The organism is Roseovarius salincola (assembly GCF_026891095.1).
In the GTDB taxonomy this organism is placed as follows: domain Bacteria; phylum Pseudomonadota; class Alphaproteobacteria; order Rhodobacterales; family Rhodobacteraceae; genus Roseovarius; species Roseovarius salincola.
The window spans coordinates 230687-285625 of record NZ_JAPTNL010000003.1; the positions used below are offsets into that span (position 1 = coordinate 230687).

58 protein-coding genes, 1 tRNA gene and 1 pseudogene (2 of these 60 only partly in view) are annotated in these 54939 nt (G+C 63.0%); 41 read left to right on the top strand and 19 right to left on the bottom strand.

All coding sequences use genetic code 11. The features are described from left to right. The 7 genes from putA to N5A93_RS06090 form a co-directional block, all read left to right on the top strand. A protein-coding gene (gene putA, locus N5A93_RS06060) for a bifunctional proline dehydrogenase/L-glutamate gamma-semialdehyde dehydrogenase PutA (protein ID WP_268954182.1) crosses the window boundary here: on the top strand, window positions 1-3214 show its 3' portion. The gene continues 224 nt to the left of window position 1, outside the view; 3214 of the gene's 3438 nt are visible here — the last part of the coding sequence; its start codon lies off the left edge, out of view; the stop codon is at window positions 3212-3214. Window positions 3215-3304: 90 nt separating this feature from the next. Further along, window positions 3305-4051, top strand: coding sequence for a rhomboid family intramembrane serine protease (locus N5A93_RS06065; RefSeq protein ID WP_268954183.1), 747 nt, complete (start codon window positions 3305-3307; stop codon window positions 4049-4051). Next, window positions 4048-4416 (top strand): GFA family protein, encoded by a 369-nt coding sequence (locus N5A93_RS06070; RefSeq protein WP_268954184.1) that lies wholly within the window; start codon window positions 4048-4050, stop codon window positions 4414-4416. Before N5A93_RS06065 ends, N5A93_RS06070 begins: the two co-directional genes overlap by 4 nt. A gap of 87 nt (window positions 4417-4503) precedes the next feature. Next, entirely contained in the window at window positions 4504-5406 is a 903-nt protein-coding gene (locus N5A93_RS06075; RefSeq protein WP_268954185.1) for a LysR family transcriptional regulator, read from the top strand. A 151-nt stretch (window positions 5407-5557) separates the two neighbouring features. Beyond that, entirely contained in the window at window positions 5558-6577 is a 1020-nt protein-coding gene (locus tag N5A93_RS06080) for a TAXI family TRAP transporter solute-binding subunit (protein ID WP_268954186.1), read from the top strand. 116 nt (window positions 6578-6693) lie between these two features. Further along, entirely contained in the window at window positions 6694-8583 is a 1890-nt protein-coding gene (locus N5A93_RS06085; protein ID WP_268954187.1) for a TRAP transporter permease, read from the top strand. Continuing rightward, window positions 8576-9085: a RidA family protein gene (locus N5A93_RS06090; protein WP_268954188.1), complete on the top strand. Its 510-nt coding sequence runs from the start codon at window positions 8576-8578 to the stop codon at window positions 9083-9085. Before N5A93_RS06085 ends, N5A93_RS06090 begins: the two co-directional genes overlap by 8 nt. Before the next feature lie 254 nt (window positions 9086-9339). On the opposite strand, the gene N5A93_RS06095 is transcribed toward N5A93_RS06090, so the two are convergent. After that, a complete protein-coding gene (locus tag N5A93_RS06095; protein WP_268954189.1) occupies window positions 9340-10128 on the bottom strand; it encodes an inositol monophosphatase family protein in 789 nt (262 codons plus the stop codon). Window positions 10129-10179: 51 nt separating this feature from the next. Further along, window positions 10180-11109 carry a LysR family transcriptional regulator gene (locus N5A93_RS06100; RefSeq protein WP_268954190.1) on the bottom strand — a complete coding sequence of 310 codons (930 nt, stop codon included), beginning with the start codon at window positions 11107-11109 and terminating at the stop codon, window positions 10180-10182. 105 nt (window positions 11110-11214) lie between these two features. Between N5A93_RS06100 and metF the strand changes: the two genes are divergently transcribed. Next, entirely contained in the window at window positions 11215-12081 is an 867-nt protein-coding gene (gene metF, locus N5A93_RS06105; protein WP_268954191.1) for a methylenetetrahydrofolate reductase [NAD(P)H], read from the top strand. Between the two features lie 18 nt (window positions 12082-12099). Here metF and N5A93_RS06110 read toward each other — a convergent pair whose 3' ends face one another. The 3 genes from N5A93_RS06110 to N5A93_RS06120 all read right to left on the bottom strand — a co-directional run bounded on the left by N5A93_RS06110 (window position 12100) and on the right by N5A93_RS06120 (window position 16635). Continuing rightward, window positions 12100-13164, bottom strand: coding sequence for a T6SS phospholipase effector Tle1-like catalytic domain-containing protein (locus N5A93_RS06110; protein ID WP_268954192.1), 1065 nt, complete (start codon window positions 13162-13164; stop codon window positions 12100-12102). Beyond that, window positions 13142-15439: a xanthine dehydrogenase family protein molybdopterin-binding subunit gene (locus N5A93_RS06115; RefSeq protein ID WP_268954193.1), complete on the bottom strand. Its 2298-nt coding sequence runs from the start codon at window positions 15437-15439 to the stop codon at window positions 13142-13144. Before N5A93_RS06115 ends, N5A93_RS06110 begins: the two co-directional genes overlap by 23 nt. A gap of 65 nt (window positions 15440-15504) precedes the next feature. Continuing rightward, on the bottom strand, window positions 15505-16635 hold the full coding sequence (locus tag N5A93_RS06120) for a type III PLP-dependent enzyme (RefSeq protein ID WP_268954194.1): 1131 nt from the start codon (window positions 16633-16635) through the stop codon (window positions 15505-15507). Window positions 16636-16747: 112 nt separating this feature from the next. On the opposite strand from N5A93_RS06120, the gene N5A93_RS06125 reads away from it, so the two are divergent. Continuing rightward, the gene (locus tag N5A93_RS06125; RefSeq protein WP_268954195.1) at window positions 16748-17182 is read left to right on the top strand and encodes an Lrp/AsnC family transcriptional regulator; all 435 of its coding nucleotides are present in this window, start codon (window positions 16748-16750) and stop codon (window positions 17180-17182) included. On the opposite strand, the gene N5A93_RS06130 is transcribed toward N5A93_RS06125, so the two are convergent. Further along, on the bottom strand, window positions 17179-18138 hold the full coding sequence (locus N5A93_RS06130; RefSeq protein WP_268954196.1) for a zinc transporter ZntB: 960 nt from the start codon (window positions 18136-18138) through the stop codon (window positions 17179-17181). The genes N5A93_RS06125 and N5A93_RS06130 overlap by 4 nt on opposite strands. 138 nt (window positions 18139-18276) lie before the next feature. Here N5A93_RS06130 and N5A93_RS06135 point away from each other — a divergent pair, with 138 nt between their 5' ends. The 3 genes from N5A93_RS06135 to N5A93_RS06145 all read left to right on the top strand — a co-directional run bounded on the left by N5A93_RS06135 (window position 18277) and on the right by N5A93_RS06145 (window position 22941). Beyond that, window positions 18277-21456 (top strand): valine--tRNA ligase, encoded by a 3180-nt coding sequence (locus N5A93_RS06135; RefSeq protein ID WP_268954197.1) that lies wholly within the window; start codon window positions 18277-18279, stop codon window positions 21454-21456. Window positions 21457-21572: 116 nt separating this feature from the next. Then, window positions 21573-22679, top strand: a complete 1107-nt coding sequence (locus N5A93_RS06140; protein ID WP_268954198.1) for a pyridoxal phosphate-dependent aminotransferase — start codon at window positions 21573-21575, stop codon at window positions 22677-22679. A 58-nt stretch (window positions 22680-22737) separates the two neighbouring features. Beyond that, window positions 22738-22941: a hypothetical protein gene (locus tag N5A93_RS06145; protein ID WP_268954199.1), complete on the top strand. Its 204-nt coding sequence runs from the start codon at window positions 22738-22740 to the stop codon at window positions 22939-22941. Here N5A93_RS06145 and N5A93_RS06150 read toward each other — a convergent pair. Continuing rightward, on the bottom strand, window positions 22918-24114 hold the full coding sequence (locus tag N5A93_RS06150) for a pyridoxal-phosphate-dependent aminotransferase family protein (RefSeq protein WP_268954200.1): 1197 nt from the start codon (window positions 24112-24114) through the stop codon (window positions 22918-22920). The two genes, N5A93_RS06145 and N5A93_RS06150, sit on opposite strands and share 24 nt — an antisense overlap. 143 nt (window positions 24115-24257) lie before the next feature. On the opposite strand from N5A93_RS06150, the gene N5A93_RS06155 reads away from it, so the two are divergent. Then, entirely contained in the window at window positions 24258-24941 is a 684-nt protein-coding gene (locus tag N5A93_RS06155; RefSeq protein WP_268954201.1) for a phosphatase domain-containing putative toxin, read from the top strand. 3 nt (window positions 24942-24944) lie between these two features. Here the strand turns inward: N5A93_RS06155 and N5A93_RS06160 are convergent, their stop codons facing one another. Further along, window positions 24945-25616, bottom strand: a complete 672-nt coding sequence (locus tag N5A93_RS06160; RefSeq protein ID WP_268954202.1) for a TIGR04283 family arsenosugar biosynthesis glycosyltransferase — start codon at window positions 25614-25616, stop codon at window positions 24945-24947. A 65-nt stretch (window positions 25617-25681) separates the two neighbouring features. Here N5A93_RS06160 and ygfZ point away from each other — a divergent pair, with 65 nt between their 5' ends. Continuing rightward, entirely contained in the window at window positions 25682-26413 is a 732-nt protein-coding gene (gene ygfZ, locus N5A93_RS06165) for a CAF17-like 4Fe-4S cluster assembly/insertion protein YgfZ (protein ID WP_268954203.1), read from the top strand. 60 nt (window positions 26414-26473) lie between these two features. On the opposite strand, the gene efp is transcribed toward ygfZ, so the two are convergent. Next, window positions 26474-27037, bottom strand: a complete 564-nt coding sequence (efp, locus tag N5A93_RS06170; protein ID WP_268954204.1) for an elongation factor P — start codon at window positions 27035-27037, stop codon at window positions 26474-26476. A gap of 218 nt (window positions 27038-27255) precedes the next feature. Between efp and N5A93_RS06175 the strand changes: the two genes are divergently transcribed. Together N5A93_RS06175 and N5A93_RS06180 are read left to right on the top strand one after the other, a co-directional pair. Then, window positions 27256-27576: a DUF6280 family protein gene (locus N5A93_RS06175; RefSeq protein ID WP_085815913.1), complete on the top strand. Its 321-nt coding sequence runs from the start codon at window positions 27256-27258 to the stop codon at window positions 27574-27576. 142 nt (window positions 27577-27718) lie between these two features. Next, window positions 27719-29173 (top strand): cobyric acid synthase, encoded by a 1455-nt coding sequence (locus N5A93_RS06180; protein WP_268954205.1) that lies wholly within the window; start codon window positions 27719-27721, stop codon window positions 29171-29173. Here the strand turns inward: N5A93_RS06180 and N5A93_RS06185 are convergent. From N5A93_RS06185 to N5A93_RS06195, 3 genes are all read right to left on the bottom strand, one after another. Further along, window positions 29170-30201 carry a hypothetical protein gene (locus N5A93_RS06185; RefSeq protein WP_268954206.1) on the bottom strand — a complete coding sequence of 344 codons (1032 nt, stop codon included), beginning with the start codon at window positions 30199-30201 and terminating at the stop codon, window positions 29170-29172. The genes N5A93_RS06180 and N5A93_RS06185 overlap by 4 nt on opposite strands. Before the next feature lie 72 nt (window positions 30202-30273). Continuing rightward, the gene (locus tag N5A93_RS06190; protein WP_268954280.1) at window positions 30274-31680 is read right to left on the bottom strand and encodes a TolC family outer membrane protein; all 1407 of its coding nucleotides are present in this window, start codon (window positions 31678-31680) and stop codon (window positions 30274-30276) included. Between the two features lie 43 nt (window positions 31681-31723). Beyond that, entirely contained in the window at window positions 31724-32377 is a 654-nt protein-coding gene (locus tag N5A93_RS06195; RefSeq protein WP_268954207.1) for a protein-L-isoaspartate O-methyltransferase family protein, read from the bottom strand. Window positions 32378-32521: 144 nt separating this feature from the next. Here N5A93_RS06195 and N5A93_RS06200 point away from each other — a divergent pair. Next, a tRNA-Cys gene (locus N5A93_RS06200) sits at window positions 32522-32595 on the top strand. 68 nt (window positions 32596-32663) lie between these two features. Here the strand turns inward: N5A93_RS06200 and N5A93_RS06205 are convergent. The 3 genes from N5A93_RS06205 to N5A93_RS19540 are packed head-to-tail and all read right to left on the bottom strand — an operon-like array spanning window position 32664 to window position 34070. Continuing rightward, a complete protein-coding gene (locus tag N5A93_RS06205) occupies window positions 32664-33695 on the bottom strand; it encodes a site-specific integrase (RefSeq protein ID WP_268954208.1) in 1032 nt (343 codons plus the stop codon). Beyond that, window positions 33692-33883 carry a hypothetical protein gene (locus N5A93_RS06210; protein ID WP_268954209.1) on the bottom strand — a complete coding sequence of 64 codons (192 nt, stop codon included), beginning with the start codon at window positions 33881-33883 and terminating at the stop codon, window positions 33692-33694. The genes N5A93_RS06205 and N5A93_RS06210 overlap by 4 nt, the downstream gene beginning before the upstream one ends. 19 nt (window positions 33884-33902) lie before the next feature. Beyond that, a complete protein-coding gene (locus N5A93_RS19540) occupies window positions 33903-34070 on the bottom strand; it encodes an Arc family DNA-binding protein (protein ID WP_440590570.1) in 168 nt (55 codons plus the stop codon). 84 nt (window positions 34071-34154) lie between these two features. Between N5A93_RS19540 and N5A93_RS06215 the strand changes: the two genes are divergently transcribed. Then, entirely contained in the window at window positions 34155-34484 is a 330-nt protein-coding gene (locus tag N5A93_RS06215; RefSeq protein WP_268954210.1) for an Arc family DNA-binding protein, read from the top strand. A 59-nt stretch (window positions 34485-34543) separates the two neighbouring features. Here the strand turns inward: N5A93_RS06215 and N5A93_RS06220 are convergent, their stop codons facing one another. Then, a complete protein-coding gene (locus N5A93_RS06220) occupies window positions 34544-35023 on the bottom strand; it encodes a hypothetical protein (RefSeq protein WP_268954211.1) in 480 nt (159 codons plus the stop codon). Window positions 35024-35343: 320 nt separating this feature from the next. Here N5A93_RS06220 and N5A93_RS06225 point away from each other — a divergent pair, with 320 nt between their 5' ends. The 4 genes from N5A93_RS06225 to N5A93_RS06240 all read left to right on the top strand — a co-directional run bounded on the left by N5A93_RS06225 (window position 35344) and on the right by N5A93_RS06240 (window position 38171). Next, a complete protein-coding gene (locus N5A93_RS06225; RefSeq protein WP_268954212.1) occupies window positions 35344-35556 on the top strand; it encodes a helix-turn-helix domain-containing protein in 213 nt (70 codons plus the stop codon). 770 nt (window positions 35557-36326) lie between these two features. Beyond that, window positions 36327-37250 (top strand): helix-turn-helix transcriptional regulator, encoded by a 924-nt coding sequence (locus N5A93_RS06230; RefSeq protein ID WP_268954213.1) that lies wholly within the window; start codon window positions 36327-36329, stop codon window positions 37248-37250. A 10-nt stretch (window positions 37251-37260) separates the two neighbouring features. Next, window positions 37261-37551: a hypothetical protein gene (locus tag N5A93_RS06235; RefSeq protein WP_268954214.1), complete on the top strand. Its 291-nt coding sequence runs from the start codon at window positions 37261-37263 to the stop codon at window positions 37549-37551. Beyond that, window positions 37548-38171, top strand: coding sequence for a hypothetical protein (locus N5A93_RS06240; protein WP_268954215.1), 624 nt, complete (start codon window positions 37548-37550; stop codon window positions 38169-38171). Before N5A93_RS06235 ends, N5A93_RS06240 begins: the two co-directional genes overlap by 4 nt. A 196-nt stretch (window positions 38172-38367) precedes the next feature. Here N5A93_RS06240 and N5A93_RS06245 read toward each other — a convergent pair whose 3' ends face one another. Continuing rightward, window positions 38368-38640: a hypothetical protein gene (locus N5A93_RS06245; RefSeq protein WP_268954216.1), complete on the bottom strand. Its 273-nt coding sequence runs from the start codon at window positions 38638-38640 to the stop codon at window positions 38368-38370. A gap of 171 nt (window positions 38641-38811) precedes the next feature. Here N5A93_RS06245 and N5A93_RS06250 point away from each other — a divergent pair, with 171 nt between their 5' ends. From N5A93_RS06250 to N5A93_RS06315, 14 genes are all read left to right on the top strand, one after another. Continuing rightward, window positions 38812-39138 carry a hypothetical protein gene (locus N5A93_RS06250; protein WP_268954217.1) on the top strand — a complete coding sequence of 109 codons (327 nt, stop codon included), beginning with the start codon at window positions 38812-38814 and terminating at the stop codon, window positions 39136-39138. 76 nt (window positions 39139-39214) lie between these two features. Continuing rightward, a complete protein-coding gene (locus tag N5A93_RS06255; RefSeq protein WP_268954218.1) occupies window positions 39215-39817 on the top strand; it encodes a lytic transglycosylase domain-containing protein in 603 nt (200 codons plus the stop codon). Further along, window positions 39817-40107, top strand: a complete 291-nt coding sequence (locus N5A93_RS06260) for a TrbC/VirB2 family protein (RefSeq protein ID WP_268954219.1) — start codon at window positions 39817-39819, stop codon at window positions 40105-40107. The genes N5A93_RS06255 and N5A93_RS06260 overlap by 1 nt, the downstream gene beginning before the upstream one ends. A 7-nt stretch (window positions 40108-40114) precedes the next feature. Then, a complete protein-coding gene (locus tag N5A93_RS06265; protein WP_268954220.1) occupies window positions 40115-40393 on the top strand; it encodes a VirB3 family type IV secretion system protein in 279 nt (92 codons plus the stop codon). Further along, on the top strand, window positions 40383-42743 hold the full coding sequence (locus N5A93_RS06270) for a VirB4 family type IV secretion/conjugal transfer ATPase (protein ID WP_268954221.1): 2361 nt from the start codon (window positions 40383-40385) through the stop codon (window positions 42741-42743). The genes N5A93_RS06265 and N5A93_RS06270 overlap by 11 nt, the downstream gene beginning before the upstream one ends. Next, window positions 42740-42910 (top strand): hypothetical protein, encoded by a 171-nt coding sequence (locus N5A93_RS06275; RefSeq protein ID WP_268954222.1) that lies wholly within the window; start codon window positions 42740-42742, stop codon window positions 42908-42910. The genes N5A93_RS06270 and N5A93_RS06275 overlap by 4 nt, the downstream gene beginning before the upstream one ends. Continuing rightward, window positions 42903-44054, top strand: a complete 1152-nt coding sequence (locus N5A93_RS06280) for a lytic transglycosylase domain-containing protein (protein WP_268954223.1) — start codon at window positions 42903-42905, stop codon at window positions 44052-44054. Before N5A93_RS06275 ends, N5A93_RS06280 begins: the two co-directional genes overlap by 8 nt. Further along, window positions 44051-44836: a type IV secretion system protein gene (locus N5A93_RS06285; protein ID WP_268954224.1), complete on the top strand. Its 786-nt coding sequence runs from the start codon at window positions 44051-44053 to the stop codon at window positions 44834-44836. Before N5A93_RS06280 ends, N5A93_RS06285 begins: the two co-directional genes overlap by 4 nt. Before the next feature lie 3 nt (window positions 44837-44839). Beyond that, window positions 44840-45493: a VirB8 family type IV secretion system protein gene (locus tag N5A93_RS06290; protein WP_268954225.1), complete on the top strand. Its 654-nt coding sequence runs from the start codon at window positions 44840-44842 to the stop codon at window positions 45491-45493. Continuing rightward, window positions 45494-46201 carry a TrbG/VirB9 family P-type conjugative transfer protein gene (locus tag N5A93_RS06295; protein WP_268954226.1) on the top strand — a complete coding sequence of 236 codons (708 nt, stop codon included), beginning with the start codon at window positions 45494-45496 and terminating at the stop codon, window positions 46199-46201. It begins immediately after the preceding gene. Continuing rightward, the gene (locus N5A93_RS06300; protein ID WP_268954227.1) at window positions 46194-47528 is read left to right on the top strand and encodes a TraB/TrbI/VirB10 family type IV secretion system protein; all 1335 of its coding nucleotides are present in this window, start codon (window positions 46194-46196) and stop codon (window positions 47526-47528) included. The genes N5A93_RS06295 and N5A93_RS06300 overlap by 8 nt, the downstream gene beginning before the upstream one ends. Window positions 47529-47531: 3 nt before the next feature. Next, window positions 47532-48527 (top strand): ATPase, T2SS/T4P/T4SS family, encoded by a 996-nt coding sequence (locus tag N5A93_RS06305; RefSeq protein WP_268954228.1) that lies wholly within the window; start codon window positions 47532-47534, stop codon window positions 48525-48527. Further along, window positions 48520-48696: a Sp36 family protein gene (gene sp36, locus N5A93_RS06310; RefSeq protein ID WP_268954229.1), complete on the top strand. Its 177-nt coding sequence runs from the start codon at window positions 48520-48522 to the stop codon at window positions 48694-48696. The genes N5A93_RS06305 and sp36 overlap by 8 nt, the downstream gene beginning before the upstream one ends. Window positions 48697-48721: 25 nt before the next feature. Next, entirely contained in the window at window positions 48722-49720 is a 999-nt protein-coding gene (locus N5A93_RS06315; protein WP_268954230.1) for a TrbL/VirB6 family protein, read from the top strand. A gap of 254 nt (window positions 49721-49974) precedes the next feature. On the opposite strand, the pseudogene N5A93_RS06320 reads toward N5A93_RS06315, so the two are convergent. Both N5A93_RS06320 and N5A93_RS06325 read right to left on the bottom strand, forming a co-directional pair. Then, window positions 49975-50541: pseudogene (locus tag N5A93_RS06320) on the bottom strand (transposase); the annotation flags it as partial. 109 nt (window positions 50542-50650) lie between these two features. Then, window positions 50651-51405, bottom strand: a protein-coding gene (locus N5A93_RS06325; RefSeq protein WP_268954231.1) for an IS5 family transposase whose coding sequence is annotated in 2 segments (ribosomal slippage) — window positions 50651-51067 and window positions 51070-51405 — 753 coding nt in all. Because the reading frame shifts where the segments join, the coding sequence is not laid out codon by codon here. Between the two features lie 239 nt (window positions 51406-51644). Between N5A93_RS06325 and N5A93_RS06330 the strand changes: the two genes are divergently transcribed. The 5 genes in view from N5A93_RS06330 to N5A93_RS06350 are tightly spaced (at most 25 nt apart) and all read left to right on the top strand, a layout consistent with a single transcriptional unit that may run on beyond the window. Next, entirely contained in the window at window positions 51645-51959 is a 315-nt protein-coding gene (locus N5A93_RS06330) for a hypothetical protein (RefSeq protein ID WP_268954232.1), read from the top strand. Beyond that, the gene (locus N5A93_RS06335; RefSeq protein WP_268954233.1) at window positions 51956-52969 is read left to right on the top strand and encodes a hypothetical protein; all 1014 of its coding nucleotides are present in this window, start codon (window positions 51956-51958) and stop codon (window positions 52967-52969) included. The genes N5A93_RS06330 and N5A93_RS06335 overlap by 4 nt, the downstream gene beginning before the upstream one ends. Continuing rightward, window positions 52962-53624, top strand: a complete 663-nt coding sequence (locus tag N5A93_RS06340) for a hypothetical protein (RefSeq protein ID WP_268954234.1) — start codon at window positions 52962-52964, stop codon at window positions 53622-53624. Before N5A93_RS06335 ends, N5A93_RS06340 begins: the two co-directional genes overlap by 8 nt. After that, the gene (locus tag N5A93_RS06345) at window positions 53605-54384 is read left to right on the top strand and encodes a M50 family metallopeptidase (RefSeq protein WP_268954235.1); all 780 of its coding nucleotides are present in this window, start codon (window positions 53605-53607) and stop codon (window positions 54382-54384) included. Before N5A93_RS06340 ends, N5A93_RS06345 begins: the two co-directional genes overlap by 20 nt. Before the next feature lie 25 nt (window positions 54385-54409). Beyond that, a protein-coding gene (locus N5A93_RS06350; RefSeq protein ID WP_268954236.1) for an OmpA family protein crosses the window boundary here: on the top strand, window positions 54410-54939 show its 5' portion. The gene runs 286 nt beyond the window's last position; 530 of the gene's 816 nt are visible here — the first part of the coding sequence; the start codon lies at window positions 54410-54412; its stop codon lies off the right edge, out of view.

Consider the following 54939-nt stretch of genomic DNA (forward strand, 5'->3'; position numbering starts at 1 on the left):
CGCCCTCATGTGCCTTGCCGAGGCGCTGCTGCGCGTTCCCGACGCCGAAACCATCGACACCCTAATCGAGGACAAGATCGCGCCCTCCGACTGGGGCAAGCATATGGGCCATTCCGCCTCGCCGCTGGTCAACGCCTCGACCTGGGCCTTGATGCTCACCGGCAAGGTGCTCAAGGACGAGGATCCCGGCGTCGTCGGCCATCTGCGCGGCGCCATCCGCCGTCTCGGCGAGCCGGTGATCCGCACCGCCGTCGGGCGCGCGATGAAGGAAATGGGCCGCCAGTTCGTGTTGGGCGAAACCATCCAGTCCGCCATGAAACGCGCCGCCGGCATGGAAAAGAAAGGCTACTCCTATTCCTATGACATGCTGGGCGAAGCCGCGCGCACCGATGCCGACGCGACCCGCTATCATCTCAGCTATTCGCGCGCGATCACAGCCATCGCCAATGCCTGCACCAATGCCGACATCCGCGACAATCCCGGCATTTCGGTCAAGCTCTCGGCGCTGCACCCCCGCTACGAGGTCGCCCAGCGCGAACAGGTGATGGATGTGCTGGTGCCGCGCCTGCGCTCCCTCGCGCTCCTGGCCAAATCCGCAGGCATGGGCCTCAATATCGACGCCGAGGAGGCCGACCGCCTGTCGCTCTCGCTCGAGGTGATCGAGACCGTGCTTTCGGAGCCCTCGCTGGCGGACTGGGACGGTTTTGGCGTCGTGGTGCAGGCCTATGGCCAGCGCGCCGCGCCAACGCTCGATTTCCTTCACGAGCTCGCCACACGGCTGGACCGGCGGATCATGGTGCGGCTGGTCAAGGGCGCCTATTGGGACACCGAGATCAAGCTGGCGCAGGTCGAAGGCATCGACGGCTTTCCCGTCTTCACCTCCAAGGCGGCGACCGATATCAGCTATATCGCCAACGCCCGCAAATTGCTGAACATGACCGACCGGATCTATCCGCAATTCGCCACCCACAATGCCCATACCGCCGCCGCGATCCTCGACATGGCCGAGGACCGGTCAGCCTTCGAATTCCAGCGCCTTCACGGCATGGGCGAGGCGCTGCACGACATCATCCTGCGCGCCGAGGGCACCCGCTGCCGGATTTACGCCCCCGTGGGCGCGCATCGCGACCTTCTGGCCTATCTCGTGCGCCGTCTGCTCGAGAACGGCGCGAATTCCAGCTTCGTCAACCAGATCGTGGACGAGGATGTCGCCCCCGAAACCGTCGCCCGCGACCCGTTCGAGGCGATCCATGACGACACGCCGAAACTGACCACCGGGCCGGACCTTTTCCAGCCCGAGCGCCGCAACTCCATGGGCTTCGACCTTTCGCACCAGCCCACGCTCGATGCGATCGACGCCGCGCGCGATCCCTTCGCCACGCATGTCTGGAAGGCCGCCCCGCTTCTGGCGGGCAAAAGCGCGCCGCGCGATCCCGAGCCCGTCACCAACCCCGCCGATCCCGCCGACAGCCCCGGCACCGTCGCCTTCGCCAGCGAAGCCGACGTGAACACCGCCCTCGACGCCGCCCGCCCCTGGGACGCGCCCGCCAGCGAACGCGCGGCAGTGCTCAACAAGGTGGCCGATCTATACGAGGAAAACTTCGGCGAGCTGTTCGCCATCGTCCACCGCGAGGCGGGCAAGATGGTGATGGACGCCGTTGCCGAACTGCGCGAGGCGGTGGATTTCCTGCGCTATTACGCGGCCAACGCCCCCGAAGGCGAAGCCGTGGGCACCTTCACCTGCATCAGCCCCTGGAACTTCCCGCTGGCCATCTTCACCGGACAGATCAGCGCGGCGCTGGCGGCGGGCAACGCGGTGCTCTCCAAGCCCGCCGAACAGACGCCGATCATCTCGCACCTGGCGGTGCAGCTCATGCACAAGGCGGGCGTGCCCAAGGCGGCGCTGCAACTGCTGCCCGGCGCGGGCGATGTGGGCGCGGCCCTCACCTGCGATCCGCGCGTCGATGGCGTTGCCTTCACCGGCTCCACCGAAACCGCGCTCAAGATCCGCAGCGCCATGGCCAAGAACCTCGCGCCCGGCGCGCCCTTCATCGCCGAAACCGGCGGGCTCAACGCGATGATCGTGGATTCTACCGCCCTGCCCGAACAGGCGGTGCAGGCGATCGTCGAATCCGCCTTCCAGTCCGCCGGCCAGCGCTGTTCGGCACTGCGCTGCCTCTATGTGCAGGAAGACATCGCCGAACCCTTCATCGAAATGCTGACCGGCGCGATGGACGCGCTTTCCATCGGCGCGCCCTGGCATCTCTCGACCGATGTCGGCCCGGTGATCGACGACGAGGCCCGCAGCAACATCGCCGCCCATATCCAGCAGGCCCGCGCCGACGGGCGCCTGATCCACACGATGAAATCACCCGATACCGGCACCTTCATCGCGCCCAGCCTGATCCGGGTCGGCGGCATCGCCGACATGGAGCGCGAAATCTTCGGCCCGGTGCTGCATCTCGCCACCTTCCGCGCCGAGGAACTGGACCGCGTGATCGACGCGATCAACGCCACCGGCTACGGGCTGACCTTCGGGCTGCAAACCCGGATCGACGACCGCGTCCAGCATGTGACCGACCGCATCCACGCGGGCAACATCTATGTGAACCGCAACCAGATCGGTGCGATCGTCGGCTCCCAGCCCTTCGGCGGCGAGGGCATGTCGGGCACCGGCCCCAAGGCGGGCGGCCCGCATTACCTGGCGCGCTTCACGCGTCACGCCGCGCCGGATGCGGGCGGTGATGCAGGCTGGAGCGGCGACATGCCCCTCGGTGAACTCAAGACCGCGCTCACCCGTGCCAACAGCCAGCAGGCCGAACGGCGCGAAGCGCTCGTCCTGCCGGGGCCGACGGGTGAATCGAACCGCCTGACGACCCATACACGCCCGGCGCTGCTCTGCCTCGGGCCGGGCAAAGCGGCGGCAGAGGCACAGGCCCGCGCGGTCCGTGACCTTGGCGGTATCGCGGTTGTCGCCACGGGGCATGTTCCGCCCGAGACGCTGCGCGCTCTCGATGGAATCTCGGGCGCGCTTCACTGGGGCGACGCCGCCGAGGCGCGCGCCTGTGTCGAGGCGCTCAGCCAACGCAGCGGGCCGATCCTGCCGCTGATCACCGGCCTGCCCGACACGGGCCATGTGCTGCATGAACGCCATGTCTGCGTCGATACGACGGCGGCGGGCGGCAATGCGGCACTTCTGGGCGGTATGGCGTGACCGCCCGGATCTCTGCGCCCGCCGGATCCCCCCGGCGGGCGCAGATGGCTTTCGCTTGACCTGTCAGCGCGGGCGCGCCAACACTCCGGCATGTTCCCGATCCGCGATCACAACCCCTCGCGGGGCACACCCTATGTCACCTACGCGCTGATCGCGATCAACGTGGTGGTGTTCCTCAGCTACTGGCCTCTGTTTTCAGATCCCCGCCAGTTGCAGCTTTTCTTCTATGACTGGGCCATGACCCCGCTTCTGGTCAGCGATCAGGGCACCTGGCCGACCATGTTCACCTCGATGTTCCTGCATGGGGGCTGGATGCACCTTGCGGGCAACATGCTGTTCCTGTGGATCTTCGGCGACAATCTGGAAGACGAGATGGGCCATCTCGGCTACCTCGCCTTCTATCTCGCCTCGGGCCTCGGGGCGGCGGCGGTGCATCTCGTCTCGGCGCCCTATTCACAGGTGCCCACCGTCGGCGCTTCGGGGGCAATCGCCGGGGTCATGGGCGGTTACCTTCTCCTTTATCCAAAGGCCCGCGTCGATGTGCTGCTGATCATCATCTTCATCGTCAAGATCGTCCCGGTGCCCGCCTGGGCCATGCTGGGTCTCTGGTTCGCGATGCAACTCTTCAGCGGCATCGGCGCCGATCCGATGAGCGGCGGGGTCGCCTATTGGGCGCATGCCGGGGGCTTCCTCGTGGGGCTGGTGCTGACACTGCCCATTTTCCTGCGCCGTGGCGGCACGCGCTACTGGGATCGCACCGACGGCCGCCCGCCCCATCCCGAGGCGCGCTATCGCTACCGGCGCACGCCCATCCCGCGCGTGCGGCGGCGCAAATGAACGCCCCCCTCACAGCCACATGCCATTGCGGCGCGGTCGAACTTCGCGTGACGCTCAGCGGCGGGCTCGCCACGGCGCGGCGCTGCGATTGCTCCTTTTGCCGGCGGCGCGGCGCGGCGGCGGTCTCTGCGCCGCTCGACGGTGTCACCGTGCTGCGCGGCGCTGACAAGCTGACGCTCTATCAATGGGGCAGCGGCACCGCGCGGCATTACTTCTGCTCGGTCTGCGGCATCTACACCCATCACCGCCGCCGCTCGAACCCGAATGAATACGGCATCAATCTCGGCTGCCTCGACGGCATCAACCCGCGCGACCTCGACCCGATCCCATGGGTCGATGGCGTGAACCACCCCTCCGACGACTGACCGCGCGCCGCCACGGGGCCGCCGATCCGGCTTGCCACCGGCGCAGGCACAGAACTAAACTTGAACGCCACGAAACCGGTTGAGCACATGAAAGTCACGATCACGCAGCTTCGCGCCTTTGTCGTCGTGTCGCGGGAAGGCTCCTTCACCCGCGCCGCCGAGGCGCTGGCGATGTCACAACCTTCGGTCACCACTGCGATCAGGCAACTCGAAGACATCCTCGGGATGAAGCTGTTCGACCGCTCGACCAAGGTTCTGCGCCTGACCAAGGCCAGCAAGGCGTTCCTGCCAAGCGTCGAGCGCATCATCGAGGATCTCGACACCACCCTTTCGCAGCTCCATGCCGTGGCCGAGGGCACCCATGGCAGCGTCTCGGTGGCCGTGCTGCCTTCGGTGGCGACCAACATCCTGCCCCGCACGATCCAGAGCTTCTCGCTCGCCTACCCCAATATCCGGCTGTCGCTTTATGACGACAACTCGTCGGGCGTGCGCGACCGGGTGCTCAGCGGCGAGGTCGATCTCGGCGTTGCCGGGCGCACCAAGCACATCAACGAATTGCAGTTCGACCCGCTGCTGCGCGACCCGTTCGGCGCGGTCATCCATAAATCACATGCGCTCGCGCGCGAAACCACACCGCTGGGCTGGAGCGAGCTGACGGGATATCCCTATATCTCGTTCTCCTCCGATACGGGGATCCGCCCGGTGCTCGATACCGTCACAGACCTTCCCGACAACATCAGGTCACCCTGGGTCGAGGTCTCCAACATCGCCACGGCGCTGTCGCTGCTGAAAACCAATCTCGGGATCGCCGCGCTGCCGCAGATGTCGGTGGATTCGATCGGCAACGAACTGGTGTTCCGTACGCTTCTCGACCCGCCCCTCTTTCGCGAAATCGGCCTGATCACCCGCAAGGGCCGCTCGCTTCCCCCGGCGGCCCAGCGCTTCGTCGAGCATCTCGAACTGGCCTTGCAGCCACGATGGGAGCGCTAGGCGCTTGCCCGCCCGCCCGCCGATAGAGCGGGCCTATTCACTTATAACTTTTGCCTATAAATAGCTATTTTTTATCATGATTTGCAATATAATACCTTGCCCCGGCGAAATCGCTCCCCCTACCGTGCCAGCACACAAAGGGAGACTTCACATGACAAAGACCTTGCAACGCCGTTTCGTGCTGGCCGCTGCCGGTGCTGCCGCAGCCGCCGCATTCTCATTCGGAACCGCATCACATGCACAAGACCCCGATTTCCTGAATATCGGCGGCGGGCCAAGCGGCGGCACGTTCAATGTCGTTGCCACCGGCCTTGGCGACCTGATGCGCGGCGCGTTCCCCGACAGCGTCGTCGGCGTGCAGCCCGGCGGCTCTGGCCCCAACCTGCTGCGCGTCTCGGCAGGCGAAGCCGATCTGGGCATCACCTCCGCCAGCAACGCCGCCGACGCCTGGGCCGGGCGCGACCCCGCGACACCGGAAAACCCGGTCCGCAACATCCGTGGCCTGATGACCTTCTTTCCCAGCGCGATCCAGATCTGGGTCGATGCGAAATCGGACATCCGGTCGGTCGGGGACCTGGTCGGAAAACAGATCAGCGCCGGTCAGCCCGGACAGACATCCTGGAACGCCTTCAAGAACCTTCTCGAAGTGCATGGCCTGACCATCGAGGATATTGAAGAGGGCGGCGGCAAGGTCCACCACCTGAGCTGGAAGGAATCCCAGAACGGCCTGCGCAACGGCCAGCTGGACGCGGTCATGTGGGTGGCGCTCTATCCGCATTCCACCGTGCTTGCGACCGAAACCGCCCGCGACATCCGTGTGCTCTCGCTCGATGAGGACAAGGTCGACACCTATCTTCAGGAACACGGCAACGGCTTCTCCAAGGTGACGCTGCCTGTCGGGCTCTACAAGGGACAATCGGAACCCGCCATTTCGGTCGGGACCAAGACATTCCTCTTCGCCTCGGACGAGATGTCGGAGGACACCGCCTACAAGATCACCTCGACCATCTGGAACAATCTCGAGAAATTCCAGAAAACCCACGCCCTGCTGCAGTATATCGAGGAAGACACCGCAGGCCGGGGCATGCTGGTCCCGATCCATCCCGGTGCCGCCCGCTTCTATGAGGAACAGGGCATCCCGATGGACGACGCCAAGCTTGCAGATCAGTGATCCGAACGCGCGGGCCGTCACGGCCCGCGTGCCCTCCCCCCGACAGTCCGATCAGGCCCGGCCCGGGCACCTGATCAACCGCCGCAGATGTCCGGTGATGCAATGAAGGCCCGCCAATGACCCTCCCCGACCGCGAGAAAACCATCGCCGCCCTCGCCGTGACTATGGCGATCTTCCACCTGGCCGTGGCCTCGCCCTTCTTCCTCTTTCCCGACCTGATCCTTCGGGGGACGCACCTGCTGTTCTCGCTTGTGATCGGCTTCCTGATCTATCGCTCGGTCGGGCGGGGTTTCGGCCGGGTGTTCGACTGGGCCATGATCCTCCTGTCGGCTGTCTGCCTTGGCTACCTGATCTTCAACCATGCGTCGATCGTGGTGCGCCCGCCCTGGACGCGGGCGGCGACACCGCTGGAACTGTTCGTCGCGCTCGGCACGGTCGTGGTGGTGCTCGAACTGACGCGCCGGGCACTGGGCCTTGCCATCACCGGGCTGTGCCTCGTGTTCATCCTCTATGGCTTCATCGGCCCGGACCTGCGCCATTCCGAATTCCTTCGCCCGCTCGCGCACAAGGGGGTCGATCTCAACGAATTCGTCGACCAGATGTATTTCAGCTTCGAAGGCATCTTCGGCGTCGCGCTCGGCGTCTCGACGGATTTCATCTTCCTCTTCGTGGTGTTCGGCGCGCTGCTTCAGGTCATCGGCGGCGGCGATTTCTTCGTCAACATCACCAAATCCGCCACCGGCGCCTCGCGCGGCGGGCCCGCCAAGATGGCCGTCATCGCCAGCGCCCTGATGGGCACGATGTCGGGCAGTTCCGTCGCCAATGTGGCGACCACCGGCGCGATCACCATCCCGATGATGAAACGGCTGGGCTACCCGAAAACCTTCGCCGGCGCGGTCGAGGCCGTCGCCTCCACCGGCGGGCAGATCACACCGCCGATCATGGGCGCCGCCGCGTTTCTGATGGCCGCGATCCTCGGTATCAGCTACCAGGAGGTCATCACCGCCGCCGCGCTTCCCGCGCTCCTTTTCTTCTGCTCGCTCTTCGTGGCCGTCCACTGGGAGGCGCTCAAGCAGGGGCTGCAACCGCTCGAACGCTCGGTCAAGGGCGATACCTGGCGCGATTTCAAGGCGGGCTGGACTTTCCTGATGCCGCTGATGGTGATCATGACCTTCCTGATCATGGGTTACACGCCCAGCCTCTGCGCCTTTTACGGCGTCGTTGCAACGCTGGTCACGCCCTTCCTGCGCCGCTCCACGATGGTATCCCCGGCCGTGCTGGCGCAGGGGCTCGAACTGGGCGCGCGCGCGGCGGTCACGGTCGCGATCGCCTGTGCCTCGGCGGGGATCATCGTCGGGATCGTTCAGATTTCAGGACTCGGCTTCCGCTTCAGCAGCCTCGTGATCGCCTTTGCCGACGGCAATCTCTATATCGCACTGTTCATCGCCATGCTGGCGGCCTTCGTCTTCGGCATGGGGATGCCCACGACCCCGGCCTATATCATCCAGGCCACGCTGGTCGCACCGGCGCTCGTGGATCTCGGGGCAAGCCCGCTTTCGGCGCATCTCTTCGTGTTCTATTATGCCGTGCTGGGGCAGATCACGCCGCCCGTGGCGGTGGCGGCCTTCGCCGCGGCGCCGATCGCCGGGGCGACATCCACATCCGTCGGCTGGCGCGCCTTTGCCCTCGGGATGCCGGCCTATGTGATCCCGTTTCTCTTCGTCGCCAATCCCGAACTGCTCGGACAGGGCAGCTGGCTCGGCCTTCTGGCGGTGCTGATGCGCTCTGCTCTGGCGATCATCGCGCTTTCGATCGAGTTCACCGGCTGGCTCGGGGGGCGCGGCCTCGGCTGGCTCGGGCGCGGCTTGCTGCTTTTGTCCGCCGCCATGCTGATCGCCCCAAGCTCCCTTCTCAGCGCCATCGCCGTCGTGCTCTTCATCGGCGTCTGGGGCTGGCAGCGGCACGGATCGCGCGGCCACATGTTGAAAGGATCGGGACATGACTGAAAGCGACCATATCGCAAAAAGCCACCCTGCCCGGCAGGGCAACGCCCTTGGCGATATCGTGGCCGGCCTGCCCGCCCCCGAAGGCACCCGGTACCCCTATGAACTGGTGGTCATCGAAGGCACCATGGCCTTCGTCGCGGGCCAGATTCCAAAACGCGACGGCGCGCTGGCCTTTGTCGGCCCGGTCGGGCAGGCATTGACGGGCGATGCGGCCCATGACGCCGCGCGCCTCTGCGCCCAGCAGGTCCTGGCCTGGCTCAACCAATCTGCCGGCGGCCTGGAAAATCTCGGCCGGATTCTGCGGATGACCTGCTATGTCGCACATGATGACAGCTTCCACGACATCTCCGCCGTGGCGGACGGCGCCTCGAACTACCTCATCCGGACCCTTGGCGACCAAGGCCGACACGCGCGCTCGGTCATCGGCGTGCGCAGCCTGCCGCGCAACGCGCCCGTCCTGATCGAAGTGACCGCCGCGCTGCGCCGCCCGATGCCGCTCTGACGCGCGCCGCCCTCGCGGATCCCGGAACGCCGGCCCCATCATCCCGGCGGCTTCATCTTGCCCCAAATACTCCCGCCGGAGGCGTCCTGCGGCCGCCACGGGCATTCGGTACGGAACGGCGCGCGTTATTGGCGTTCGCCGTGTTAACCTGCGCGCGCTGCGGCGGCGAAGACCGACGCGATACCGACACGCTGCCGACGCGATACAGATCGTCGTTTTTCTCAGTTAACCAATGGCTTGACCCCGATTCGGGATCACCGGCCGCGGATCATCCTGGCGAACTTCTCGAAGATCACCTCGTTGGCGCAGACCACCTCGCCATCCTCGAGGATATCCCCCCCTTCGGCCAGCGGCTCTACAAAGCCCCCCGCCTCCTGAAGGATCACGATCCCCGCCGCCAGGTCCCAGGCGTTGAGCCCGCGCTCCCAGAACCCCTCGTAGCGACCGGCGGCCACATAGGCCATGTCCAGCGCCGCCGCCCCCCAGCGTCGCACACCCGCACAGGCGGGCATCAGCCGCGCCAGATCCTGCAAGGTCGCCGGCAGGTCGACGCGCCCGCCAAAGGGCACGCCCGTCGCAAAGATCGACTCGATCATCTTGCTGCGTCCCGACACCCTCAGACGGCTCTCGTTCAACCAGGCGCCCTCACCTTTTTCGGCAAAGAACATCTCGTCCTTGGCCGCGTCAAAGATGACGCCTGCCACTATTTTTCCCTTATGTTCCAACGCGATGGAGATCGCCCAATGGGGCAGCCCGTGCAGGAAATTCGACGTTCCGTCCAGCGGATCGACGATCCAGCGGCGGGTCGGATCCTTGCCATCCTCGGCGCCGCCCTCCTCGGCCAGCCAGCCATAGGTGGGGCGCGCCTCCATCAGCTCGTCCTTGATGATCTTCTCGGCCGCGAGGTCGGCGCGACTGACGAAATCGCCCGCGCCCTTCATCGAGACCTGCAATTGCTCGACCTCGCGGAAATCCTTGACCAGCGACCGCCCCGCCTTGCGCGCGGCCTTGATCATGACATTGAGGTTGGCACTGCCCGGCATCGCTTGGCTCCCTTGCGTTCAGGCCGCGCGTATACGCCGCCCGCGCCTTGCTTACAAGTGGTCTCGCCGCTCCGACTCGCCACGCTGCATCCTCACCGGGATCTCGCGTGCCAGCCGGATCAGGTGAGCGACATAGGGCTTGTCGCCATCCTCTTCCCGGATCGCGGCGTAAAGCCTTTTGGTGACACCATTTTCCGTCAACGGCCGGGTCACGTAATCGCTGCTCGTGCGCAGCTCGCGCACCACCCAGTCCGGCAGCACCGCAACCCCCCTGTTAGACGCGACCAGCAGCAGGATCACCGCCGTCAGCTCGACCTGCCGGATCATGCGCGGCTCGACCTTGGCCGGGGTCAGCAGGGCAGTGAACACATCCAGCCGGGCGCGGTCCACCGGATAGGTGATCAGCGTTTCCTCGCGGAAATCCTCGGCGACGACAAAGGGCTTTTGCGCCAGCGGATGCTGGCTCGAGGCCACGAAAACAGGCTCGTAATCAAAGAGCGGCTTGAAGGTGACGCCGGGCAGGTCCTCGGGGTCCGAGGACACCACCAGATCGACCTCCTCCTTGCGCAGCGCAGGCAGCGCATCAAAGGCAAGGCCGGGGCGGATATCCACATCCACCTCGGGCCAGGCCTTGCGGAACTGCTCCAGCACAGGGAACAGCCACTCGAAACAGGCATGGCATTCGATGGCGATATGCATCCGCCCCGCCGAGCCCTGCCGCAGCCCGCCGAACTCGCCCTCCAGCGCCTCGACCTCGGGCAGCACCTTTTCGGCCACGCGCAGCAAACGCTGCCCCGCCGCCGACAGCTTGAGCGGCTTGGAGCGGCGCACGAACAGCTCCACCCCGGCCTGGTCCTCCAGCCCCTTGATCTGATGGCTCAGGGCGGATTGGGTGATGTGCAACAGGTCCGCCGCGCGCGCGATACCGCCCGCCCGATGGATCGCCCGGATCGTCCTCAGATGCCGCAGTTCGATATGCATATATTAGCACGCCTCACATAAACCATGAATATTATGAAGTTGTCTCACAATGCTGCAACTGCAACAAGGGGACAACCTGAAAAGCATGCAAAATGGATCGAACCAATGTCCACGCCCCGCGTCTCCTTTGAATTCTTTCCGCCCAAATCGCTCGAGGCATCGTTTCGCCTCTGGGATACGATCCACACGCTCGCGCCGCTCGATCCGCGTTTCGTTTCCGTCACTTACGGCGCTGGCGGCACCACGCGCGAACTGACGCGCGAGGCGGTCAGCACCCTGCACAAGGCCACCGGCCTCAATGTCGCGGCCCACCTGACCTGCGTCGAGGCCACCCGCGAAGAGACCCTGGCGATCGCCGATGGTTTCCACCAGGCCGGCGTCAGCGAGATCGTCGCCCTGCGCGGCGACCCGCCCAAGGGTTCGGCCGGTTTCACACCGCATGCCGACGGTTTCGCCAATTCCTGCGAACTGATCGAGGCGCTGGCCGATACCGGCAATTTCACCATCCGTGTCGGCGCCTATCCCGAGAAACACCCCGAGGCCGCCGACAGCAAGGCCGATATCGACTGGCTCAAGCGCAAGATCGACGCAGGCGCCTGCGAGGCGATCACACAGTTCTTCTTCGAGGCCGAAACGTTCTTTCGCTTCCGCGACGCCTGCGTGAAGGCGGGCATCGACGCGCCGATCATCCCCGGCGTGCTGCCGATCGAGAACTGGACCGGCGTGCGCAAATTCGCCACCTCTTGCGGCACGGGCATTCCCGCCTGGCTGGACGATACCTTCGACAAGGCGATCCGCGACAACCGTCAAGATCTGCTGGCCACGGCGCTGGCCACCGAGCTTTGCAGCGAGCTGATCGAGGGCGGGGTCGAGGACCTGCATTTCTACACGCTGAACCGTCCGGAACTGACGCGCGACGTGTGCCACGCTCTTGGCATCTCGCCCAAGGTCAGCCTGCGCGACGTCGCCTGAGACACCCTTTTCCCGGGATCAGACCTGCTGCCCGGCCACCGGCACATCCATGTCGCCTGGCCGGGCGGTTTCGTGCAGGCGCTCGCTGTGTTCCTGTCCCACGCGCCGCCGCGCCCTGAGCAGGAACAGCTTGCCCCATCCCCGCCAGGTGCCCACCGATGGCGCCTCGGGATCAATGGGAAAGCGCATGCGCCAGCCCTCGGGCAAGGGCAAAGCGCAGCTTTCGGCGCGTTCCAGCATCCAGACCAGCGGGATGTTCGACAGCGGCCGCGCCGCGTGAAACCCGCCCAACTGCCCGCCCACATCGCCATGCGTGCCGCGGAACCACACCTGTTCGACCCGGCCATTCCACTCGGGCGGCGATGACCACAGGACCGGCTCGAAGACCGATCGAGTCTCATCCAGCGCCAGTGCATGAAAGCCATGCTGGATCGTCGGGCCAAGATGGTGGTTGTGAAAGGCATGCGCCTCGGCGCTCCAACAGCGCCACAGAATCGGCAGGCGCAGGCCAAGCGCCTTCACGGTATCCCAGACGCCGACCATTTCCACAGGTGCGGCGCCGTGACAAAGGGCGGCCCTGAAGTCCCGTGCCGCGGGGCTGCCGGGCGCTGACTGGTAATGCCGATAGGCGGTGACGATATTGCGCACCGTCGCGTGCTCGGCCCTCAACAGCCCCACCCGGTCGATCACCCCGGCCAAAGAGCGCACTGCATAAGCGCCCCGCGAATAGCCGAACAGGAAGATCCGGTCACCCGCGCGATAGCGGCTGGCAAGATAGCCATAGGCGCGCCGGATCTGCCGGTTGATCCCTCGCCCCATCATCACATCCGGTGTCGTGCGCCAGTCCTGCCACTGCAACCCGGCCTCGTAATAGACCGACAGCGACGGCCCGCTCATTTCCCTCAGCAGCTTATAGGTCAGTCCCGCATTGCTTTCGTCGCCCTCCACCAGCGACGACATGGTGCCATCCAGAATCAGTACATGCGTGACTTGCCCGCGCGACCGCGTGAATCCGCTCTGCCCCTGGCGCAGGCCGGGGCGCAGCAACGCATAAAGGCGTTTAGTCCACTGGCGCCATGACATCGTTCAACATCTTCCACACGCGGTGCGGCGTGAATGGCATGTCGGCCTGCCGCACTCCCTTTTCCCAGAGCGCATCGGCCACCGCGTTGGCGGTCGCCGCCATTGCCCCGACGGTGCCCGCCTCGCCACAGCCCTTCATGCCCATGACATTGGCGGTCGATGGCACCGGCTCGGTCGCAAAGCGGAACATAGGGACATCATCGGCGCGCGGCATGGCGTAGTCCATGAAACTTGCCGTGAGCAACTGCCCGTCCTCGTCATGCACCACATGTTCGCACAAGGCCTGCCCGACACCCTGCACCACGCCGCCATGGATCTGCCCTTCCACCAGCATCGGGTTGATCAGGTTGCCGAAATCGTCAACCACCGTGTAGCGTTCCAAGGTGACCTTGCCGGTCTCCGGGTCGATCTCGACCTCGGCCACATGCGCGCCATTAGGATATGAACGCGCCGGAAGCGTCGCGGTTTCCTCATGCATCATTAACTCGCTTCGCCCGTCTGCGCGCGCCATGGCCGCGACCTCGGTCAGGGTGGGCGTCAGGTTCGATCCCGGCACGCGGAACCGCTCGTCATCGAAGGTGATATCGCTTTCCCCGACCCCGGTCTTTTCGCCAAGGTAGGATGCGAAGGCCGCGATCATGCTGGTGACCGTCGCCAATGTCGCGTTGTTCTGCGTCGTGACCGAGCGCGACCCCCCGGTGCCACCGCCGGTCTTGATGCGGTCGCTGTCACCCTGCACCACCTCGATCCGGTCGATCGGGATGCCGGTCTGATCCGACAGGAAACTGGCATAGACGGTCTCGTGCCCCTGCCCGTTCGATTGAGTGCCCACGTAGATCGACACGCTGCCATCCTCGTTGAATTCGACTTTCGCCGTCTCCGAAGGATTCCCCAAAATGCTTTCGATATAGTAACAAAGGCCCATGCCCCTCAGCCGCCCGCGCGCGGCGCTCTCGGCCTTGCGCATGGCAAAGCCCGCGCGGTCGCATTCCGCCTCGGCACGGTCCAGCACGCGATGGAAATCGCCCACATCATAGGTTTCCCCCGTGGCCGAGACATAGGGAAAGGCATCCCGGTTTATGAAATTTCGCCGGTGCAGATCCCATGTATCCACGCCCAATTCACGCGCGGCGCGGTCCATGATCCGCTCCAGCGCATAGATCGCCTCGGGCCGCCCGGCCCCGCGATAGGCATCGACCTGCGTGGTGTTGGTAAAGAACCCCTCCACATGCAGGAACGCATCCTGCACGTCATAGACCCCCATCAAGACCTTGGAAAAGAGATCCGTCTGAATGCCCTGCCCCATCGTGCTGCAATAGGCGCCCAGATCCACCCGGCTGTCGACCCGGTAGGCGGTGATCCTGAGATCCTCGTCAAAACCCAACGTCAGATCGTGATCAAGACCCCGGCCCGCATTGTCGCTCAGCATGGTGTCGCCCCGGTCCGCCATCCAGCGCACCGGCTGGCCCAACAGGCGCGCGGCATGGGCGACCAGATAGGTTTCGGGGTAGTCCATCGCCTTGGTCCCGAACCCGCCGCCCACATCAGGGTTGGTCACGCGGATATCCCCGGCCTCCATGTTCAGCACCCGCGCAAGATTGCGCTTGGTGCCCCACACGCCCTGACCGTTCACCGCCACATGCAGGCGGTTGCCCTGGATTTCGGCGTAACAGCCGCGCGGCTCCATCGGGTTGGCGATGATTCGGTTGTCATGCACCTTCATGCGCACCACATGCCTGGCGCTGGCGATCGCCGCCTCCACAACCGCCTCGTCGCCCATGCCCCAGTCAAACGCGCGGTTCTCGGGTGCCTCTTCATGCAGCGGCTCGCCCCCCGGCCCGATATCCATATGGGCGGGCAGATCATCGTAATCGAACCCGATCATCTCGGCCGCATCGCGCGCCTCGGCCAGCGTATCGGCGACAATCATCGCCACCGGCTCGCCCACGAAACGCACGCGGTCTTCGGCCAGGATCGGGCGGCGCGGCGCCGCCGCCGGGGTGCCGTCCCGGTTCTTCACCGTGTTGAAGGCCATCGCCTCGGTGATCCCGGCCGCGGCCAGATCCTCGGCCGTCAGCACAAGGCGCACGCCCGGTGCGGCGCGGGCCTCTTCGACATCAAGCCCGGTGATGCGCGCATGCGCCACCGGCGCGCGCAGCACATGCGCCACCAGCGCCCCCTTGGGCGCGATATCGTCCACATAACGCCCCTGCCCGGTCAGAAACCGCCCGTCTTCCATCCGCCTGACCGGCTGACTTTTCCCGAATTTTTCCATGCTCTGCCCTTTCGCGCGCCACCGCTTTGGACCCTAGCGGGCGAAACGCGCATGTCCAGAGCCCGTCAGGTCAGAGACGCCACCGTGACCGAACCGCCCAATCCATAGCCGTTGAACCGTGTGGTCAGGCTGCGTGAATAGGCGCCCATGCCGTCAAACAGCACAAAATCGCCCTCTTCCATGTCACCGGGCAGCGGCAACGCATCCGGCAGGCGGTCGATACTGTCGCAAGTCGGGCCAAAGACCACGCGCGCCACCGGCGGTGCGTGGCGCAACGCACCTTCGGGCGAAACAACCCTGATCCGCTCCGGCGCGCCGATGTCGCGGATTTCGGTCAACCCGCCATAGATACCATCGTTCAGAAAAACCGATCCGTTCTCGCGCAGCGCCTTGACGCGCGCCGCCAGCGAAAAGGCATCCGCCACCATCGCGCGGCCCGGCTCGCACACCAGATCCGGCGCATCGGCGCCAAAACAGCGCAGGGTTTCGGCGCGGATATGGTCAAAGACCGCTTCCAGATCGGGCGCCGTCCCGCCCCGATGCGAGGCAAAGCCGCCACCCACATTAAGCCGCGCCAGCCGTACGCCAGCCGCTCGTGCAACATCCGCCGCGACCGCGATATAGCTTCCCCAAGCCGAAGGGTCGGCACATTGCGTGCCGGGATGAAAGGTGATCGAAGGCACGAACCCGCGCGCCGCGACCTCGCGCAGCAGGGTTTCGGCGCGCTCCGGCCCGACGCCGAACTTCTCGCCGAAATCATAGGCGGCCCCGGCCACCGGCAGCGCAAGCCGCACGGTGATTTCCGTGGATTTCGGCAGGGCCGACAGTTTCTCGAGCTCCCGCGCGCAATCGACCGAGGCCGAGGCCACTCCGAGCGCGTGCGCCACGGCAACCTCCTCGGGCGAGCGCACGGGGTTGTTGTAATGCAATACCGCATCAGGACAGACCGCGCGCACCGCATACATCTCGCGCGGACTGGCCACGTCGAAGGCGCGGATACCCGCGGCGACCAGATTGGCCAGCACCTCTTCCTCCGCATTGGCCTTGACCGCATAGGTCACCAACCCGTCGAACCCGGCCCGGAACCGCCGCGCCACAGCCTGAAGCGCCGCCGGGCTGAAATACAACAGCGCCGTGTCAGGCTGGTGGCGGGCGATATGGGCGGCGGGGTCGGGCCAGTTCGGTGTTTCGCGCATGAAGGGTCCTGTCGCACTGCTCGTTTTCTTGAGTGTGGCGGCAAAAGCTGTCGATTCCGCGCGTCTATTTGTGTAATCTGCCCCTTATAGACGTCAAAGTGACGAAAGCGCGATGCAAACAGACGAAACCGATCACGCCCTTCTGGACCTTCTGGCCGATAACGCCCGCACGCCGGTGGCGACTCTGGCGCGCCGACTGGGATTGGCGCGCACCACCGTGCAGGCGCGGCTGGACCGGCTCGAATCCTCGGGCGTGATCGAAGGCTACACCCTGCGCCTGGCCGACCGGCTGCGCGCACCCTTGCGCGCCACCGCCCTTGTCAGCATCGAGCCGCGCAGCGCCCCGGCGGTCCTGGCGCGGCTGCGCTCCCTGCCCGATGTGCGCACGGTGCATACCACTTCGGGGCGCTTCGACCTGATCGTCGGGATCGAGGCCGCCACCACCGAGGCCCTGGACAACACGCTTGACCGCATCGGCGAAACCCGTGGGGTCAAGGGATCCGAAAGCCTGATCCAGCTCTCGACCAAGCTCGACCGTCGGGGTTAACGCCTGAGCCAGCCCAACATGCGGAATATTCCGAACAGCGCCATCCCGACCACGACCAGCCCGGCCGTGACGATCCAGAAAGCGCGCGGGTCATCGGCCCCCGGCATGCCCCCGACATTGATTCCCAGCAGCCCGGTGAGCAAGCCAAGCGGCAGGAAGATCGCCGCGACCACCGACAGGATCAGCATCTGCCGGTTCATCACCTCGGAGCGGTGCTCCATGATCTGATCCTGCACCACCTGTGCGCGGTCGCGAATCGCGTCCAGCTCCTCGGACAGGCGGGTGACACGCTCGACCGCCTCGCGCAGGCGGCTGCGATCCTCATGGGTCAGCCACGGAAGGTCCTCGATCTCGAAGGTGCTGAGCGCATCGCGCTGCGGCGCGAGATGGCGTCGCAGCTTGATCGCCATGCGCCGCACATCCCCCAGATCCGCGCGCGATACCGCCCAAGGCCCCTGATCGACCTTTTCCTCGATATCGTCGATACGCTCGTTCAGCCCGGCGATCACCGGTTCCGCCCGGTCCGCCAGCCGCAGCGCCAGCCGCGCCACCAGATCGCCGCTGCGCACCGGCCCCTGCCCGCGCAAGGCGGCCTCCCACACATCGCCCGCCGCCATCAGGCGGCGCATCTGGGCCGAAACCACCGCGCGCCCGGTGATCCACAGCCGCACCGACACCATGTCCTCGACCTCGTCGCCGGGGTTCAGGTTGACGCCGCGCAGGTTCATCAGAGCGCCCTCGCCATGCACCGTGCAGCGCGGCCTCGTATCCTGCGCGCCAAGCGCCGCCAGGACCAGCGGATCAAGACCCGACTGCGACAGCCATTCTGGGCCGCCCGTCTGCGACAGATCCACCCTTATCCAGCGCAGAACACCTGCGTCCGGCGCGCCGCCTCCGGGTTCCACCACATGGCCCTGACCCGCCTCGTCCATGTCCATCGCTTGCACAGCCTGCATGATGCCCCCTTCCTGCGGTCCCCGCCCCCGGGGCAGCATGACGCCACAGCGCAATAAATTCCAGCGCCAGCCTTTCCCTTGGCCTGTGCATTCGCTAGAGACGATCCCGACCAAGGACATTCCGCAGGACAGACCCCAATGGCGATGGACAAGACCTTCAACGCAGCCCAGGCCGAGGGCCGCATCTACGACGCGTGGGAACAGGCGGGCGCCTTCAAGGCGGGCGCCAATGCCGCCCCCGGCGCCGAGAGCTTCTGCATCATGATCCCGCCGCCCAACGTGACGGGGTCGCTGCACATGGGCCATGCCTTCAACAACACGTTGCAGGACATCCTGATCCGCTGGCACCGGATGCGCGGCTTCGACACGCTCTGGCAGCCGGGCCAGGATCATGCGGGCATCGCCACGCAGATGGTGGTCGAACGCAAACTGGCCGCCGAAGGGGCGCCCGGCCGCCGTGAACTCGGGCGCGACAAATTCCTTGAAAAGGTCTGGGAGTGGAAACAGGAATCCGGCGGCACGATCATCAACCAGCTCAAGCGCCTCGGCGCCTCCTGCGACTGGTCGCGCAACGCCTTCACCATGTCCGGCGCCCCCGGCGCCCCGGCGGGCGAAGAGGGTAATTTCCACGATGCCGTCATCAAGGTCTTCGTCGATATGTATGACAAGGGCCTGATCTATCGCGGCAAGCGGCTGGTCAACTGGGACCCGCATTTCGAAACCGCGATTTCCGATCTCGAGGTCGAAAACATCGAGAACCCCGGCCATATGTGGCATTTCAAATACCCGCTCGCGGGGGGCGAGACCTATACCTATGTCGAGCGCGACGAGGACGGCAACGTGCTGTTCGAGGAAGAGCGTGATTACATCGCCATCGCCACCACGCGGCCCGAAACCATGCTGGGCGACGGCGCGGTCGCGGTTCACCCTTCGGATGAACGCTATGCGCCGATCATCGGGAAACTCTGCGAGATTCCCGTCGGCCCCAAGGAACATCGCCGCCTGATCCCGATCATCACCGATGAATACCCCGACCCGGATTTCGGCTCGGGCGCGGTCAAGATCACCGGCGCGCATGACTTCAACGACTACGAGGTCGCCAAGCGCGGCGGAATCCCGATGTACCGTCTGATGGATACCAAGGCGCATCTGCGCGACGATGGCGCGCCCTATGCCGAAGCCGCCGCCCGCGCGCAAGAGATCGCCAACGGCGCCGATTTCACCATCGAGGAGGTCGACAACCTCAACCTCGTGCCCGACCACCTGCGCGGACTCGACCGTTTCGAGGCGCGTCAGAAGGTGGTCGACGAAATCACCCATGAGGGCCTCGCCGTCATGGTGCCGGAAAACGACCCCCGCCTCGGCAAGGCCGCGCATGTGCCCGTCGCGCCCGAAGAAGGCGGCGACCCGCGCGAGGATTCCGACGTGCCTCTGGTCGAATCCAAGCCGATCATGCAGCCCTTCGGTGATCGCTCCAAGGTCGTGATCGAACCGATGCTGACCGACCAGTGGTTCGTCGACACCGCCAAGATCGTCGGCCCCGCGCTCGATGCCGTGCGCTCGGGCGAGGTCACGATCATGCCCGAAAGCGACCGCAAGGTGTATTTCCACTGGCTGGAAAACATCGAGCCCTGGTGCATCTCTCGCCAGCTCTGGTGGGGGCATCAGATTCCGGTGTGGTATGGACCCCATCCTGATGATTTCGCTCTACGCGATCAAGCAATGCAATTCGCAAGAAATGTTGTTCAAAGCGGATCAAAGCAGGCCGACATTCCTAACGAATTCGGTGAAGCCTTTCGTGCTCAAGCCGCAAATCGCAAAATTATGATCTGTGCTTCGACGCAAGAAGAGGCGATTGAAAAAGCCAAAAAACTGTATCCCTCGAACTGCGATATCGTGGGTAGCTCCTACGAGCGCAAGCAGGGGATAAGCGGGAAGGACTTCGTTTCATCTAAGGAGCTAGGTGATTATTTTCTAGAGCACGAGGGGCGTCGGAAAGTAGTTCTAAACCGCGACCCCGACGTGCTCGATACATGGTTCTCGTCGGGCCTCTGGCCCATCGGCACGCTTGGCTGGCCCGAACAGACACCCGAGCTGGAAAAATACTTTCCGACCAGCGTGCTGGTCACCGGCTTTGATATCATCTTCTTCTGGGTCGCCCGGATGATGATGATGCAATACGCCGTGGTCGGGCAGAAACCCTTCAGCCATGTCTATGTTCATGCCCTGGTGCGTGACGAGAAGGGCAAGAAGATGTCCAAGTCATTGGGCAACGTTCTGGATCCGCTCGAACTCATCGACGATTACGGCGCGGACGCGGTGCGCTTCACCCTGACGGCGATGGCCGCCATGGGCCGCGACCTCAAACTTTCGCCGCAACGCATTGCGGGCTATCGCAATTTCGCCACCAAGATCTGGAACGCCGCGCGCTTTGCGGAAATGAACGGCGCCACCGGCAGCGACGGGCAGGTTCCCCAACCCGAAGCCACCGTGAACAAGTGGATCGTCGGCGAAACCGCCAAGGTGCGCGAAGTGGTGGACGAGGCGCTTCAGAACTTCCGCTTCAACGATGCCGCCAATGCGCTTTACGCCTTTGTCTGGGGCCGGGTCTGCGACTGGTATGTCGAACTCTCCAAGCCGCTTCTGCTGGACGGGGACGAGGCGACCAAGGCCGAAACGCAGGCCACGATGGCTTGGGTCATGGATCAATGCCTGATCCTTCTGCATCCGATCATGCCCTATGTGACCGAAGAGCTGTGGGGCATTCTGGGTGAGCGCCAAAAGATGCTGATCCATGCCGACTGGCCCGACTACCGCTCCGCCGATCTGGTCGATGCGCAGGCCGACCGCGAAATGAACTGGGTGATCTCGGTGATCGAACAGATCCGCTCGGCGCGCGCGCAGGTGCATGTGCCTGCCGGTCTCTATATCCCGGTGCTGTGCAATGAACTCGACGCCGCCGGCAAAGAGGCCTGGGCGCGCAACGAGGTGATGATCAAGCGCATCGCCCGCATCGATAGCCTGACCCGCGTCGACGCCCTTCCCAAGGGCTGCATCACCGTGACCGTCGAAGGCGGCAATTTCGGCCTGCCCGTCGCCGAGATCATCGACGTCGCCGAGGAAAAGGAACGGCTCGAAAAGACCCTCGGCAAGCTCGAAAAGGAACTTGGCGGTCTGCGCGGGCGGCTCAACAACCCCAAATTCGTCGCAAGCGCCCCCGAGGACGTGGTCGAGGAAGCCCGCGAAAACCTCGCCCTGCGCGAGGAAGAAGAAGGCAAGCTGCGCGCCGCGCTCGACCGTCTGGCCGAACTGGGCTGAAGCCGCTACGCCACCGACCTTATACCGACGCGATACCGACGTGATGCCGAAGCCCGATTTCCGGGCTTCGGCCCGCCCCGCTTGCACATCGCGCCGCGATACCGTTAGCTGCCCCCATGACCGAACCAAGCTATACCGACCTTGTTCAGACCCTTCCCGCCAACGTGCCTTTCGTCGGCCCCGAGGAACAGGAACGCGCCCGCGGCGCCCCTTTCCGCGCCCGTCTCGGCGCCAATGAAAGCCTGTTCGGCCCCTCCCCCGCCGCCGTCAAAGCCATGCAGGCCGAGGCGCTCGAAAGCTGGAAATACGGCGATCCCTCCAGCTATGAACTGCGCGCCGCACTGGCCACCGGGATCGGCTGTGACGTTGAAAATATCCTTGTAGGAGAAGGGATTGACGGACTTCTCGGCAATCTTGTGCGGCTGCTGGTGGCGCCGGGTGACGCGGTGGTCACATCCGACGGCGCCTATCCGACCTTCAACTATCACGTCGCCGGTTTCGGCGGCGCGCTGCACAAGGTCCCCTATCGCGACGATCACGAAGACCCCGCCGCCCTGTTAACAAAGGCGAAAGAGGTTGATGCCAAGCTGGTCTACCTTGCCAATCCCGACAATCCGATGGGCAGCTGGCACTCCGGCAGCGACATTCGCGCCGCGCTGGATGACCTGCCCGAGGGCTGTCTTTTGCTGCTCGACGAGGCCTATATCGAATTCGCCCCCGAAGGCACCGCCGCCATGATCGACGCGGATGACCCGCGCGTGATAAAAATGAGAACGTTTTCAAAGGCTTACGGAATGGCCGGGGCGCGTATCGGCTATGCGATCGGGGCGCGCGGCCTGATCCGCAGTTTCGACAAGATCCGCAACCATTTCGGCATGAACCGCATGGCGCAGGCAGGGGCTCTGGCGGCCTTTGGCGATGCGGCTTGGCTCTTGCATGTGCAAGGCGAAGTGGCCCGCGCCCGCGACCGTATCGCCTTGATCGCGCAGGAAAATGGCCTGCGCGCCCTGCCCTCGGCCACCAATTTCGTGGCCGTGGATTGCGGCGCCGACGGCGCTTTCGCCAGCGCCGTTCTGGAGGCTTTGGTCGCGCGCGGTGTCTTCGTGCGCAAACCCTTCGTTACCCCGCAGGATCGCTGTATCCGCATCAGTTGCGGGCGACCCCAGGATCTTGACGTGTTGGCCGAGACCCTGCCGGAGGCATTGGCGGCGGCACGCGGTTGATCCGCCCCGCGTCGGAAAATTTTCGCTGACAGACCGGCAAGCTGCGGTAGACTTGGGCATGAAACGCGGAATTTTGCCCAAGGCTCCGAATTACACCAACGCGGCCCTGATCATGGGGCTGGTGAATTTGCTTTGGATTTTCATTGTCTTATGGGCAACGCTTGGCTTTGCAGCCGTCTGCGCCGCGGGCTATGGGCTGAACCTGCTGATATCGCGGCTGGCACGGGGCGCGCGGCATTCAGGCCGCCGCGATCACCCCTGACGCTGCCTCCAGCGCGCCGTGGCCATGCGGTATGTCCAACGCCACCAGCCCCGCCTGCACCGCGCCCAGCATACCCTGCACCATATGGGCATTCACATGGCCCATGTGGCCAATGCGGAAAAACCCGTGCCAGGCCGGGTCGCCGGGTTCAGCCATGCCCAGTCCGATCCCCAATGTCACGCCCGCCTTCTGCTGCACCCATTCGCGCAGCGCAGTGCCATGGGGCTGCCCGATGCGCAGCGCCGTCACCGCATGACTGCGCAGCCCCTTGTCGGCCACATTCAATGCCAGCGGGCCGTCCTCGGCCCATGTCTCACACGCCGCCCAGATCGCCTGCGCCAGCCGCGCATGGCGCGCCCAGACCGCCTCGATTCCCTCATTGTGGATCATGTCCAGCGCCGCGCGCAGGCCATATAGGTGATGGGTAGGCGCGGTGCCCCCGAAATACTGGTAGAACAGCGCCGGATCCGCGCGTGGCACCCAGTCCCAATAGCGGCTGACAACATCGCGATGCGTCCGCGCTTCGGCGGCCTTGTCGCCGAAATAGACAAAGCCAAGTCCCGGCGGCACCATCAGCCCTTTCTGGCTGCCCGCGACCATCACATCCACGCCCCAGGCGTCCATCTCGAAGCGGTCACAGGCCAGCGAGGCGATGCAATCGGCCATCAAAAGCGCAGGATGCCCCGCGGCGTCCATCGCTGCGCGGATTGCCGGGATATCATTGCGGATCGAGGTCGATGTGTCCACATGCGTGACCAACACCGCCTTGATTTCATGCGTGGAATCTGCGCGAAGCAGCGTTTCAATCCTGTCGGGATCGGCCGGGGATTGCTTGCCGAAATCCTCCAGATCGACCTTGATCCCGAGGCCCGAGGCGACCTCGGCCCAACCGTGGCCGAAGCGCCCCGTCGCGGGCACCAGTACCTTGTCGCCGGGCGACAGCACGTTGCTCAGGGCCGCTTCCCAAGCACCGTGGCCATTGCTGATATAGATCGCGACATGCTTTTCGGTGCGGGCCACCCGCTTCAGATCGTTGGTCAGGCCCGGCATCATGGCGATCAGCTCCCCCTCGTAGATATTGGGGGCCGCGCGATGCATTTCGCGCAAGACCGCGTCGGGCACCACGGAGGGTCCCGGAATGGCCAGGTAAGGGCGACCGTTGCTCAGCGTCATGCTTGTTTTCTCCTGAGTTCGCCGGCCGACATTACGCCGCTCGTCGCTGCCGTCAATCGCCGCGACGGCTTGCCTTGGCGGCGCTCTCCGCCTACATGGGGCATTCGGGTAAAGGGTCAGGTCGTACGGAGCGCATTCCCCTCATGAAACTCATCCAACGGATCGTAGATTGGGAGCGTTCGGTGCGCACCTCCTATGACACGGACCTGTCCACGCCCGAAAACCGCCGCCGCGCGCATATCTACAACTTGTGGTTCGATCACGCGATCCTGCGCAAGGTCTGGACCAATTTCTATCCGGTCGCCCCGGGGGTCTATCGCTCGAACCAGCCCACGCATGAACGTTTCGTCAAGCTCAAGGAAAAAGGGATCAAAACGATCCTCAATCTGCGCGGCGCCGGTGGCGCGGCACATTACCTTGTCGAGGAGGAAAGCTGCCGCGATCTGGGCCTGACGCTGGTGAACGTCAACCTGAGGGCTCGTCATGCGGCCCCCCGGCGCGAGATCAAGGCGCTGATCCGGGCGTTCCGCGAGATCGAGAAACCCTTTGTCATGCACTGTAAATCGGGCGCTGACCGGGCCGGATTCGCCGCCGCGATCTATCTGCTGGTGATTGAGGGGCGACCGATATCAGAAGCGCGAAAGATGCTGAGCGTGAAGTATATTCACTTCAAATGGTCGCGCACCGGCATCCTCGATTATATCCTTGATCGATTCGAGGCCGCCCATAAGGAAACCGGCGTCGATTTCGAGAGCTGGCTGCATACCGACTACAGGGCCATCCCGATGCAGGAAGCCTATGAAGCCACGCACAGGCCGATCCTCTGAGCCTCAGTAGCGCCGCGCCAGGTCCTCGGGCCTTGCCCCCATCAGATAGCGCATGAGCAGCACGATATTGCGCGCGCCACGGCGGAGCCAGCCCGCACGCCGATAGCGCGCCGCGCTGGTCGTGACCTTGCCCGGCAAGCGTTGCAGGCGCCTGCCAAGCGCCCGGGCGATGGCGACATCCTCCATCAGCACGATATCAGGGTATCCCCCGACCGCGTCATACTCGCTGCGCGAGATCAGCAACCCCTGATCGCCATAGGGAAGGTGAAACAACCAGGAGCGCAGGTTTGCCCAGACCGCGACGCATGCAGGCGCAAACCCCGCCGCATCGAATTGCAGTCCGAAAAAGGCCGGGCGACCCTCCTCCATCTGCGCGCGCACCAACTCTGCCCAACCGCCGGGCAAGACCGTATCGGCGTGCAGGAACAACAGCCACGCACCGCCCGCGGCCTCGGCCCCACGGCCCAGTTGCCCACCGCGCGACGCACAGCCGGTGACCACCAGCGCACCGGCCTCCTCGGCGATCCGCAACGTCGCATCCAGCGAGCCGCCATCCGAGATGATCAGTTCGCGGATCAACCCCTCCTGCAACCCTTCGGCCAATGCGGGCAGGGAATGCGCCAACCCCTCGGCCGCATCGAGGGTCGGTATCACGATCGACAGTTCCGCACGCATCTGCACCCCCTGTTGCCACACGCGACAAGACCTATATTACAGGTCGAAACGCGACGGGAGTGGCAATGACACGCACGATCCTCGAAATCACAGGCACGGAGGCGCAGGATTTTCTGCAAGGGCTGGTCACGAATGATCTTTGCAAGCTCGATCAGGGGCTGGTCTATGCGGCGATGCTGACGCCGCAGGGCAAGTATCTGGCCGATTTCTTCCTTGCGCGTCAAGGCGACACAATCCTTCTGGACGTCGACATGAGTCTTGCCGACAGCCTTCTCAAACGGCTCAACATGTATAAGCTGCGCGCCGATGTGGCCATTTCGCAGAGCGATCTGAACCTGATGCGCGGCACCGGCCCCGCCCCTGAGAGCGCGCTGAATGACCCGCGCCATCCCGAATTGGGCTGGCGGCTTTATGGCGAGATGTCAGGCGATGATGGCACCGACTGGGATGCGATCCGCGTGGCGCACTGCATTCCCGAGACCGGCATCGAGCTGACGCCCGACAGTTTCATCCTGGAAGCCGGTTTCGAGCGCCTGAGCGGCGTCGATTTCCGCAAGGGCTGCTATGTCGGGCAAGAGGTGACTGCCCGGATGAAACACAAGACCGAGCTGCGCAAGGGCCTTGCCGGTGTCGAGGTCACGGGCGAAGCGCCAGTCGGCACTCCGATCACCACGGACGGCAAAGCCGTCGGCACGCTTTTCACGCAATCGGGCGGCAAGGGCATCGCCTATCTTCGCTTTGATCGCGCCAAGGGGGTTATGCAGGCAGGCGAAGCGACACTGCGCTACACACCATGAGCCATCGGGCGCGACTCATCTTCGTGCCCGATTAGTTGAGTGAAAGGCTGCGCCAGTTGCTCAGGCCCGCTCGGCGTATTCCATGGTTTCGGTATTGACGACGATGTCTTCGTCGGACCCCACGAAGGGCGGCACCATCACCTTGATACCATTGTCCAGCACCGCCGGCTTGAAGCTGTTGGCTGCGGTCTGTCCCTTGACCACCGGCTCCGTCTCGACCACGCGACAGACGACTTTCTGGGGCAATGCGGCGCTGAGCGCCTCGTTATCGTAATACTCGATCTGCACCGTCATCCCGTCTTGCAGGAAGGGACGGCGATCGCCCAGAATTTCGGCGGGCAGTTCGATCTGCTCAAAGGTCTCACTGTCCATGAAGACCAACTGACCATCAGTTTCATAAAGAAACTGCTGGTCCTTCTGCTCCAGACGGACGCGCTCCACCTTGTCGGCGCTGCGGAACCGCTCGTTGAGCTTGGAACCGTTGCGCAGGTTGCGCATTTCGACCTGGGCGAAGGCACCACCCTTGCCGGGCTTGACGTGATCGACCTTCACGGCGGTCCACAGGCCGCCGTTATGTTCCAGGATATTTCCGGGTCTGATCTCGTTTCCATTGATCTTGGGCATTCTAGCAAAACCATGACAAAAGGTTGATGGAAGATTGAGCCCCCCTATATCTGGGGAGAAGATGACTGGCAAGATGACGATCCCCCGTGCCGAACACAGGCTCCGATATGCACAAAACGCATAGAAGCTATGCGTGTGCGCTCTATCCGAATCGATCAAACTTCGCCATAACCGACTGCACGCCGAAAACACAAGAGCAATAACATCAAGGACGAACCATGACGGATTTCGTTGACGGCACGGCCTTCAATGCCGAACAGGGCAACCGTGCCCGTAAACTATTTGCAGCCGTAGTTCTGGCCGCGCTGGATGACGCCATCGCGGATGACAAGAAATACGGTAACGGCCCCGAGCAGATCGCCCGGTGGGCACGCTCGCGCGATGGCCGCGAGGTGCTGTCCTGTGCCGGTATCGACCCCAATGAGCGCGTCGTCGACGGCCTCATGGATTTCGTGTCCAAGGGCGTGCGCACCTCGGTCGCATTGTCGCGCGAGGAAAGCGAACGGCGCAACGCCGCTGCACAGGCCGAAGCTGCCTGAACACAATACAAAATCGCTGCAAAAGACCCTGCCGGACACGGCAGGGTTTTTCCTTTGCCCCCCTTGCCGCATGATTTGCAACCGTCTTCCAACGTGGCGGTCCAGCCTGTATCACCACGCTTGAATGACAGGAGTGCGGGACGTGGCAAAATCGATCATGATTCAGGGCGCAGGGTCGAATGTGGGCAAGTCCATGCTTGTCGCCGGTCTGGCACGCGCCTTCGCCAATCGCGGCCTCTCGGTTGCACCATTCAAGCCACAGAACATGTCGAACAACGCCGCCGTGACACCCGAGGGCGGCGAGATCGGCCGCGCGCAGGCGCTTCAGGCGATGGCCGCGCGCCGACAGCCCCATACCGACATGAATCCGGTCCTTCTCAAACCCGAAAGCGAGACCGGCGCTCAGATCATCCTTCAGGGGCGCCGCTTCGCGACGATGCGCGCCAAGGGCTACACGCAGAAGAAACCGGAACTTCTGGCCCCGGCCCTTGAAAGCTTTCGCCGGCTCTGCGCGGGTGCCGATCTCGTGCTGGTCGAAGGCGCTGGAAGCCCCGCTGAAATCAACCTTCGCAAAGGCGACATCGCCAATATGGGTTTCGCCGAGGCCGCAGACTTGCCCGTCATTCTGGTGGGCGACATCGACCGCGGTGGTGTGATCGCGCAGATCGTCGGCACGCAGGCGGTGTTGTCCATTGCCGATGCCGGACGGATCAAGGCCTTCGCCATCAACAAGTTTCGCGGCGATACCAGCCTGTTTGACGCAGGCATGACGGCCATCGAACAGCGCACCGGCTGGCTGCCATTGGGCATACTGCCCTGGTTCGCCGATGCCTGGCGGCTCCCGGCCGAAGACGTGATGGATCTTTGTTCGGCCCCGGGTGGCGGATTCAAGGTCGCGGTACCGCGCCTGGGGCGGATCGCCAATTTCGACGACCTCGATCCGCTTTCTTCGGAGCCGGGAGTCAGCATCGAGATCATAGAACCCGGTCAGCCATTGCCGGGCGATGCCGATCTGGTATTGCTGCCGGGCAGCAAGTCGACCATCGCCGATCTGGGTCATTTTCGCGCTCAGGGGTGGGATATCGACCTTCAGGCGCATATCCGGCGCGGCGGGCATGTGTTGGGCCTCTGTGGTGGCTACCAGATGCTGGGGCGCGAGATCGCCGACCCCGAAGGGATCGAAGGCGCGCCCGGCGTGGTGGCGGGGCTTGGGCATCTGGACGTGACGACCGTAATGAAACCGGAAAAGCGCCTGTCCCTGACCAGCGCGATCTACATTGCCACCGGCGACCCGGTGCAAGGTTATGAAATCCACCTCGGCGAGACGACCGGACCCGATTGCGCGCGCGCTTGGCTTCATCTGGATGACCGGCCCGAAGGCGCGGAGTCAGTATCGGGGCGGGTGCGCGGCACTTATCTGCATGGGCTTTTCGCCTCGGACAGTTTCCGCGCTGCGTTTATGGGTGAACTCGGCGTGGCGTCGGGGCTGCGCTATGATGCAAGCGTCGACGACACGCTGGAAGCGCTTGCGCACCATGTCGAAACCCATCTCGATCTTGACCGGATATTGGAACTGGCCGCGACGCCGCGCGGTTAGTCGAATTCCTGGCTGGTCAGCGCGCGGTGAATCTCGCGGCGCACAAGTTTGCGCACGTTGCGGGTGATCCGCTCGCCCAAGGCGCCCTGAAGCTCCTGACGCACGATCTCGCTGACCATGTCGCGCAGCGCGTCTTCGTCCAGAACGGCCTCATCCGCATTGTCCCAGAATTCGGAATCGTCCTCTTCGTCGCCTTGCTGATGCATTGCGTCATGCCCAGGTTGTGCGGCGACCTCGGGCGCGGGATCATCCTGCGCCTCTGCGCCCTCGCCAGAAACTTGGGATTCGTCATCGCCCGTTTCCGGCGCGTCCGGCGCGAATGCCACGCTTCGGAACACGGTGGGATCGCCATCGGCATCTGACCCGCGAGACTCGGGTTCGGGCGGGTAATCTTCCCACGCCATTGGTGTGACATCCGAGCCGGAATAGGGATCATCGGTTTCGCCATCGGGTTCCCACTCGTCATCGCGCGCTGCAACCGCGGCTTCGACTTCGGCGATACGGTCCTCCAATGCGCAGATCTCGGCATCGCCTACAGACTCCGCGTCCGGATCCTCGCCCACATTGTCATCCCCAAGGGGCAAATCCTCATCACTTGCCTCGAGAGGTTCGATATCGCCTGGTTCCTCTGGGGGTTCGTCATGGGAGGAGGCTTCGGATGTCTCATCCTGCGCCGGGTCCGTGGCGGTTTCATCCTCTCGGGTGATCCAAGATCCGGTATCGGACGCAGCGTCTGGCTCATCATCCGATTCGCGCGTAGCGACATCATCTCCGTCACGGGCGACATGCCGGAATTCAAACCGGTCTCCAGCCGGTCCGGTGCCATGTGCATCGGACATCAGCGGCACCTCCGCAGGGGTCTCATCGGCCTCGTCCACACGCAGCGCGGGTGTCAAAACAAGCTTGTTGGTGCTTTCAAAACTGGTCCCGACCACACCGCCGGGTTTCTCGCGCTCACCGCTCGAAACCAGACGCCGGATTGAGGACAAGACATCCTCGATTTCCGCATTGCTGACGGGATCAGACATATTCCTGCACCACTCTTGCCTCACCCAAGTTTATCTCCGAGGGCGTGTTCACACAACTGGTTAGGTCGTGTTTTACTCTTTCCCGAGCGCGCGCAGCACCCGATCAAGCTGCTGACCTTGCGGACTGATATCCACAGGGGCCGTCTTGACCATGTTGTAGTAAGCCGCCGGATCATAGGTCTGAACCGCCAGGTTCAGGTCTTTCGCCGTCAACTGCCCCATCGCTGCCAGGATCCCGTATGCCGCGACATAGACATCGATTTCCGCCGAGATGAGATTGGTGCGCGCGTCCAGAAGATCCTGTTCGGCATCCAGCACATCCAACGTCGTGCGCGCGCCCAGCTGTGCCTCTTCACGTACCCCCCGGAAAGCCACTGTCGCGGCGCGCACGGCCTCTTGGCTGGCTTCGCGGCTTGCGCGGGAGGCACGCAGATCGGCATAGGCATTCCCGACCTCCTGCTGCACCTGAAGCCGGGCAAGATGCAGCGCGCCGCGTGTCGCATCGCGCCGCGCAATGGCCTGACGTCTGAGCGCGCTCAACTGACCGCCCTGATAGATCGGGCCGCTGATCTGCACACCCACGCTGCCGGAGCGAACATAGTCGCTGCCGCCCCATTCCTCTTCGACGCCGGCGCGGGCATTGAGGTCGATACGCGGGCGCGTCGCCGCCGCTGCCGCATCGGCCGTCAGATCCGCTGCGGCCACATCATATTGCGCCTTGCGTATGTCTGGATGGGCGCGCACGGCCACGGATTTCGCCGTATTCACGTCACCGGAAAGACTTGGCGGGGACTCAGGTGTCTGCAGGTTCCCCGGCTCGCGACCCACGGCGCTGACGAATTCCTCGATCGCACGCGTCAGGTTGCCCTGCGCCGATGCCAGCCCGCTTTGGGCAAGGGCAAGCGCTGCTTCGGCCTGCGACACGTCGGTTCGGGTCACTTCACCCACCTCGAACCTGTCGCGCGCGGCCTGCAACTCCTGGCGCAGCAGGCGCAGGTTGTTCTGACGCAGCGACACGAACTGGCTGTTGCGGCGCACGTTCATGAAGGCAACGACCGCGCGTAAAAGCACCTGCTGCTCGATACTGCGCAGAGTTTCCCGCGTGGAGAGCACGGTTTCCTTGGCCGCCTCCACCTGAAGGCGCGTGCGTCCAAAATCATACAGCAGCAACTGCGCCGTCAGGCCAAAGCTGGCATCTGTCGAATCGATCGACACCGCCCCGTTGCTGTTTTGCGTCCGGGTGCGCCCGAACCCGCGGGTCACATCCGCCGACCATCCGATGATCGGACGCAACTGCGATACAGTCACCGCGACATCCTCGTCGGCGGCGCGCAGCAAGGCGCGGTTCTGATCAAGCAGGCCACTATTGCGATATGCGCTGACCAGCGTATCGGCCAAAGTTTCCGACCAAGCTGTGACCGGAATCGAGACCACCAGGGCAAATGCCAAAACCGGGGCGAGAAATTTCTTTGTCGTCAGGCGTTTCAATGGACGCTCCCTCTTGGCCCGGCGGCGGCGCCGCTCACAAGGTAAATGCTGCGTGGCGCTCAAAACCGGGCAGCACCGGCGCACCGGCGTTGAAGGCGAAGCGCCATGAAATCTCGCCATCAATCCGATAACCAATGCGCACCGCGCCCAATGCGCCCTCCATGAACAGGCAGGCGATGCGTCCGCCCTCCTTGACCTGATCACTCAGCGCTTCGGGCAAGTGTTCGACCGCGCCCTGGATAACCACCACGTCATAGGGTCCGTGCTCGGGGGCGCCCTGCATCAGCGGGCCTTCGTGGACGATAACATTGTCCGCGCCGTTTTCCGACAGCAGGCCCGGCGCCTCATTCGCCATTTCCGCAGATTCCTCGACAGCGACCACGGCTTCGGCGACCCGCGCCATCACCGCAGACGAATACCCAAGGGCACATCCCACATCCAGCACCAGTTCATCGGCCTGGATGTCCAGCGCATCGAGCATCTTCGCAAGGATTCGCGGGTCGAGAATCACCCGACCGCCACCCAGGTCGATATTCTCGCCCATGTAGGCGGCCTCGCGCAGCTCCACCGGCACGAACGCCTCGCGCGGAACCGACATCATCGCGTCAATAATTGGGAATTTCGTTACATCGGACGGGCGGATCTGCGTGTCCACCATCACGGCGCGCCGCGCGGCATAATCTGTCATCGGTCGAACTCTTGTCTTCCATGAACCTGCTTCATATCTACACATATAGATCAGCAAGGAACAACGCAAATCCGCGCACAATAGCTGCGCGCCGGGCCTTGCGCAGAGTGCGATGATCGGATAACCGATCTCAACCACTTGAGCGGCGAGTTGGCGGAGTGGTGACGCAGCGGATTGCAAATCCGTGTACACCGGTTCGATTCCGGTACTCGCCTCCAATAAAATCAATGACTTGCGTCATTTTCGACCTCCTTCGCCGTTGATTTTGAAACAATCGTTGAAACTTTCATGGTTCGCTCTTTTCGCGCGCCAGTCGGTTCCGAGCCTCCTGAGCGCGGCTTGCGAGCTCTCGTTGCCGGACCTGGCCGCCATATTTCTTCAGCATCTCAACGCCAGAATGTCCGGTCACAGACTTGACCATCTCGTCATCGCAGCCGGCCAGATAGAGCTCGATCGTCGCGTTTTTGCGTAACCCGTGGGTCTTGTATCGCGCGGCGTCCGCGTGCTTCATCCGCGCCTTTATCGCGCGCATTTCTTGAGCAATCGTCCGGTAGCTGACGGGCTGACCATTGGAGTCGGTGACTAGGCGTCCCTCTCGATGTTCCAAGCCTTGCAGATAGTCACTCAGACGATCCGTAAGTGGGATCCATAGCGGTTTATTCGTCTTCCCTTGAGTCAGGTCGAAGCCGTCGTTCGCAACGTGAGCCCACTCCATCTTGAGGACGTCGCCGATTCTCTGTCCGGTCCCAAGGCAAAGCTCGTAGACAAGGCGCGCCCGCGGAGTTGCAAGCCCTTCAAACTCTTCGCGCACATCATCTGGCCAAGGTTCCCACCCATCGCTTTGCTGTTTGAAAAGCGGGATTCCCTTTGCCGGGTTGCCATGCTCTTTCTTCGTAAACCCGATCAAACGCGCATGGTTCATCAGGACCACCATCACCTGCACGAGATAGTTCGCCTGTCGCCAGTGGTCTGCATTGGCGCGATGCAACTCATAAATGTGATGCGTCTCGATCCTGGCAGGGTCTTTGTCGCCCCAGATCTCTCGTATGTGGGACATGTAGCGCCTGTAGTCAGATTTCGTGCGCGGCTTGAGTTTCTTGTAGGCGTCGCTTTGAAAATAGCTTTTGATCAATGCCTCAAAGTTCCGCTTTACCGGCTTTGGGGCCGGTTTACCCCGCAGCAACCGGTTATAATGGTCCCAAAACTCGGGTGAGCCCACCTCCTCGTGCATCATGACAGAAATGCCTCGGGCACGTCTTATGAAACGCACGTAACCACGGTCGCGATACACGTACTTGGGCAGGCTCTTTCTCGTCATTCTCGCATTCTCAAGTCGCCGTTAAGAAATTCGTCATTGCTATCCGGCTCGACCATGCCAGCATCGACCGTGACGCTGCCATCAGGTTTGATTTCGAACCTCGCCCTCAACCAGCCTGCCTCCCGCGCCTCGCGAATGAGGGCAGATGCTGCTTGGCGCGCGATCGTGTGAACATTTCTGTGCGTCATATGTTTTCCCGTCAGTGCATCAATCTGCCGCCGTTTCGGCATGCTGTTGATCTGCCCGTTTCTTGGCAGCCAACAAAGCTCGAACGACCTCGGAGTTTTGCGAGCTATAATTACGCTGAGCTTCTTCCTTAACCCAGTCTTTGAGCTCCTTTGGTAGCCGGAGCATTAGCGGTTCGCGACAGTGCATCAATTCACCTCCTGTATAGGCTTGACTTATACATGGCGAGCCGCCAGCATTGCGTCAAGAACAAATTCATGGCTAGGAGCCAGTATGGCTGAATATCCTTCATCAACCCAGGACAAGTACATCATCCGCATGCCTGACGGCTTGCGGGATCGGATCCGGGAAAAAGCGGACGCGAACCGCCGGAGCATGAACGCCGAGATCGTCGCCTTGCTGGAAGAGCACTATCCGCCGCAAACTCCGGAGACCGTTCAAGAACCAGCCGCGCGGATCCTGCTTTGGCTCGCCAGGCGTATAAGGCGTCAGGACCCCAAACCCGGCTCGGCGCGCGACCGTCGGGCGCAGCTTTATGAGACGGTCGCCTCCGATATCGTCACGCGCGCGGATGCCATCGCCCGCAGCGCGAAGGAGCGCTAGCGAGTTTGACGCAGCCACCGAGCGTGAACCGTCACTGATGCCTTGCAACTGCCGCGCCATCAGTAACTCACCCACTCGAAGCCATGGTTGCCTTCGTGGTCCTCCCACTCAACACCAACGCCGCGGCGCCAGCTGGCCCATGAGCATTGCCGCGATGGCAGCACCCAAGTCGGCGCTGCTGCAGGTGTGGTGGACTGCCAGTCGAAGTCGCCCTGGGTCCCGTATGTCCCGAGGCGCATCGTAAATCGCTCTTCGCAATCGTCCTCGCGGCCACGTTCACGATGGCTGTAGTGCCGCACATCCCAAACCCGGATCGAGCGCACGAAGTCGAATTCCCGGCCGCTGATGTCTATGTCTGCGCCACCTTCCACCACCTGGGCCAAGATGATTTGGCCAAGCGCCTCGCCGCGTTGGTGGCTGGCTTCCCAGATTCTGGGGGCCGTGCTTTGCACCGGCGCGTGCCCGACCACCCCCATCGGACAACGCCAGATCTGCAACGGCGGCTCGATCGGCCAGGGTGTGATGCGGCGGATGAACACCGCTCGAGCGTGAGAACATTCTGCTGACGCGGGCCACCCACCAGCCAGGCAAAGCAGAATGGCGCAGTCAACTTGGTAGGCTTTCGCCGCTTGGGGAGCCACACTGGAAAGAACGGCCATCGCGACCCCAACACACCATTTCCTGAAGAGTACACACCACATAGCATTCAGTGCCTTTTGATTACATTGCTATAATACTGATATCCTATGCCTATCATCCCCTGATACACCATATGCGAGCATAGACTTTGTGATGCTCGCGCGCGTTTTGTGGAATATATTCCGTAGAGCGATCCTCATGATTTGGCCGAAGACAGGCCATGAAACTGAGGGAACAAGTAGGGCTAAATATCCGGAATCTAAGAAGTTCCAAGGGTATGAGCCAAGAACAACTAGCTTTAGCTGCTGACATTGATCGCAGCTATGTTAGCGAAATCGAACTCGCCAGATTTTCGGCATCAGTCGATCTTCTGGAGAAGATCGCGCGTGCCCTCGATGTCGCTCCGAAGGAATTGTTTAACGAGAGGGGCTAGTTATGCCCGGATTTGAGAATGTTCGCTCAATCGCCGAAGCCATTGGCCGCGTTAAGTGTATCAACACAGGCGTTGAAATCGGTCTGCTCTACCGATGGGACAACGGCGAGACCCAGGCAGCATTATACGATGGCTGCGATCCTACATCACTGAACCGCCCCGATCATCCGGCTGAACCGGACAATGGGGGAAACCGCAGCTAACGGTCGGCCTGGGCTCTATTTCACGGATGCTGCGATCTCCACGAGCGGGCGTTTCGCGCAGGGAGCGGAGTTTGCAAAATTTTGGGTGTTTTCCGACAGCAGCCGTTCGTGTGAAATGCGGCGAATGTCGGTTGAGCCCTTCCGCGACTTTGGTGCATAGCGCAGCATGAGGGAGAATGGGCGAACAGCCGACCTCCGCTACCGGTTCGCGAACTGCGCTAAGGACGCAAATTGTCCTGTAAGCTGGGCTGCTGCAGTCTTTTTGCCGAGCGCGATGACAGCTCTTCCAACCTTCGTTACTAAAGCCTGCAGCAACGTTCTGACCAAGCCTGCCTAGGTAGTCGGGTTCTCGCCATGTGACCTCAGAATGTCTATTCTTTGTCTTTCTCGGCAGAACTCAACAGATATGAGTGCCATTTTGTGATATTATGTCTATATATTGCGAGACAAAGTGACATTTTGGAATAGGAATGGCGACTGGAAACGCGTCATTTTTGCTGTCGTGGCGTTGAAATGTCCAGGGGAAGTGTGCCATTATCTTGTTGAAATCAAGAAAGGGCTACATAGATGGGACATATTCACCCAAATAAGCTGAAGTTTCTTCGCGAGCGCCGCAACCTGTCGCAAGCGCAGTTGGCGGACGCATCAGATGTCAGTCAGAAGCAGATCAGCAGGCTCGAGCAGAGCAATGACAATGACACCTTGAATACTTGTCAAGGCAAGACGCTCCAAAACCTGGCGAGCGCTCTCAACGTATCTGCTGATGAGCTATCGACTCCTCCTGAAGGCGACTTTGAGAAAAGAGCCGAGGCTCTAGGGCTGAAGCGTGCTTCGTTCTATCTCTCAGAGCAAGATCGCCTGAATTACCGGTTTCTTGAGGCGCGGTACGGGGTTAAGGCGCACGATATACTTAGGGCCGCTCCTTTGCTGTTCCTTGTAACTGCGGAAATGAGCCTCGCAGAAAGAAGGGAACGCTTAGCGGAACTCGAGGACGCTCTGTGGCGTGTTCCTGAAGACTTCCACAGCCACTTGGGCGATGTTCGTATCGGCCTCGGCAGGGTCGAAGAGGCGGGGAGAGCTGAAGCTCAATCAATCGAGAAGCGCGACCTGTCGGGCTCCACCATCACTGACGATGAATGGTCTGATTGGTACAAGGGCTCGGGCGACCTCTTTGTTGACTTCTTGGATCGCAAAGCTCGTGAACTTTCGCCAGACGCTATGGGTGAACGGGATGAGGTCTCGGGCAACTTTTCTTCGCTCCGTGTGAGCATATTCGACACAACGCTTGATGAGCTGTCTGCGGGTAATTCCCTAGCGCGGCTGGCCCTTGAGAGCGGTGATGTTCACCCGCGCGATATTCCCAAAGAACTGAGTGCTGACGATCAGTCTGGCGCACGAGCACGTTGGCTAGAAGAACACTGTTCTGAAGAAACGAAAAAGGCGCACGAACGGCGTTTGACCGAACTCGGCTCAATCAACATTCCGGACTGAGGAGAAAGCGATGTCGTACTCAATCACACAACATGCCGAAACGCGGATGAACCAGCGAGGCATCCGCAAAGAAGACTTCGGACTCATTTTGGCTGCCGCCGATCAAGTCGCTTCGGACGCATATCTAATGACAAACGAGATCGTCGATGAAGAGATCGCACGTCGAAAAAAAGAAATTCAGCAGTTTGAGAGGCTGCGCGGCAAGAAATTGATCGTCGAAGGGGGCACCATCATCACCAGCTACCACGCAACCCAACGTGACCAGACAAGAACTTATCGCAAAGGGAGGGCGTACGCATGAACACCGAGCCGAACACGGGAAGCTCCAACATGAGCCAGCGAAACAGTGAGACCAGCGGGCTGCAAGCGGAGCATCGCCAAAGAATGAACAGCTTTTCGGAAGACCAACTAGACATTCCAAGCCTAAAGGAAGTGAGATCGTCCGTCTCGAGCGGGATAACTCAAATCGTCGAATTCTTCTTGGACGGCAACCACCGCTCTGCCCACGTCGATGAAATCGTCGATGGAATCCAAATAGAGAATGGAGCCGAAAAGGAATCCGTATACTCAACCATAGACCCCTATACGGACGGCGCGGCGAAACGGGATGACGGCAAACCTCTCCTATTCCGCAGGATATCTCCTGGGCAGTACCAGTTCATTGGCTTTGATGGCGATCCGCTCGATCTTACAAAGAAGCTGACCTTTAGGAGCGATCTTCTTCGAGAGGCTTACAGCGTTTTTTGTGGTTTTGTTCGAAAGAGCGGCAAAGAGGCTGAGTTCAAGAGCAAGAGCACGTCAGACCGTATTCAAGTATTCCACGCAAACCTAAAAAGAAAGCCGGTGCTTCTGCACATGGGAGCCGAAAACCTGCGCAGCCGCAACGATCTCCGTAGGGCTGTTGCTCAGTTGAAGCTATAGGCGCGGGAAGCCGCCAACTAGGCCTCCTTTGAAATGTCGCCAGTGGCTCTTTAGAGGCCGCTTCGTCCGCATCTGGCCCTTCCACCCGCGTAGCGCGTGCGCCCCCACCTTTTCGTCCCGCACCATGTCCGCTTCGGGTCCGACAGCCCTCATCTGAGCGCTTCCATCAGGAACGGTTTGCGAACTGGGGGCGCCCTCACTCCTGTGCGAGTAACTCGATCATCTGCGCGTAGGCTTGCGTCAGCTGCTGCACCTCGTCGAACACCGCGCGCCGTTCGCGCTCGAGACAGCGGAAGTAGGCCTGCGCATCGGTGAAGTAGATCTCGAAGTCCTCGCGGAGCAGATCGGCATAGGCGCGGATATCGGCCAGCTCGGCGGGCATGAAGGGCGCCGCGGGGGCCATGCAGCCTTGCGCAAATCCCGCGGTGCCACATGCCATCACCAACATCGCCACGCCCCATGTTCTCATTGCTATCATCCTGACTTGGATTCCAAAGGCTGCTGCAGTATTTTTCCATTAACGCATGACGGCTGTATTGGCCCCCAATATACGTCTTGATTGCAGTATTATAATCTTGTAGTGATCTGGCAGTCCATGGGGGACAGCCGGATCTCTGCCAACGTGCGAAGGCCCGGATCGATGAACTGGATGCAAGACGCCCCGAATGTTGTCAGTGAAGACGGATTGCGCAAACTGCTTGCCGAGGGTCACTCGGCGGATGTGCTGTGCCGGGTCACGCCACAACGCACGACGGCGCAATGGTCGGGGGTGTGGACGGTGCATTGCGTATCGCCCGATAGCGGAGAGCGCCGCCTGCTGGTTACGGCGCGCAACACCATGGCGGCGCGCGAGTTCAAGACCATCAACGGACTCACGAGTTTCCTGGCTAGCCTCGGATTTGAGGTCGTCTCCATCCCCATGGTGGAAGGGAAGGTCGGCGCGCACCGCCTGGCGCAAGCCGAGTAGCACCCGCTCGGCCCTCGCCTGCTGCATCGCGGCACTGGTCTCCTCCCCGGCCACGGGCGAGGGCTTCGTTCTTGCCATGGCGGCCGATGGCCAGTTGGCAGCACAGGCACCTCAGGCGGGATTTGCACAGAGCTATGTCGCCGGGCGCCCCGCGCGCGCATCGGGAATGGTAGTGTTTGGCGCCGAGGACGACGCGACCGCCGCGCCTGAGCGCAGGCCCGCGCCAAGCACAGAGCGCACGGCTGCGCAGCCACGCCCCGAGATCCTGACAGCGCTTCAGGACACCGCCACGCGTTATGGCGGTCATCCGGCGTTGCGCCGGGCCGGGCTGTCGGTCTCCGACTGGCTCGCGCTGTTTCAGGCCAATATTGAAGTCGAGAGCGCGTATCGGCCCGGCGCGCTGAGCTCAGTTGGGGCGATCGGGCTCGGGCAGCTGATGCCCGGCACCGCCGCAGATCTTGGCGTCGATCCCCATGACATGACGCAGAACCTCGACGGCTCTGCGCGCTACCTGCTGATGATGCTTGCCCGTTTCGGCAGGCCCGACCTGGCGCTGGCCGCCTATAACGCAGGGCCCGAAGCCGTTGCGCGCCATGGCGGCATTCCCCCCTACACCGAGACCCAGAACCACGTTCGCCGCGTCATGGCGGTGCGTGACCGACTGAACGGAGCCTCCTGATGCCCTCTCAATTCCGACTGTTCCTGGGCCTGGCGCTGGCCACCCTCATGATTGCCGAACCCGCGCTGGCCCAAAGCATCGACCTTTCCCCGGTGCAGAACCTGCTGCAGGGCATTGTCGATACGATCACCGGCCCGCTTGGCATCGTGATCGGCACGCTGGCGCTCATCGGCGTGTTCCTGTCCTGGCTGTTCGGAATCCTGGACTTCCGCCAAGCGCTCTGGGTGCTGGTCGCCATCGCGGGTATCGCCGCGGCGCCCACCATCGTGACGGCCATCTGGGGCGCGTGAGGTCGGTATGGCAGAGCAGACCCGGCTCTTTATCGGGCTCATCCGCCCGCCCAAGCTCATCGGCCTCCCGGTCATGTATGCGATGGTCTGGCTCTTCGGATTCGTGCTTGTGTTTCTCTGGGTGCAAAGCTGGCCCGTCGTCATCCTGGCGGGCCTCGCCTATCCTGCGCTCTGGAAAGCCGCCGATTGGGACCCGGCGTTTCTGGAAGTGGTGGTGACATCCCTGCAGGAGACACCCCCCACCGCCAACCGTGCCATCCATGGGGGCGACAGCTATGCGCCCTGAGCCGGCCGAGCACCTGACCGGCCTGCCCGCCTGGGCCGGGCGCGAACGGCCCATGGCGGCCATGCTGCCCTATGTCAGCCTCGTCGGTGACGTGACCATCCGCACGCGCGGCAATGCGCTTTTCCAGTGCATCCGACTGGACGGCATCAACAGCATGACGCGCGACGACGCGCATCTCGAGAAGACCCGCGCACGGCTCGCCGCGATCATCGCGCAGATCGGGCCAGAGTACGGGTTCTATGTCCACAAGGTCTCCAAAGCGATCGAGACCGATCTGCCGGACATGCCCGGAGACGGATTTGCGCACGAAGTCGATGCGCGTTGGCGCGCCGGTCTCGCCAAGGCCGGGCTGCGCGACAAGACCTTGACGCTGACGGTGATGAAGCGGCCCCCCACTGGCACCCGCCTTCCCCTGCGCCGCGCGGCCTCGCTCAAGCAGATCAAGGCCGAGACGGCCAAAGAGCTGCGCAAGCTGGATGAGGTGGTGGGGTTCCTGATGTCGTCCTTTGCCGAGATGCGCCCGCGCTTGCTGGGGGCTGAGAGCGGCGAGCTTCTGGGATTTCTGGGCGGGCTCAACATCGGCGCCGAGCGCCCGCTCTATCCAAAGTCGCGCTTCGGCATTGTCGCTGAAGATGTCGCCAATACCCGCGTCACCTTCCAGGGCCGGACCTTTGTTCTGGATGACGGCACGCCCGGCCGCCGCGTCGGCACCAGCTTTGCCATCAAGACCTACCCGGCCAAGACCCGCTGCACCATGTTCGACGAACTGAGCCTGCCCATCGACATGGTGGTCACCCATTCCTTCACCCCCATCAACAACAACATCATGGCCAGCCGCATCAAGCGTCAGCAGCGGTTGATGAAGGCTAGCGACGACGGGGCGATCTCGCTCACCGAAGAGTTGGTCGACGCGCTGGATGACCTGGAATCCAAGCGCCTGAGCTTCGGCGATCATCACATGACCGTCACCGTCTTTGCCGATGACGAAGACAAGCTGGATGCGATTGCCGCCGAGATCCGCAACATCGCGGCCAGTGAAGGCGTCACGCTGGTCAGCGAGGCCTTCGCCGCACGCGCGCATTATTTCGCGCAAGCTCCGGGCAATGGCCAGATGCGCAGCCGCAAGGCCGCCATCACCAATGTCAATTTCGCGGACCTGGCAGCGCTGCATCGCAGCCCCCTGGGCAAGACAGGCAGCCAGGTGCCCTGGGGCAAACCGATCACGCTCTTTCCGACCCCGGAACGCTCGGGCTATCTCTTCAACTACCACGAGACCGGCAGCCCCGACAGCGAGCCCACCGGCGGGCATACCCTGATCCTTGGCCGCCCCGGCTCGGGCAAATCGGTGCTCTCGGCCTTTCTCATGACGCAGGCGCGCCGCTGCGGGGCACGGGTCTTCGTCTTCGACTACCGCATGGGCATGGAGATGGCCGTGCGCGCCGGTGGCGGGCGCTACGCCACCATCAAGGCCGGCGAGGCCACCGGGCTCAACCCGCTGCGCACCGAGATCGACCGGCGCGGACAGGCCTGGCTGTCAGATTGGCTCGCCACCCTCCTGCACCGCCCGGACAAGCCGCTCAGCCCCGTACAGATCAACCGGATCCAGGACGTCGTGCGCCAGAACGCGACCGCCTCGGACCCAGACTTGCGCAACTGGCAGGACCTGGCCTCGCTCTTCGTGGCCGGCGCCGATGAGGGCGATCTTTTCGAGCGCATCCAGGAATGGACGGCCGAGGGGCGCTATGGCTGGATTTTCGGGCAAAGCGGCGAGGACACGTTTTCCCTGGCTGGGGATATGGTCGGCTTCGATCTCACCGGAATTCTCGACAGCGAGAGCGAGAAGGAACGCATGGCCGTCCTCTCCTATCTTTTTCGCCGCATCGAGCGCGTGATCGAAGACCGTTGCCCCACGCTCATCATCATCGACGAAGCCTGGAAGGCGCTCGACAATGCGTATTTCGCGGACCGGCTGTCGAACTGGCTCGTCACGGCGCGCAAGCAAAACGCCGTCGTTGTCATGATGACGCAATACGCCAGCCAGCTCGAGAAGACCCGCACCGGCAAGACCATCGTCGAGGCCGTGCCCACACAGCTGCTGCTGCCCAATATCCGCGCTTCGGCCAGCGATTACGCCATGCTGGGCCTCACCGAGAAAGAGCTCGAGGTGCTGCTCGGCACCACCAGCACGTCCCGCTTGGCGCTGGTGCGCGATGATCAGGGCTCGGTCGTCATCGATGCCGATCTCAGCGCACTCGGCCCCTACCTCACCATCCTCGGCGGCATGGAGAAGGGCGAAGCCCTCGTGGGCGCCGATTACCGCGACCGCCCGGACTTCTGGAGAGTGACATGATCCACAGAGTGACCCGCCGCCTCATCCTGATCGGCCTCGGCCTGACCTTGTCGGCCTGCGCACAATACCAACCCTCCGAGGCGGAGTGCTTCAACAATTTCGCGGAAGTGACACGCAGCAATTGCAGCTTCGATCTGCTCAGCCCCATGGCGCCCGTCGATGGCTAGGCCCCACGCGTCCTTTCTGGGCCTGGTGCTCGCCCTCGGTCCGGCCGTCACGGCCGCGGCGCAGGGCGTGCCGACTTTCGATCTGGGCCAGTTTCTCCAACGCGAGCAGATCCTGAGCCAAGGGGACCGGGACCTTGCCCTGCAGCGCGACCGACTCAGCCAGGACGAAGAGCTGGCCGCTCTCGAGGCAGACCAGCTGGCCGCCCTCGATGATCTGCTTGAGGCCACCACGCTTGGCGCGGGCGCCACCGGGGCCAGCATCGCGCACCTTGAAGCGGGCCGCTCGGACGAGACCGCCGCCACCGCGCTCTATGGCCCGACCGATCCCAACCCGGCCGCGCCACAGATGTTCGGCGATGCCGCCGGCACCATCGAAGAGCTGATCATTCGCGCAGCCCAGGAGACTCAAAGCATGGCCGGCGTGAGCGCTGCCGGCCTCTCGGTCCGGCAATGGCGCTGTCTCATTCAGGCGATGATCTGGCAGGAAAGCCGGTTTTCCATAGGCGCGCGCTCGCCCGTCGGCGCCTTTGGCCTCACCCAGATCATGCCGGGCACGGCGCAGGACCTCGGGATCTACCCGGCCTACTACGAGGACCCCTACATCCAGGTCACCGGTGGCGCGCGCTATCTCGCGCAGATGTTGGCCATGTTCGATGGCAATATCATCCACGCCCTGGCCGCCTACAACGCCGGGCCGGGCAATGTGCAGCACTATGGCGGCGTGCCGCCCTTTGCCGAGACGCAGCACTACGTCCAGGTCATTCCCGCACGCTACAACCTCTACCTTGCCCGCGTGGGCGGCGTGGACGCGCGCGGCACGATCGATCCCGTCCTGCTGGCCAATGCCTCGATGAGCCTCAGCGCCCATGGGGCCGGTGTCTATGGCGATTATTCCCTGGTCTCGGTGCAGGCCGCCGCCGCGCGCATCCAGGACATCATCACCCGCATCGCAGAGACGGAGGATATCCATGCCGCCATGTCCCTCAACACATATGCCCGCGCCGAGCTGGTCCGGCTCATGGCCATTCGCACGCGCCTCAAGGCCGCCCGGACCCGGCCGCTCAGTGCCGAAGCGCTGGCCATGGCCGCCGCCCAGGCCCGCGAACAGGCGTTCTTGCACTTTGATCTGGAGGTTCTGCCATGAGGCACCCGGTAATTCGGTTCTTGTCCACGATGTCCACCTGCGCCCTGCTGGCGGTGCCCCCCGCCCTCTCCCAGGGCGTGCCCACGGTCGACACCCGCAACATCGCTCAGGAAATCCGCCAGCTGCAGCAAATGCTGGAGGATTTCGGGATCCAGTCCGATCAGCTCGACGCGGCCCTGGAACAGATCGATCTCGTGCAAGATCAGCTCGACACGCTGAACGAGACCTATGCCGCGCTCACCGGTGCCACCGATATCATCGAGATGGCCATGGGCGGCGACCTCGACGGGCTGCTCGATCAGGAGTTCAGCGATCTGATGGACGTGATCAACCAGATCCAGACCGGGGATTTCTCCGGGCTCATCGGCAATGCCGGCCCCGAGATGGAAGGCCGCATGACCGACGCGCTGGAAGAGGCCGGCTTCGATCAGGACACGCTCTCCACCATGTCGACCAGCGGCAATCCGGGCGCAGAGCGCACCGCCAGCCAGGCCAGCACCGGCGCGGTGATGTCGGCGGCCGCGCAAAACAGCTACGCCGAGGCCGCGCAGTCGCTGGAACGCGTCGACCAGCTGGTCGATCTGATCCCGGACATGGAGAACCTCAAGGAAGCGGTTGATCACAACACCCGTGTCACCGCCGAGCTCGCCATCGCCATGACGCGCATGTGGGAACTCGAAGCCGTCCAGACCGTGGGCGCAGGCCAAGCCGGGGTCGCCGATGCCGCCACCCTCGCCGAAGAGCGCCGGTATATGGATTTCACCCTGCCGGATTTGCGGTAACCGATGGCCGAGGACCGCGAGATCATCGAAGAAGAGCTGGTCTATGGCGCGCGCCGCCGTGAGCTCTTCTGGCAAAAGCTGGGATTGGCATCATTGGGCTTTGGCGCCCTGGGCTGCCTGGCGGCGGCCCTTGTGGCCATCCTCGATACCGACCCCGCCCCCCTCATTGTGCCCTTCGACAGCGAGACCGGCATGGCGCTGCCCAATGCCGTGGTGGAAGCTGTCACGCTCACCGAGCGGCCCGCCATCATCGAGGCCCAGATCTATCGCTATGTCACCGACCGTGAGGCCTATAACCAGCTCGACAACGATCTGCGCGTCGCGCGCGTCCTGGCCCAATCCGATGGTGCTGCCGCCACAAGCCTGCGCGCGCTCTGGACCAGCGGGCATGAGGACTATCCGCCGCAAAACTACGGTGAAGACGCCCGGCTCGAGGTCGAGATCCTCTCGATCACGCTGATCAGCGCCAACCGCGCGCAAGTGCGCCTGCGCAAACGGCTGAGCGCGCCGCGCGGCAGCCAGACCGGGCTTTTCACCGCCACGTTGATGTTTGCGTTTCGCCCCGAAGAGCGCCGCGCGATCGATGATGTCTGGCAAAATCCGTTCGGCTTCACCGTCACCGAATACGCGATCCGCTCGGATCGACTGGAGGAGTAGATGTGCGCGGTTCAACGCTCCGGCGCGGTGATCGCCGCACTCAGCCTGCTTCTGGCCAGCGCAGCCCTTGCCGAGGTCCAGCCACGCCGCGGCACGCATGACGCGCGTGTGCGCCTCGCCACATTCCAGGACGGACAGGTCTACCAGATCCGCACCAGCCTGACCCATGTCACCAGCATCGAGTTCGGCCCCGGCGAGACCATCCGCTCGATCATCGCGGGCGACACCGAAGGCTTCCTGCTCGACGGCGTCCCCGGTGGCCAGGCCTTCGCCATCAAGCCCGTGGTCTCCGGCGCCCATACCAATATCACCGTCTATACCAACCGCCGGAGCTATTATTTCAACGTCACCGAAGCATCGTCCCCCACCTTCTACGTGATCCGGTTTCGCTATCCCGAGGCCGCGCGCGATGAACGCCGCGCCATCGCACGCCAGCCGGACAACCATGCCTATGGCGTCAGCGCCCGCTCCGAGATCACGCCAATGGAGATCTGGGATGACGGGACCTTCACGTATTTCCGCTTCGAGGCCGGCGCGCCCGTGCCCGCGATCTTCCGCTGGTCGGCGGGCCGGGAGCGCAGCGTCAATGCCATGGCGCAAGACGACGGCGTGATCCGCGTGTCCGGCGTGACGGCACGGTGGGTCCTGCGCCTCGGCGACGCGGAAGTCTGTATCCAGGATATGCGCGACGGGGGCAGCGATGACTGAAACAGCCGAGCTGCGCAAACGCCTCGAGGCCTTGGAAGGCGGGGGCCCGGGCGGGGGGACGACCGGCGGCGGCCGCAAGCGTCCGGCGCTTCTGATCCTTGTTGCGGGTATCGCGGGTGCTACGGCCTTGATTGCCGTGGTGGCGCTCATCTCCGGCGGATCGGAACCCGAGCCCCTGGAGTCCGCCGCGCCGGCCGAGTTTCAGGATGGCGGGCCGGGGTTTGGAGCGCTGGAGCCGCGCAGTCCCGCCGAACCGGACCCAGCCCCTGCGCCGCCACCCACGTCCGATCCCGAGACCGAGGCCCTGCGCGCGCAGCTCGACGAGATGCGCACGGAACTGGAGGCCCTGCGCAATGCGCCTGCACCCGAGGCACCGGCGCCGGATACGGCCGCGCTGGAGGCTTTGAACGCAGAGATTGCGGCGATGCGGAGCGAGGCGGCTGAGGCAGAGACCGCCCTGCGCGCCGAGCTCGATGAGCGCGCGCGGCAAATCCAGCGCCTGCAAACCGATCTGGAGCTGGCTAACCTCGAGACACCCGCCCCGCCTGGTGCGACTGGACCGACCGACGAAGAGCGGCGCCTGGCTGAGCTCGAGCAGCGCCGCGCGGAAGCGCGCGCCATCCGCGAGGCGCGCATCGCCAGCCCCATCATCGCCTTCGGATCCTCGGGCAGTGCCAGCGATGAAAGCCCCGCAGACCAGCGTCGCCTAGACGGCGAGACCGATTTTGTTCGCAACGGCGCACAGCCTGCGGCCGTCACACAAGCCCTCGCAATCGTGAACCCCGCCAACACCGTGGTCCAGGGCACCATGATCCAGGCGGTTCTGGAAACGGCGATCGACAGTCAACTCGCCGGCCCGGTTCGGGCCATGGTCTCCGAAGATGTCCATGCCTATGACGGCAGCCGCGTGCTCATCCCCCGCGGGTCGCGCCTTATCGGGCGCTATCAATCCGGCGTCGATATTGCGCAGCAACGCATCACCATCGCCTGGGACCGGATCATCCTGCCCGACAATCAGACCGTCGAGATCAGCGCCTTCGGCGGCGATGAGCTGGGCCGCGCCGGGACCACCGGTTTTGTCGACAGCCGCTTTGGCACCCGCTTCGGCTCGGCCGCGCTCATCTCCCTGATCGGGACGCTGCCCTCCGTGGCGGCCGAGTCCACCGAGGACGCGCGCGCCGCCGATGCGCTCGAAGGCAGCGCCGAGAGCCTGCAGGACAGCACCCAAAGCGTCATCGGCGAATATCTCTCCGTCGCGCCCGTCATCCATGTCGACCAGGGCGCGCGCGTCACCGTCATGGTCGATCGCGACCTGGAGATATTCTGAGCCATGGCCGCCAGCTACCTGCAAAGCTCGCTCGACAAGCTGCCGGACGCCCGCGATCCCAAACTGATCGAGCTGAGCATAAATCCCGACGGCACGGTCTGGGGCGAGATCCAGGGGGATCATTTCATGCGCAAGCGTGACACAAGGCTCACGCCCCATGAGGCCCACGATCTGGGCACCCAGATCGCCTCGGCGGCCAACACCACCCTCAGCCGCGCCAAACCCATCGTCTCGGTCAGCATCACCTATCGCGACCGCCCGATCCGGGCACAGGTGATCCAACCGCCCGCCGTCGAGGGCGGTTTTGCCATCTCGCTGCGCTTTTTCGCCGATCTGCCCCTGGACCAGATCCAGCTCGCCTACCTCTTTGGCTCCGAGCGCAGCGCAGAGGCCACGCGCCGCGCGCGCAATGCCGAGCTGCGCGCCGTCGTCGCCACCGGCGATATCGAGGCCGCCATCGCCTTCTGCGTCCACCACAAGCTCAACATGATCGTCTCCGGCGGCACCTCCACCGGCAAGACCGTCACCGCCCGCAAAATCCTCTCCTTCGTGCCCGATGCCGAGCGCATCATCACTATCGAGGATGCGGCCGAGCTGCGGCCCGGCCAGCCCAATACCGTGACCCTCATGGCCGACCGCGAGGCGCCTGAGCGCAGTGCGGATCAGCTGCTCACGGCGACCCTGCGCATGCGACCCGACCGGATCGTTCTGGGCGAGGTTCGCGGGCCCGAGGCCATGACATTCCTCGAGGCGATCAACACCGGACATGGCGGCTCGCTCACAACGCTTCACGCCGAGACCCCGCAACTGGCTATCCAGCGCCTGGCCATCGCGGCCCTCAAGACCAACCTGCCCATGACCTACCAGGACATGATCCATTACATCACCGGCTCGATCGACGTGATCGTCCAGGCCGGCCGGCTGAGCGGGGCTCGTGGGATCACCGAATTCTATCTGCCGGGCACCGAAACCCAGACCAGGAAGACCACAGATGTTTGAGTATCTGACACGCCAGATCAATACCGGCCGCGCCAAGCCAGAGGCCTATGCCGAGGCGCTGAATGCCCTTGGCCGCGAGGGCTGGGAGCTTGTCTCCGTCACCCCTGATTTTGACGGCGAGCATATTCTCACCGCCTTCCTCAAGCGCCCGCTTAAGGCAGCGGACTGAGGCCGCCGGGCCAAGGAGCAGTCTCATGGGCGTCGTCACCTGGATGGTCGAGACCACCGACAGCTACCTCGACGGGGCGGCTGAGACGACCTTTGGCACTGTCGCCAGTCAGGTGGGCGGGATCATCGCGGTCGGCTCAACCCTGGCCGTCATCGGCGTGTTCGTGAACATGGCGCTGCAGGTGCGCTCCATGGACGGGCGCACCGCCTTCTGGTTCGCCATCAAGCTCACGCTGATCACCCTCTTCGCGCTCAACTGGGTGCAGTTCAACGTGGTGGCCAGCGCGCTCATCGACGGGCTCGACCAACTCGCCGGGGGCATGATCGCCGGCCTGGGCGGCGGCGGCGCGGGATCCGCCTATTTTGCTGCCGCGTTCGATGATCTCATCGGGGAGTTCGGCAGCTACCTCAATGCCGCCGGCGACAACATGCACTGGATGGCCGGGGCGCTCATTGGCGCCATCGGTGCGTTTCTCCTCGGCGTCATCGGCGCGCTCTGCGGGCTGGTGTTGATCTTTGCCAAGATCATGCTGGCCTTCATGATCGGCATCGCTCCCATCATGATCGCGCTCTCGCTCTTCGAGGTCACCAAGGACTACTTCCTGCGCTGGCTTTCCAGCACCGCCTCATACGCGCTCTACCCGCTGGTCATTGCCGGCGTCTTCTCGACCGTCGTGGGAATGTCGCAGTCACTTCTGGCCGAGCTCGGCGATCCCGAAGGCGCCAGCAATATCGGCGCGCTCATCCCGTTTTTCATGATGATGTTCCTTGCCGGCGGCATGATCCTTGCCACGCCGCTCATCGTCCGCGCGATTTCCGGCAACTTCATGATGGCGGCCCCGCCAAACATGCCTGGTGTCGGCGGGTTTGCGAAGGGACTGGCTGGCACCAAAGGGTCACGCGCAAGGGCGCGGTTTGGGACCAGATCGAATGCTGAGTTTGCGGGAGCTGGGATAAGGCAGGCTGGTGGTGCGACTGTTTCGATGGTTCAGAGAGTCGCCGAACGAGCAAAACGGCTGAAATAGCGGCCCTTCCAATTGTAGATGTCGGTCTACTTCAGCTTCGCTGCCATAACACCCCCTGAAGAAATCACCTTTTCAACCCTAAGACCTCGACGGATGCTCGCACAAAGCATGGTCACAAGGGTTAACGACGTTGCGGGCGTGGCGAAACAAAGCCGAAGAGTGGCTGTAAAGCCGACCTTATTGACGATGCTAGAAAAACACATCACTGAAAGGTTTACTCTAAAAATCGCCAAAATTCGCCGGATCAGTCGTAGCAGGAAGTTCGGGTGGTAGCAGGAGCGATCGAAGTGCACGTTCCAGGCGGCACCTTCCTGATCGCCGTGCGTCGGGCTGAGTGAGTTGTACGTGTCCAGCACGATGAACTTGACCGGTTGCGGTCATGAAACAGGTCGATCCAGTGCCCGTTCAGATCGGCCAATGCCTCCCGATTCGCGGGCGAGGCCAAAGTCTTGGCCTCAAATCGCCTAATCTGTGACGCCGAAGCTGCTTGCGCATCGACGGCCCTGCCGCCGACACCCTGACGCATGACCGGGTCGAGTGCGAGACGTTTAGGAGCGTTGATGTCCTCATATCCGGCCAGTCGCCCGAACACCGATTCCCAGAACACCTCGTCGAGCCGGAGGACCGCGTTCTTGCCGCGACGGGTTTCTTGCAGCGCCACTGACCCAGATCAGACAACCCGAGCGTGTCATCCAGCTCGCGCGTATAACCAGCAGACCACCGTCCGAACAGAGCTGTGTGGCTTTGAATACTAGCCTAACACGAAGGTCGAATTACACCCGATCTGCCTGCTGCAAGTCCGCACCCTCTGGGTGATCCATGAAACACGCCCCCTCACAGCTACCAAAATCTTGATGTATATAGGAAATACCAAGATCAGGACAGCGAAACCAGCGGACTACTTGGGAAATGCGGGCTTAGGGTCAGGACTCACAACCAGAACATTACGGTTGCTGCGATGCAGATGGCGGAGAGGAAGATCTCGCCGCATCGGTCATAGCGGGTGGCGATCCGGCGCCAGTCCTTGAGACGGGCGAACAGGTTCTCGATCAGGTGACGTTTCTTGTAGAGTTTCCGGTCGTGGCTGGCGGGATTCTTCCGTCCGCGCCGGGCCGGGATGCAGGCGGCAATCCCCTTGTCATCAAGGGCTTCGCGGAACCAATCGGCGTCGTAGCCCTTGTCGCCCAAGAGCATCTTTGCGGGCGGCAGGGCATCCAGCAGGACCAGCGCGCCCTTCGCATCGCTCATCTGGCCGGGCGACAGGAAGAAGGTCAGAGGACGGCCAAGCCCGTCGCACACCATGTGCAGCTTGGAGTTCAGCCCACCTTTGGTGCGCCCGATCGCCCGCGTCCGCGCCCCCCTTTTGAGAGGCTTGCCGCCGTCCGGTGCGCCTTGAGGTGGGTGCTGTCGATCATGATCGTTTCGCCATCCGGCCCCGGCCGGGCGAGCTCGGCAAAGATCCTGGCGAACACGCCCATGCGCGACCAGCGCACGAACCGGTTGTAAAGCGTCTTCGGCGACCCATCCACGGCCGGCGCGTCCTTCCACTGCAACCCGTTCTTCTGAATGTAGATTATCCCGCTCAGCACCCGCCGGTCATCCACCCGCGGCTTGCCTCTGGACTTCGGAAAGAAAGGCCGCAGCCGTTCCATCTGCGCGTCGGTCAACCAGAAATGCCCGCTCATCATGCCCCCTCTGTTTGGGGGCTTGAATCATGCAGCCCGTGGAGCCTCAAGCGGGTTTATAGGTCCTGACCCTAGTTCACCTGTCAGGCAAAAGTCGGAACGCAACGCCGCCGCAACCTTCCAAACATTCGATCCCGTCGTATTTTCAGAGAGTAGTGCGTGCCCGACTAACATATTTTTGGTTGTTTTTAGATTTTTTTTTAGATATAATTCCCATGCAATCAGGGAGATTCTGCACAATGCCTGAAAACCAACGAGTTCACCGCAAGGGTTGTACATCGCTCGAAGGCGAGCCGCACAAGCCGCACGTCGCAACACACCAACAAACCACGGAAGAGGCAGAGGAGTTGATCTTCTCGATCACAACCCATGCCATGCGCGAGCCTGATTATTCGCGGGAAAAAAACGGGATCATGGCTATGACGATCGCGCATGCCCGTGAAGATCAGAACAAAATCGATGAAAAGAAGCGCGCGATCCATCAGCGCCTCGGCCCTATCGAGGCGCGCATGAAGCAGCGCGTCAAGCGCGAGCAATGGGAGGGCAAGGAATGAATACCAATAGCTTCATCAACAAGTGGCTCGATACAGGAGCGATGCTGACGCATCGGGCCTCGCTGAAATGGTTGCATATCGGCGGGGGCTTGCTCGGTCTCCTCCTTCTCCTGGGAGCAGGACCCGAATTTATCGTTTCCCGAGACACCGCCGAGATGATGCTTCGCGATGACAACGGCAACTTGCCTGAAGGGTCGGGACCGATCATCACGATCACTGCGCTGTTGTTCTGCGGTATCATGTTGGCCCTGTTCCACAAACCCGTGGGTCGGCTGCGTAAATCGCTCACGGCAACGATGCTCTTCTGGCTGCTGATCTTGGCCGGCGCTGTAACCCTTAGCCAACCAATCATTAGCCTGCTTAGCGAGCTGCGCTTCGGCAATAGCCTCGAAGCTGGAGTTGATGCCGGGCTATTGCTCAAGCAGAAGCTGATTGCCTTCGGCTATGGCGTGCGGGCCCTAGTTATCCTTGGAGGCGCTTTCGTGGCCTCGTGGGGACTTCACATGGTGCTTGATGCTGTGGGTGGAGCGGCTGCCGCCAACCGTGACGGCAAGGATGCCGCCGAAATCTACGAAGGTATCAGCGAGTCTGATCGGCTGCACCGGACAGCCGTGATCAGCCGCGAACGCGCACTGAGCTTCAACTGGGATCAGTCCGAAGACTTTTCTGTGGCGGTCGCGGAGGGGTTCGGCGAGATGGCCAACGCAATCGCGCGCTACCTTAAGGGACCTGATGACCCGTTCATCGACCCCGAGCAGGTGATGGAAGACGTAATCTCCCAGTTCGACGACCCCATCGCTCCGCCCGATGATCCGAGGATCGCCCGCATGGTTGACACACGTCTCAAGAAGCATGCGATCGACCTTACCCTGCTGCCGAGTAGTTCTGCGGAGCTTACCAAGGCGGCCCGCAAGCAACTAGCGCACTACGCTGACTGGCTGCGGGGTCATGCCGATGTCGATTCGATCCACGAGGCAACTCGCAATGAAAAGGGGGCGCAAAATGCGTAATGTTCTCACAAGCATCACCCTCGCCGGAGGCCTTGCAATGGCCCTACCTGTCGGCGCTCAGGAGGAGCGCCCCAACGCGCTGCAGATCCTTGGCGATATTGGCCCCGGCGGCAGCCCTGTCCGCGAGGCCGTTTATGCGCCTCGAATCCGCGATCTGTTGCTCGAAGAAGCCATGGCGCTGGAATTGGGCGACGGCGATGTGATCATGCTGCGGACTATCGGCAATCCGAACCTGATCGAGCATCTCGCTCTCGCCGATTGGAATCGTGACATTGCCTTCGGATATGGCGCAGGCCAGGCTGAGGACATACCCGGCTTTACTGCCGCGCGCATTGGCCAGCTAGCCCAGATCGCTCCACATAGTGCTTCTGATCTCATGTTCGCGCTGCGTGAACTGGCGCCACAAACACCTTGCGCCACACATAACGTAACCACGGTGATGGTCACTAACTTCATCGAAATCGGTGAGGTCGAAGGAAACCGTTGGTGGTTGCGAGACATCATGCAAGGCGCGCCATTCTGCGGCGATCTCGTGATTATCGGTGCTTGGGTGGCCGACCCGAACCCTGTGCAGGGACTACGCGAGCCTGCCTTGGCCTTCATCCAAGAAACCTTCAAGCAGATGGGCTTCGAGAATGTCTCTTTCCGCCGCTAGCACCTCTCGTCGGAGGCACCTTGCGCCACCGACTAATTGGCAACCTTTCCGCCCGGTTTTGCCGCAAGCGCTAATTGCGGCGGGGCTGGGCGGGCTGGCCCTACTGCTCGCCTTCTTTGCCGTACCTGGTCTCACCTCCGCAATGATCAGTTACTATGTGACATTCCTTCATGAAGCGGCGCACTCGGTCTTTGGCTATTTTGCCTCGGGCGAGATTGGAAAAATCACTCTCCATGCCGATGGCGGGGGCGAGGCGCTGGTGGCAACCGGCGGCCCGATCGGCGTGGTAATCACTGCCGGTTCTGGCTTGATCATCCCGGCATGGCTAGGGGCCGGATTGCTGGGATGCGCGGCAACACGGATTGGTATCGAGCTCATCCTTCTGGCGCTGGGGCTGCTCACGGCATGGTTTGGCTATCACCATGTCGATGCCGAGGGCGGCATCCCACTGGCCCTGGGAGCCGTGGCAGCTGTGGCGCTACTTACAGCCATCCTGCCGCTTGGCAGGATGATAAAGGCAGCCGTTGGCTTCTTCTTCGGTTTCGCCATCACGAAGGGCGTTATCGCCTCCGCGGGCTATGCATATCTGGAATGGGCCGACGCCGGAAAAAACGAGCCAGCCGATCCGCGCCTGATCGCCGATGCGCTCGGGCTCGAAAACATCGCCGAAGTCTCACCCACACTGATCGGGCTCATGGTTGCAGGCTATGCCATCGCTGCCCTGCTCACATGGGCGTGGTTTCAGCGCCATTCACATTGAAGCACTAGTAAGGAAAGGAAAAGTCATGAGACCGCCTCTCAATGCCAAACGGCTCGCGCCACTGGCCTTCGTGGTAGCCCTGCTGGCAGCACCTTCTGCCCTAGCTGAGATGCGCATTTTCGCAAAAGACGATGGCACGATCCAGTTCGTCGATCTGGGCGAAAGTGCCGCCCTCGAAGAGCACGCCAATTCAGCGTCCGCAGGTTCGGAGGCAGTATCGGCGCTACCTTCTGTGAGCGTGGTGGCAGAGGAAAACGCAACTGGTTCCACCGTAATGTTAATTGTGACCGGCTCTTCCGCTGCTGCTTCGCCCTCGACCTCGGCTTCAGCTGCGGCAGAGCCCGGCGAGTCGGGTTCAGCGTCGGCTGAACCGGGGGAAGCTGAGGCAGCCGATCGTGAAATGAGCGATGATGCCTTTGCCGAAGCTCCACCGCCACCAGATAACGTATTTCAGGAAAAAGCAGCAGCCCCGATCACTGCGCAATTCACTGCCTGTGAAACGATCAGCCTTGGTGACACAGTACTATTCGATACTGCTGCGCACGTTCTTAAACC

Bases quoted from the DNA above. Each gene is read 5' to 3' on its own strand.
- N5A93_RS06245 (WP_268954216.1), bottom strand. From the start codon at position 38,640: ATGAGAACATGGGGCGTGGCGATGTTGGTGATGGCATGTGGCACCGCG.
- N5A93_RS06175 (WP_085815913.1), top strand. From the start codon at position 27,256: ATGACGGATTTCGTTGACGGCACGGCCTTCAATGCCGAACAGGGCAAC.
- N5A93_RS06290 (WP_268954225.1), top strand. From the start codon at position 44,840: ATGGCCGAGGACCGCGAGATCATCGAAGAAGAGCTGGTCTATGGCGCG.
- N5A93_RS06275 (WP_268954222.1), top strand. From the start codon at position 42,740: ATGATCCACAGAGTGACCCGCCGCCTCATCCTGATCGGCCTCGGCCTG.
- N5A93_RS06285 (WP_268954224.1), top strand. From the start codon at position 44,051: ATGAGGCACCCGGTAATTCGGTTCTTGTCCACGATGTCCACCTGCGCC.
- N5A93_RS06090 (WP_268954188.1), top strand. From the start codon at position 8,576: ATGACTGAAAGCGACCATATCGCAAAAAGCCACCCTGCCCGGCAGGGC.
- N5A93_RS06210 (WP_268954209.1), bottom strand. From the start codon at position 33,883: ATGACGCACAGAAATGTTCACACGATCGCGCGCCAAGCAGCATCTGCC.
- N5A93_RS06120 (WP_268954194.1), bottom strand. From the start codon at position 16,635: ATGCGCGAAACACCGAACTGGCCCGACCCCGCCGCCCATATCGCCCGC.
- N5A93_RS06065 (WP_268954183.1), top strand. From the start codon at position 3,305: ATGTTCCCGATCCGCGATCACAACCCCTCGCGGGGCACACCCTATGTC.
- N5A93_RS06340 (WP_268954234.1), top strand. From the start codon at position 52,962: ATGCGTAATGTTCTCACAAGCATCACCCTCGCCGGAGGCCTTGCAATG.
- N5A93_RS06345 (WP_268954235.1), top strand. From the start codon at position 53,605: ATGTCTCTTTCCGCCGCTAGCACCTCTCGTCGGAGGCACCTTGCGCCA.
- N5A93_RS06205 (WP_268954208.1), bottom strand. From the start codon at position 33,695: ATGACGAGAAAGAGCCTGCCCAAGTACGTGTATCGCGACCGTGGTTAC.
- N5A93_RS06110 (WP_268954192.1), bottom strand. From the start codon at position 13,164: ATGTCATGGCGCCAGTGGACTAAACGCCTTTATGCGTTGCTGCGCCCC.
- N5A93_RS06070 (WP_268954184.1), top strand. From the start codon at position 4,048: ATGAACGCCCCCCTCACAGCCACATGCCATTGCGGCGCGGTCGAACTT.
- N5A93_RS06305 (WP_268954228.1), top strand. From the start codon at position 47,532: ATGGCCGCCAGCTACCTGCAAAGCTCGCTCGACAAGCTGCCGGACGCC.
- N5A93_RS06100 (WP_268954190.1), bottom strand. From the start codon at position 11,109: ATGCATATCGAACTGCGGCATCTGAGGACGATCCGGGCGATCCATCGG.
- N5A93_RS06255 (WP_268954218.1), top strand. From the start codon at position 39,215: ATGGCGGCCGATGGCCAGTTGGCAGCACAGGCACCTCAGGCGGGATTT.
- N5A93_RS06160 (WP_268954202.1), bottom strand. From the start codon at position 25,616: ATGCGTGCGGAACTGTCGATCGTGATACCGACCCTCGATGCGGCCGAG.
- N5A93_RS06240 (WP_268954215.1), top strand. From the start codon at position 37,548: ATGAACACCGAGCCGAACACGGGAAGCTCCAACATGAGCCAGCGAAAC.
- N5A93_RS06195 (WP_268954207.1), bottom strand. From the start codon at position 32,377: ATGACAGATTATGCCGCGCGGCGCGCCGTGATGGTGGACACGCAGATC.
- sp36 (WP_268954229.1), top strand. From the start codon at position 48,520: ATGTTTGAGTATCTGACACGCCAGATCAATACCGGCCGCGCCAAGCCA.
- N5A93_RS06230 (WP_268954213.1), top strand. From the start codon at position 36,327: ATGGGACATATTCACCCAAATAAGCTGAAGTTTCTTCGCGAGCGCCGC.
- N5A93_RS06135 (WP_268954197.1), top strand. From the start codon at position 18,277: ATGGCGATGGACAAGACCTTCAACGCAGCCCAGGCCGAGGGCCGCATC.
- N5A93_RS06185 (WP_268954206.1), bottom strand. From the start codon at position 30,201: ATGTCTGATCCCGTCAGCAATGCGGAAATCGAGGATGTCTTGTCCTCA.
- N5A93_RS06260 (WP_268954219.1), top strand. From the start codon at position 39,817: ATGCCCTCTCAATTCCGACTGTTCCTGGGCCTGGCGCTGGCCACCCTC.
- ygfZ (WP_268954203.1), top strand. From the start codon at position 25,682: ATGACACGCACGATCCTCGAAATCACAGGCACGGAGGCGCAGGATTTT.
- N5A93_RS06225 (WP_268954212.1), top strand. From the start codon at position 35,344: ATGAAACTGAGGGAACAAGTAGGGCTAAATATCCGGAATCTAAGAAGT.
- N5A93_RS06330 (WP_268954232.1), top strand. From the start codon at position 51,645: ATGCCTGAAAACCAACGAGTTCACCGCAAGGGTTGTACATCGCTCGAA.
- N5A93_RS06150 (WP_268954200.1), bottom strand. From the start codon at position 24,114: ATGACGCTGAGCAACGGTCGCCCTTACCTGGCCATTCCGGGACCCTCC.
- N5A93_RS06140 (WP_268954198.1), top strand. From the start codon at position 21,573: ATGACCGAACCAAGCTATACCGACCTTGTTCAGACCCTTCCCGCCAAC.
- N5A93_RS06115 (WP_268954193.1), bottom strand. From the start codon at position 15,439: ATGGAAAAATTCGGGAAAAGTCAGCCGGTCAGGCGGATGGAAGACGGG.
- N5A93_RS06155 (WP_268954201.1), top strand. From the start codon at position 24,258: ATGAAACTCATCCAACGGATCGTAGATTGGGAGCGTTCGGTGCGCACC.
- N5A93_RS06080 (WP_268954186.1), top strand. From the start codon at position 5,558: ATGACAAAGACCTTGCAACGCCGTTTCGTGCTGGCCGCTGCCGGTGCT.
- metF (WP_268954191.1), top strand. From the start codon at position 11,215: ATGTCCACGCCCCGCGTCTCCTTTGAATTCTTTCCGCCCAAATCGCTC.
- N5A93_RS19540 (WP_440590570.1), bottom strand. From the start codon at position 34,070: ATGCACTGTCGCGAACCGCTAATGCTCCGGCTACCAAAGGAGCTCAAA.
- N5A93_RS06250 (WP_268954217.1), top strand. From the start codon at position 38,812: ATGAACTGGATGCAAGACGCCCCGAATGTTGTCAGTGAAGACGGATTG.
- N5A93_RS06125 (WP_268954195.1), top strand. From the start codon at position 16,748: ATGCAAACAGACGAAACCGATCACGCCCTTCTGGACCTTCTGGCCGAT.
- N5A93_RS06145 (WP_268954199.1), top strand. From the start codon at position 22,738: ATGAAACGCGGAATTTTGCCCAAGGCTCCGAATTACACCAACGCGGCC.
- N5A93_RS06265 (WP_268954220.1), top strand. From the start codon at position 40,115: ATGGCAGAGCAGACCCGGCTCTTTATCGGGCTCATCCGCCCGCCCAAG.
- efp (WP_268954204.1), bottom strand. From the start codon at position 27,037: ATGCCCAAGATCAATGGAAACGAGATCAGACCCGGAAATATCCTGGAA.
- N5A93_RS06215 (WP_268954210.1), top strand. From the start codon at position 34,155: ATGGCTGAATATCCTTCATCAACCCAGGACAAGTACATCATCCGCATG.
- N5A93_RS06235 (WP_268954214.1), top strand. From the start codon at position 37,261: ATGTCGTACTCAATCACACAACATGCCGAAACGCGGATGAACCAGCGA.
- N5A93_RS06270 (WP_268954221.1), top strand. From the start codon at position 40,383: ATGCGCCCTGAGCCGGCCGAGCACCTGACCGGCCTGCCCGCCTGGGCC.
- N5A93_RS06095 (WP_268954189.1), bottom strand. From the start codon at position 10,128: ATGCCGGGCAGTGCCAACCTCAATGTCATGATCAAGGCCGCGCGCAAG.
- N5A93_RS06075 (WP_268954185.1), top strand. From the start codon at position 4,504: ATGAAAGTCACGATCACGCAGCTTCGCGCCTTTGTCGTCGTGTCGCGG.
- N5A93_RS06280 (WP_268954223.1), top strand. From the start codon at position 42,903: ATGGCTAGGCCCCACGCGTCCTTTCTGGGCCTGGTGCTCGCCCTCGGT.
- N5A93_RS06130 (WP_268954196.1), bottom strand. From the start codon at position 18,138: ATGCAGGCTGTGCAAGCGATGGACATGGACGAGGCGGGTCAGGGCCAT.
- N5A93_RS06085 (WP_268954187.1), top strand. From the start codon at position 6,694: ATGACCCTCCCCGACCGCGAGAAAACCATCGCCGCCCTCGCCGTGACT.
- N5A93_RS06295 (WP_268954226.1), top strand. From the start codon at position 45,494: ATGTGCGCGGTTCAACGCTCCGGCGCGGTGATCGCCGCACTCAGCCTG.
- N5A93_RS06300 (WP_268954227.1), top strand. From the start codon at position 46,194: ATGACTGAAACAGCCGAGCTGCGCAAACGCCTCGAGGCCTTGGAAGGC.
- N5A93_RS06335 (WP_268954233.1), top strand. From the start codon at position 51,956: ATGAATACCAATAGCTTCATCAACAAGTGGCTCGATACAGGAGCGATG.
- N5A93_RS06315 (WP_268954230.1), top strand. From the start codon at position 48,722: ATGGGCGTCGTCACCTGGATGGTCGAGACCACCGACAGCTACCTCGAC.